Raw genomic sequence first — 54,549 nt, 5'->3', positions numbered from 1 at the left:
GGCGTAGAGCCACGCAGGGCGTGGCTCTACGCCAGGGCGGCCTCCCCGACCCCCGCCGACGGTCAGGCCGTCTCTGGCTGGCTGCTCAGCAGGGCGCGGGTCTCTTCGAGCCAGCGGTTGGCCAGCGCCGGGCTCTTGGCCTTGGACACCGCGGCGGCCATTTCCGGCCACAGTTTCTCCAGCCCGGCCGCGTCGGTGCAGCGTTCGATCTTGAGCTGCATGAAATAGCCCTTCAGGCCAAGGTGCCTGCGCACCGATTCGCTCATCCAGTCATACAGCTGCTTGTACAGCGCCGGGTCCTGTTCGCGCCCGGCGGTCAGCGCGCGCGGCGCCGCCGGTGCCAACGCACCGCCGACGATCTCGATCAGCCCCATCTCCTGCAGCTGTGCCAGCGCGTCGTCCGGCGCGCGCAGCCCGGGCAGCATCGCGGTCAATTCATTGTCATCGCGCTGACCATCGACCATCAGCAGGATGGAGCGCAGCCCCGGCAGCAGCCGGCGCGCGCGGTCTTCGATTTCCTGACGGCCAGCGGCCGTCTTGGCATGGATGTACGCCATGTGTCTCCCCCTGTTGCGTGGTCCCCCTGCACGCAGTGCTCCCGTATCCAACGGCAGCCCCGCGCCCCCTTGCGTCCGTCCCGGTGCCCGACCCCGCCGCACGCGCCATCCCCGGCGCGTCACGCAGCATGCAGGCACCCGGCCCCGAGGCTCGGACCCTGCTCCGGCCAAGCCCCACCGCGGTCACCCCCGCAGCTTACCCGAGGTCTTCCCCAGCGGATAATGCGGCGCAACAAACGGCACGCGGTCCCGCATCCATAGCGCCAACGTCCGACCCCAAACGGCACCCGGCGTCGCATCAGACACGGAAACCACACTCGAGCGTAAGAATGAGACGTCGGACATCCCAGCGGCGCCGCCACACCGACTAGCCTCTGCCTCCCGATACGGGATGACACGGAGTTCAAAACAGTGCGCGAGCTGGACAGCGAAGAAGTGCGGCAGGTATCCGGTGCAGGCATCTACACCGACAATCATCGTCTCCAGTTCAGGGACATGGCAGCCGGCGCGATCATTGGTGGAATTGTTGGCGGTCCCGTGGGCTTTGCGGGTGCCCTGCTGCTGGGTGCCATCACTGGCTATCGGCCCAAGTAGCACCGCGCGATGGAAAATCAGTCTCCCCGCGCCGTTCAATGAACGGCGCTCTCCGACGCACAATCCAGGTAAGGAACTGTCCGATGAAGCTTCCAGCTCCGCTTCTGGCGAATTGGCTACTTCGTAAAATGAGCGAGCGGCATCCCGTGCCTCGCCTTTCGCCACCGTTCCCACTCGCCCTCGCTGTCAATGCAATCAGCTTCCTCGCTACCTGGGGAGTCCTCGCAGCAGGATGGATGCTGGTCGGCTCTGATCACTCACTGGCGTTCATTTTGGCCAGTACGATCGGCGGTTCATTGCTGTACGGCACCATGATGGCTGCGGCCAGGCCCAAGTCCTAGCCACGCCGCATCGGCCTCATCACAGCGTCTTTGCACATCTCGGCGCGCACACTTCAGCGCCCCAGCGCGCGCCGGATCTCGTCGAGTGCGCCGGGATCGTCCAGCGTGGACAGGTCGCCTGGGTCGCGCTGTTCCGCCAGTGCCTGCAGCGAGCGTCGCAGCAGCTTGCCCGAGCGGGTCTTGGGCAGGGCGTTGACCAGGTGGATGTGCGCCGGGCGCGCCACGGCGCCGAGGGTCTCGGTCACGCGCTTCATCATCTCGGCCACCACCGCGCTGCCATCGCCGTCGACCGCCTGCCTGAGGGTGACGAACACCAGCGGCACCTGGCCCTTCAGCTCGTCCTTGACCCCGATCACCGCCGCTTCGGCCACCAGCGGGTGGCCGGCGATGCACTCCTCGATTTCGCGCGTGCCCAGCCGGTGCCCGGCCACGTTGATCACGTCGTCGGTTCGGCCAAGGATGAAGGTGTATCCATCCTCATCGCGGATGGCCCAGTCCAGCGAGCTGTAAAGCAGCTCCTTGAAGTGGCTGAAGTAGCTCTGCAGGAAGCGCGCGTCGTCGTTCCACACCGTGCTCATGCAGCCCGGCGGCAGGGGCGGCACCATCACCAGCACGCCCTTCTGCCCGGGCTGTACTTCTTCGCCTGTATTCTCGTCGATCACCTTCATGCGGTAACCGAGGTTGGGGAACCCGGGCGAGCCGAAGCGGACCGGCTTGAGGTCCACGCCCGGCAGCAGGGTCAGCGCCGGCCAGCCGGTTTCGGTCTGCCAGTAGTTGTCGATGATCGGCTTCCCCAGCGCATCGTTGATCCAGTGCGCGGTGGGCTCGTCGAGCGGTTCGCCGGCCAGGAACACGTACTTCAGCGCGGCCAGGTCGTGGCGCTTGATGAAGTCGGCGTCGTGTTTTTTCAGGACGCGGATCGCGGTGGGCGAAGAGAACAGCGTGCGCACGCCGTACTGTTCGCACAGCGCCCACCAGATGCCCGGATCGGGGTGGGTCGGCAGGCCTTCGTACAGCAGCGAGGTGCAACCGCCGATCAGCGGGCCGTACACATTGTAGGAGTGCCCCACCGCCCAGCCCACGTCCGAGGTGGAGAACATCACCTGGCCAGGCTTGCAGTCGAACACGGTTTCCATCGACTGCGCCATCGCCACCGCGTAGCCGCCGACATCGCGCTGCACGCCCTTGGGCTTGCCGGTGGTGCCGGAGGTGTAGAGCAGGTAGCTGGGTTCGCTGGATTCCAGCCACACCACCGGCACGTCCTGGTCGCCCACTTCCTCGCGCAGCGTGGCGTAGTCCACGTCGCGCCCCGGCACCTTCGGTTCGGCCGGGTCCAGGCCGCGCGAGACGATCAGCACGTGCGGCGGCGGCGACTGCGCTTCGGCGCAGGCGGCATCGACCATCGCCTTGTACGGAATCACCTTGCCGCCGCGCTTGCCGGCGTCGGCGGCGATCAGCAGTTTGGGCGCGGCATCATCGATGCGCAGCGCCAGGTTGTGCGCGGCGAATCCGCCGAACACCACCGAATGGATCGCGCCGATGCGCGAGCAGGCCAGCATCGCGAACACGGCCTCGGCCATGTTCGGCATGTAGATGACCACGCGGTCGCCGCGCTGCACGTCCAGCCGCTGCAACACCGCGGCAAAGGCGTTGACCTCGCGGTAGAGCTCCCGGTAGGTGATCTCGCGGGTGACGTTGGTTTCGGTGGAGATCGCCACCAGGGCGAGCTGGTCCGGCCGGTCGACCAGGTGGCGGTCGACGGCGTTGTAACACAAGTTGGTCTGGCCGCCGACGTACCAGCGCCGGAATGGCGGGTTGCTGTAGTCCAGCACCTGCGCGGGCGGAACGTGCCAGTAGATGCGGTGCGCTTCCTCGGCCCAGAAGGCTTCGGGTTCCTCGATCGATCGGCGGTAGACCTCTTCGTAACGCATGCCAGCCCTCCCAGACAAAGACATGGGTCCGAGCATAGTCCGATGCCGGGCCGCGGGCCGTCCGACCTTGGTCGTACGCGCCGCCGTGGGCTAGAACGGCACCGTCGAGTCGAAGCGCATGGCCTGCCCGCTCCGCGGATGGATGAACTGCAACCGGCAAGCATGCAGGTGCACGCGTGCCGCCGGCGCCGCTCCGTACAGCACGTCGCCCACGATCGGATGGCCCAGGCTGGCCATGTGCAGGCGCAACTGGTGGCTGCGCCCGGTGACCGGCTCCAGCTCCACCCGGGTGCGCCGGCTGTCGAGGTCGCGGGCCAGCACCTGCCAGCGGGTCAGGGCCGGCTTGCCGGCGAGCAGGTCCACGCGCTGCTTCGGACGGTTCGGCCAGTCGACGATCAGCGGCAGGTCGACCTCGCCCGCATCGGCATCCAGCAGCCCCTCCACCACCGCCAGGTAGCGCTTGCCGACCTGGCGCTGCTGGAACTGCACCGACAGCGCGGCTTCGTTGGGCTTGCCGCGTGCATGCAGCAGCAGTCCGGAGGTGACCTGGTCGAGCCGATGCACGGTGAGTGCGTCGGGATACAGCGCCTGCAGGCGCGCGATGACGCAGTCCTGGTTTTCCGGAAGGCGACCGGGAACGGACAGCAGGCCGGCGGGTTTTTCCGCGACCAGCAGCGCGTCATCGATGTAGTGCAGCTGGATCATGGAGGCATGGTATGACGGATGCGAAACGGGGACGCCGAAGCGTCCCCGTTCAATGCGCGGTAGGCGATGACCGTTGGTCATCGCATGCGGTCAGCCCAGCAGGTGGGCGACGCCGGCGCGCTCTTCTTCCAGCTCGGCCAGGGTCTTGTCGATGTACTTCTGGCTGAAGTCGTCGACCGGCAGGTCCTTGACCAGGGTGTACTCACCGTTCTCGGTGGTCACCGCGAAGCCGAAGATCACGCCTTCCGGAATGCCGTAGGAACCATCGGACGGCACGCCCATGGTGACCCACTTGCCATTGCTGCCCAGCACCCAGTCGCGCACGTGGTCGATGGCGGCGTTGGCGGCCGACGCAGCCGAGGACGAGCCGCGGGCTTCGATGATCGCCGCGCCGCGCTTGCCCACGGTCGGGATGAAGGTGCTGGCGTTCCATTCCTGGTCGTTGATCGCATCGGCGATCGAGGCGCCGTCGGCGGTGGCGAAGCGGTAGTCCGGGTACATGGTCGGGCTGTGGTTGCCCCACACCACCAGCTTCTCCATGCCACCGACCGGCTTGCCCAGCTTGGACGACAGCTGGCTCAGCGCACGGTTGTGGTCCAGGCGCAGCATGGCGGTGAAGTTGCGCGGGTTCAGGTCCGGCGCCGACTTCATGGCGATGTAGGCATTGGTGTTGGCCGGGTTGCCGACCACCAGCACCTTCACGTTGCGGCTGGCCACCTTGTTCAGCGCCGCGCCCTGCGCGGTGAAGATCTTGGCGTTTTCCAGCAGCAGGTCCTTGCGCTCCATGCCCGGGCCGCGCGGACGCGCGCCGACCAGCAGGGCGATGTCGGCATCCTTGAATGCCACTTCGGCGTCATCGGTACCGACCATGCCGGCCAGCAGCGGGAACGCGCAGTCTTCCAGTTCCATCATCACGCCGCGCAGCGCGGCCTGGGCCTTGTCGACCGGCAGCTCGAGCAGCTGCAGGATGACCGGCTGGTCCTTGCCCAGCATTTCGCCGGAGGCGATGCGGAACAGCAGGGCGTAGCCGATCTGGCCGGCGGCGCCGGTCACGGCAACACGAACAGGTGCTTTCATGGGGATTTCCTCTGCTAAGAAGCGGTGTGGGAGTGGCCACCGGGCGGGGAGAAACCTGGCAGGGCGGCCGTAAACGCGAAACGGCCTCCCGTCGAGGGAGGCCGTTATAGGGGAATTACTTGGCCGGGATCAGCTTGTTCCACTCGGCCACGCGCTCGGCCTGGGCGGCCAGCACGGCGTCGGTGTCGCCTTCCAGGGTGATCGAGTGGATCACGTCGCCCTGCTTGACCGAGTCGACGATCGCCTGGCCGTCCAGGACCTGGCCGAACACGGTGTGCTTGCCGTCCAGCCAATCGGTCTTGATGTGGGTGATGAAGAACTGGCTGCCGTTGGTGTTCGGGCCGGCATTGGCCATCGACAGCGAGCCGACCTGGTGCTTCACGCCGTTCTTCTCGTCCTCGAACTTGTAGCCCGGGCCGCCAGTACCACGACCCTGCGGGCAGCCGCCCTGGATCATGAAATCGGGGATGACGCGGTGGAAGATGAGGCCGTCATAGAAGCCCTTCTGGACCAGGTTCACGAAGTTGGCGACGGTCAGCGGCGCCTTGTCGGCGAACAGCTCGACCTTGATCGGGCCCTGCGTGGTGTCGAAAGTGGCGATGAGGGACATGTGGATCCTTGATTTTCGGGGGTTGTCGTCAGCCCATAAGGATACACCGGAGGGCCACACCCGGCCCGCCTGACCATGGTCGAACCCGCCCGGTAGCGCCGGCCGTTGGCCGGCCCTCAGGTAGCCTCGGGCCACCCAGCGCCCGGCATTACCTGAATGGGCGAAAGGGAGTTTTCGCGTTTGGTCACGTTGCCCGTATAATGTTGGACTTCTTTTTCCAAATCCGGCGCCGACTGGCCCCCTTTCGCATGTCTATCGAAAATCTTCGCAACATCGCCATCGTCGCCCACGTCGACCACGGTAAGACCACCCTTGTGGACCAGCTGCTGAAGCAGTCCGGCACCCTCTCCGAGCGCACCGTGCTCGCCGAGCGCGTGATGGACAGCAACGACCAGGAAAAGGAGCGTGGCATCACGATCCTGGCCAAGAACACGGCCATCACCTGGGAAGACAAGCGCACCGGCGTCAAGAACCGCATCAACATCGTCGACACCCCCGGACACGCCGACTTCGGCGGTGAAGTGGAGCGCGTGCTGTCGATGGTGGATACCGTGCTGATCCTGGTCGACGCGATGGACGGCCCGATGCCGCAGACCCGCTTCGTGACCCAGAAGGCGTTCGCGATGGGCTTCAAGCCGATCGTGGTGGTCAACAAGGTCGACCGCCCGGGTTCGCGTCCGGATTGGGTGATCGACCAGGTCTTCGACCTGTTCGACAAGCTCGGCGCCACCAATGAGCAGCTCGACTTCCCGATCGTCTACGCCTCGGCCCTGAACGGTTACGCCGGCCTGGAAGACACCGTGCGCGAAGGCGACATGACCCCGCTGTACGAAGCGATCATGCAGCACGCGCCGAAGCCGGAAGTGGACCCGGAAGGCCCGTTCCAGATGCGCATCAGCCAGCTGGACTACAACAACTTCGTGGGCGTGATCGGCATCGGCCGCGTCCAGCGCGGCACCCTGAAGAAGAACATGCAGGTTGCGGTCATCGACCGTGAAGGCAAGAAGCGCAACGGCAAGGTCGCGCAGGTGCTGGGCTTCCTGGGCCTGGAGCGCATCGAGCAGGACAGCGCCGAAGCCGGTGACATCGTCGCCATCTCCGGCATCCCGGAGCTGACCATCTCCGACACCCTGTGCCACCCGGACACCCCCGAAGCGCTGCCGGCGCTGACCGTGGACGAGCCGACCATCTCGATGACCTTCCAGGTCAACAACTCGCCGTTCGCCGGCAACAAGGACCTGTCCGGTGGCAAGTTCCTGACCAGCCGCCAGATCAAGGACCGCCTGGACCGCGAACAGGTCCACAACGTGGCCCTGAAGGTGGAACAGCTGGAAGACGCCGACAAGTTCCTGGTCTCCGGCCGTGGCGAGCTGCACCTGTCGGTGCTGATCGAGAACATGCGTCGCGAAGGCTATGAACTGGCCGTGTCGCGCCCGGAAGTGATCATCAAGCAGATCGACGGCCAGGCCATGGAGCCGATCGAGCAGCTGGTGGTGGACATCGAGGAAATCCACCAGGGCGGCGTGATGGAAAAGCTGGGCACCCGCAAGGGCGCGCTGAAGAACATGGAGCCGGACGGCAAGGGCCGCGTGCGCCTGGAATACATGATCCCGGCCCGTGGCCTGATCGGTTTCCAGAACGAGTTCAAGACCCTGACCCAGGGTTCGGGCCTGCTGTTCCACGTGTTCGACCATTACGGTCCGAAGGAACAGGGCGCGATCGCCAAGCGCATCAACGGCGTGATGATCGCCAATGCCCCGGGCGCCACCCCGGCTTACTCGCTGGGCCCGCTGCAGGAACGCGGCAAGCTGTTCGCTGCTGAAGGCGACAACGTGTACGAAGGCCAGCTGATCGGTATCCACTCCAAGGACAACGACCTGACCGTCAACGCGATCAAGACCAAGCCGCTGACCAACATGCGCGCTTCGGGCAAGGACGATGCGATCCAGCTGTCGCCGGCGATCAAGTACTCGCTGGAACAGGCCCTGGACTTCATCGAAGACGACGAGCTGGTCGAGATCACCCCGAAGGAGATCCGCCTGCGCAAGAAGTTCCTGACCGAAAGCGACCGCAAGAAGGCGTCGCGCGGCGGTTGATCGGACACTCGTGACCGACACTGCCTACAACCCGGATCCGCATCGGCATCCGGGGCTTCACCTGATCGCCTTGCTGGAAGCCAGCAAGGCGGTCCTGGCGCTGTTGGCTGCGACCGGGCTGGAAGTGCTCGGCCCGCAGCCCCTGCGCGATGGGGTCAATGCCCTGATCCGGCGTTTCAGCCTGGACCCGGATCACGGCACCCTGCCCTCGCTGCTCAACATGATCAGCCCTGATGCCGTCCACCTGGCCGCTGCGGCCATGGTTGCCTACGGCATCCTGCATCTTTTCGAGGCCTGGGGCCTCTGGCGCGCCAAGGCCTGGGCCTCCTGGCTGGGCTGCGTCACCGCCGGCATCTACCTGCCGTTCGACATCTACGCGATCATCCGCCACCCGGGCTGGGCCTCGTGGTCGGTGCTGGTGATCAACCTCATCGTGGTCGGGGTGCTCGCCCGCGACATCCGCAAACGCCATGGCCCGGCCGCACCGCTGGCCTGAGAGTTGCCAAGCGCGGCGGACGCTGGTTAGCCTGAGCGCGGGTACCGGGGATACACGGATGCGCGTACCACTGACATCGCTTGCACTGGGCCTGGTTCTGCTGGGCTGCACGCCCTCGCCTGGGCGTTTGTTCAACCAGGCGCACGCGGCCGCGCCGGCCGGGACGCCCTTCGTCTATGCAGAAACCGACATCACCCAGCTGCAGGCGGCCATGGCCGCGGGCGAGCTGGACAGCGTCACCCTGACCCGCGCCTACCTGGAGCGGATCGCCAGCCTGGACCGTGCCGGACCGCGCCTCAACGCGGTGCTGGAGCTCAACCCGGATGCGCTGAAGGACGCCGCCGCGCTGGATGCCGAACGCCGCCGTGGTCAGCTGCGCGGCCCCCTGCACGGCATTCCGCTGCTGCTCAAGGACAACATCGGTGCCCGCCCGATGGGGACCAGTGCCGGCGCGCTGGTGCTGACCGGGTTCCGCCCCGACGATGCCTTCCTGGTCACCCGGCTGCGCGCGGCCGGGGCGCTGATCCTGGGCAAGGCCAACCTCAGCGAGTGGGCCAACTTCCGCTCCAGCGCGTCGGTGTCCGGCTGGAGCGCACGCGGCGGCCAGACCCGCAACCCTTACCGCCTCAATTACAGCCCCTGCGGTTCCAGCAGCGGCAGCGCGGTGGCGGTGTCAGCGAACCTGGCCGCGGCGGCGGTAGGTACCGAAACCGACGGCAGCATCGTCTGCCCGGCGGCGATGAACGGCGTGGTGGGCCTGAAGCCCACCGTGGGGCTGGTCAGCCGCGATGGCATCGTGCCGATCTCCTTCAGCCAGGACACCGCCGGGCCGATTGCACGCAGCGTGGCCGACGCCGCCGCGCTGCTGACCGCGATGGCCGGCCGCGATGATGCGGACCCGGCCACCGCGACCATGCCCGGCCGCGCGGTATACGACTACACCGCGCGCCTGACCCCCGATGGCCTGCGCGGCGCCCGCATCGGCGTGCTGCACGGCCCGCTGGACCAGCAGCCCGGGGTGGCGCCGGCCCTGCCGCACGCCATCGGCGTGCTGCGCGATGCCGGTGCGGTGGTGGTGCCGGTCGAGCTACCGACGCAGGGCCAGTGGGAAGACGCTGAACGCGTGGTGCTGCTGCATGAGTTCAAGGCCGGCCTGCAGCGCTACCTGGTCCGCCACCAGGCGCCGGTGCGCGACCTGGACGCGATCATCACCTACAACCGTACGCATGCCGACAAGGAGCTGGTGCTGTTCGGCCAGGACCTGATGGAAAGCGCCGCGCAGGCCGACGGACTGGGCAGCCCGGCGTACATCGCCGCGCGCACCCAGGCGCGCCGGCTGGCCGGTCCCGAAGGCATCGACGCGGTGCTCAAGGCCGAACGGCTGGACGCGCTGGTGGCGCCGACCACCGGCGCCGCGTGGCCGATCCGTGCCGGCAAGGGCGATGATTTCCCGGGTGGAAATTACAGCGCCGCCGCGGTGGCAGGCTACCCGAGCCTGACCGTGCCCATGGCGCACGTAAACGGTCTGCCGCTGGGGTTGCTGTTCATGGGCACGGCCTGGAGCGAGCCCAGGCTGATCGAACTGGCCTACGACTACGAGCAGCGCACACGGGCGCGGCGGCCGCCCAGGTTCGGGACCGAGGCGTCGTTGCCGTAAGTTGGCTGCGGTCCGGCCAACGGCCGGGGCTACGAATTCCTGCGGGCGCATTGGGATCGGGATCAACCCGCCATGGCTCCGGATACCCTGGCGGTAGCGCCGGCCGTTGGCCGGCCCACGCACTACTGTGATCGCACGAGATCGTCGACCGCCACCACTGCCGGCGGACCATCTTCGGCACCCGGCGAACGCACGTCGTCGGCCGGCTGCGACCGCGGACCGCGGGTGGCCGGGTCGGGGCGATCCAGTATCTCCGCCCGCGTGCGCGGCAGCGCCTGCGGGTACTCGCGGGCGAGGAAATCGAGCATGCGCTCGCGCACGATGCAGCGCAGGTCGAAGGCGTCGCCGGAGTTGCGCGCGCTGACCAGCAGGCGCACCTGCAGTGTGTGTTCGCTGGTTTCGGTCACCTGGGTCACGCAGACGCGGCCATCCCACAGGCTTTCGCCTTTGCAGATGCGCTCGAGCTCGGCGCGGATGGCCACGATCGGGGCGCGGTAGTCCAGCCACAGGAACGCGGTGCCCAGCAGGTCGGCGCTCCGCCTCGTCCAGTTCTGGAACGGGTTCTCGATGAACCAGGTCAACGGCACCACCATGCGCCGTTCGTCCCAGATCCGCACCACTACGTAGCTGCTGCCGATCTCTTCCACCCGCCCCCACTCGCCTTCGACGATCACCACATCGTCCAGCCGGATCGGCTGGGTCAGCGCGATCTGCAGGCCGGCGATCAGGTTGCCGAATACGGGCTTGGCGGCGATGCCGGCCACCAGGCCGATGATGCCGGCCGAGGCCAGCAGTGCGGTACCGATCTGGCGCACCATCGGGAAGGTCAGCAGCACCATCGATGCGCCGACCAGGATGATCGCGCCCATCAGCACGCGACTGAGCACGCGGGTCTGGGTCTGGATGCGACGCGCGGCCAGGTTGTCGGCCACTTCCATCGGGTTGTCGCGCAGGATGGCCTGTTCGCCGGCGGCGACGGCACGCACCAGCAGCCAGATGAAGCAGGCGGTCAGGCCGATATGCAGGAGGCGCAGCGACTGGTCGAGCCAGCGGCCCTCGAGGGGCGTGGCTTCGAGTGCCGGGATCAGCACCAGCAACGGCAGGGCGAAGGCCAGCGGCCGACTGATCACGCGCGCGATGCGCGCGCGGCGGTAGTCGCGCCCCTTGAGCCGGCGGGTGAGCAGCATCAATGCCCACCACCCGCTGATACCGATCGCAAGCGCGATCCCGATCGGCCACAGATACGCGGCCGCCATCTGCCAATCCACGTGCATGCACGCTCCCGTGTTGATCACAAAGGGAGCCCTAGCGTGCCAAACACGACATGACCGGAGCGTAGAGCCACGCCCTGCGTGGCTGCGCGGCGCCGGAACGGAGAGCAGCCACGCTGGGCGTGGCTCTACGCTTCGTTCTGGCACCGCGGGGACACGCATGGCGTGTCTCTACGGCACGAAGACGTTACCCGGTCAGACGCCCTGCTTGCGCACGATGGCCATGGCGATCTCAAGCGACTGGTCGTAGTTCAGGCGGGGGTCCACCGACGAGCGATAGGCGCGCTCCAGGTCGCGCTCGGTCAACTCGCGTGCGCCACCGGTGCACTCGGTGACATCCTCGCCGGTCAGCTCCAGGTGCACGCCACCGAGACGCGTGCCTGCGGCGGCGTGCAGGTCGAAGGACATTTCCACTTCGCTGCGCACGTTGTCGAAGCGGCGGGTCTTGAAGCCGTTGCTGGTGCTTTCGGTATTGCCGTGCATGGCGTCGCAGACCCACAGCACGCGCCGCCCGTCGCGCTTTACCGCGTCAAGCAGCGGCGGCAGTTTCTCGGCGATCTGGGCGGCGCCCATGCGGTGGATGAAGCTGAGGCGGCCGGGCTCGTCGTCGGGATTGAGCACGTCGATCAGGCGCAGCAGCTGGTCGGGCTGCACGGAAGGACCAACCTTGATGGCGATGGGGTTGCGCACGCCACGCAGGTATTCGACATGGGCGCCGTCGAGGGCGGCGGTACGCATGCCGATCCACGGGTAATGCGTGCTCAGGTTCAGCCAGCCATGCTGGCGCGGGACCTGACGGGTCAGCGCCTGCTCGTACGGCAGCAGCAGGGCTTCGTGCGAGGTGTAGAAATCGATCCGGTTGAGGTTGTAGACCTGGGCGCCGGACAGGGTTTCCATGAAGCGCACGGCATCGCCGATGGACGAGACCATCTTCTGGTAATCGGTGGCCAGCGGCGAATGCCGCACCCACTCCAGGTTCCAGTACTCGGGGTGGTGCAGGTCGGCGAACCCGCCATCGATCAGGGCGCGCACGAAGTTCATGGTCATGGCGGAGTGCGCGTGGGCCTGCAGCATGCGCCGCGGGTCGGGCAGGCGCGCGGCTTCGGTGAACTCGGGGGCATTGATCACGTCGCCCCGGTAACTGGGCAGGGTCACGCCATCGCGGGTCTCGGTGTCGGCCGAGCGCGGCTTGGCATACTGGCCGGCGAAGCGGCCGACGCGGATGACGGGTTTGCGCATGCCATGCACCAGCACCAGGCTCATCTGCAGCAGGACTTTGAGCCGGTTGGAGATGGTGGTCGATTCGCAGTCGCTGAAGTTTTCGGCGCAGTCGCCGCCCTGCAGCAGGAAGCGCTTGCCCTCCTGGGCGTCGGCGAGCTGCTGCTTGAGCGAGAGGATCTCCCAGGACGTGACCAGTGGGGGCAGGCGCTTGAGCTCATGCAGCGAGGTGTCGAGCGCGACCGGATCCGGGTACGTGGGCATCTGCAGCGCGGGCCGGCCGCGCCAGCTCTCGGGCGACCAGTCGGTCGGCACGGAAGCGTTGGGGGTGGCGCGGTCGGAGGCAGTCATCGGAATATCCAGGAGAACAACGGAAAGGAATCAGTGGCGACGGGCAGGACGGCGGAACGAGACCACCAGCGCCCACAGGCCCAGCAGCGAGAACCACACCAGGCTCCACATCGGCATGGTCAGGCCGAGGAAGGTCCAGTCGATGTTGCCGCAGTTGCCGGTACCGGTAAGCACGGTGCGGAACACTTCGAACGGCCCCATCGTCTCACTCAGGAACGACAGCGGCGGGCCGCAGCTGGAGCCCATGTCCTGCGGCAGCATCTGCACGTACACATGGCGTCCGGCGATGCCGATGCCCACGGCGGCGGCAATGAAGGCCAGCACGCCATAGGTGATGCGCCCAGGCCGGTCGCGCGGCCCGTGCAGGGCTCCGATAAGGAACAGCAGTCCCAGCGCGGCGAAGGCGATGCGCTGGAAGATGCACAACGGGCACGGTTCCAGCCCCATCTTCAGCTGCAGCCAGATGGCATAGCCAAGCAGTGCGGCACAGACCAGGAACCCCAGCAGGAACTGGGCGCGGTAATTCCAGCGCAATGGATTCATTGCCAACACTCGTGAAAGTCCAGGAAGCAAGATTAACAGGGTGCCGCGCGGTTCATGCTGCGGCAGTTCGCCGTATGTCGGCCCTGTGCGCCATACGGTCTGTTTCAGCCACCGGGCTTAAACCGCTCGTATCGCCGGGCTCTGCCCGGCTGCTGTTGGTTCCAGGCAAACAGCCGCGCGGCGTCACTGTCCACTGCCCGGCCGTGCCGGGTGCGGGTTTGCGGGGTCGCCGCAAGTACGTCCCTGTAGGCTAAGCAGCGCCATCCATGGCGCTGATTCCCCCGCAAACCCACCCCCGCCACGGCCCCGAAGTTGCGTCGGTATGCACAGGGCCCATCGGCCGGGCGTGGGAGGCCGCGATCTGATGGACGCCGGGCACGCCCGGCCCTGCTTCGATGACGAAGAGCCGGCGGCGAAGCGGTGACTGGGCACTAGGCACCGGGCGCCCGACAACGCGAAGACGCGAAGACGCGAAGACGACACCAAGTAGCGCCGGGCTCTGCCCGGCTGCCTGCCGAAGCCGAAGGCGGGCTCAGCCCGAGCCTCCACCCGATTGCGGCCTCCCCTGCCCGCCCATGAGGCCCTATGCGCACCGACCATGTTGGTGGCCACGGCCGGGGTGGGTTTGCGGGGGTCTGAGCCGCATGGATGCGGCGACGAAGCCTACAAGGACGTACTTGCGGCGCCCCCCGCAAACCCGCACCGGCCGGGGCCGGGCAGTGGACGGTGACGCCGCGCGGCTGTTCGCCTGAAAGCCAGAGCAGCCGGGCAGAGCCCGGCTCTACGCAGCGCTGGCACTCCCGCCGGTTGCCACAAAAGAAAAACCCGGCGCAGGGCCGGGTTCTTCAGCAAAACTTGGGGTGCAGCGCGTCGATTATTCTTCGACGGCTTCAGCCACGGCGGCCGGACGGTCGACCAGTTCGACGTAGGCCATCGGCGCGTTGTCGCCGGCGCGGAAACCGCACTTCAGCAGGCGCAGGTAGCCGCCCGGACGGTTCGCGTAACGCGGGCCCAGGGTGGTGAACAGGTTGCCGACGGCTTCGTTGTCGCGCAGGCGGGCGAAGGCCAGACGACGGTTGGCGACGGAGTCGACCTTGGCCAGGGTGATCAGCGGCTCGGCGACGCGGCGCAGTTCCTTGGCCTTCGGCAGGGTGGTCTTGATCAGCTCGTGCTTGAACAGCGACGCGGCCATGTTCTTGAACATTGCTTCGCGGTGGGCGCTGGTGCGGCTGAACTTGCGGCCGGACTTCATGTGACGCATGGGACTATTCCTTCAAAAATAATGTTGGATCGGTTGGGTTTCGCTGTCGCCTTCCCGGCGTTGCTGCTTGGACTGCGGATGGTCCGGTGCCGGCCCTCCTGGCCGACCGTCACCGCAGGCTGGTGCCTGTCGGTGCGAGGTGCTGCGGGTAAAGCCCCCGCACCCGAAGGTGCGGGGTGAAACGTCTGCTTCGCTGGATCAGCCGAGCATGCCGTGCTGGGCGACACCGGCCGGCGGCCAGTTCTCCAGCTTCATGCCGAGCGAAAGACCGCGCTGGGCGAGGACTTCCTTGATCTCGGTCAGCGACTTCTTGCCGAGGTTCGGGGTCTTGAGCAGTTCCACTTCGGTCTTCTGGATCAGATCGCCGATGTAGTAGATGCTCTCGGCCTTCAGGCAGTTGGCCGAACGCACGGTCAGTTCCAGGTCGTCGATCGGGCGCAGCAGCACCGGATCCACGCCGTTGTTGGCCGGCTTGGCCGCACCGCGGTCGCGGTGGGTGAAGTCACCGAAGACCGACAGCTGATCGCTGAGGATGTCGGCGGCGGTGCGCACGGCTTCCTCGGCATCGATCGTGCCGTTGGTTTCGATGTCCAGCACCAGCTTGTCCAGATCGGTACGCTGTTCGACGCGGGCCGCTTCCACCGAATAGGCGACGCGACGGACCGGCGAGAACGACGCGTCCAGGACCAGACGACCGATGGCACGGGTTTCTTCATCCGGACGACGACGCGCGGCGGCCGGCTGGTAGCCGAAACCACGCTCGATCTTCAGGCGCATGTTGACTGCCGTGTCCTTGGTCAGGTGGCAGATGACATGATCCGTGTTGAGGATCTCGACGTTGTGGTCGACCTTGATATCGGCAGCGGTCACGACACCCGGACCCTGCTTGGACAGCGACAGCGTCGCGCTGTCACCGGTGTGCATACGGATCGCCACGTCCTTCAGGTTGAGCAGGACTTCAAGCACGTCCTCCTGCAGACCTTCAAGGGTGGTGTACTCGTGCAGAACGCCGTCGATCTCGACTTCCGTGATGGCGAAGCCCGGGATGGACGACAGCAGCACGCGACGCAGGGCATTGCCCAGCGTATGCCCGTAACCACGCTCCAAGGGTTCGATAACGACCTTGGCGCGGGTGTCGGTAAGGCGTTCGATCTGCGGACCACGAGGACGCAGAACCTGGTTGGCGGTAACCGTCATGTTGCGGGTTCTCCTAGTGAACCCCCGGCCGTCGCCGGGGGCTCTCCAATGTGAATTACTTCGAATACAACTCGACGATCAGCGCTTCGTTGATATCCGCAGGCAGGTCCGAACGATCCGGCACGGCCTTGAAGATGCCGGCGAACTTGCCCGCATCCACTTCGATCCACGACGGGCGCAGGTCATGCGTGCTGGACACGGTCAGCGCTTCCTGCACGCGAAGCTGCTTGGCAGCCTTCTCGGACAGGGCAACAGCGTCGCCAGCCTTGACCTGGTACGAAGCCAGGTTGACCGACTTGCCGTTGACCGTGACACCGCGGTGCGAGACCAGCTGACGGGCAGCCGGACGGGTCACAGCGAAGCCCATGCGGTAGACAACGTTGTCCAGGCGGGTTTCCAGCAGCTGCAGGAGGTTCTCGCCGGTGTTGCCCTTCTTGGTCGAGGCCTTCTTGTAGTAGTTGCGGAACTGACGCTCCAGCAGACCGTAGATACGCTTGACCTTCTGCTTTTCACGCAGCTGGGTGGCGTAGTCGGACAGCTTGCCCTTGCGGGCGGTCGCGCCGTGCTGGCCGGGCTTCTGCTCCAGCTTGCACTTGGAGTCCAGCGCACGGGCCGGGCTCTTGAGGGAAAGGTCGGCGCCTTCGCGGCGGGCGAGCTTACAGGTAGGACCGATATAACGAGCCATTTCTTATCGCTCCTTTAGACGCGACGCTTCTTCGGCGGACGGCACCCGTTGTGCGGGATAGGCGTCACGTCGATGATGTTGGTGATCTTGTAGCCCACGTTGTTCAGCGAGCGCACGGCCGACTCACGACCCGGACCCGGGCCCTTGATGCGGACTTCCAGGGACTTGACGCCGTAGTCGAGCGCGGCGCGGCCGGCCTTCTCGGCAGCCACCTGGGCAGCGAACGGGGTGGACTTACGCGAACCGCGGAAGCCAGCGCCACCGGACGTCGCCCACGACAGAGCGTTGCCCTGGCGGTCGGTGATGGTCACGATGGTGTTGTTGAAAGAAGCGTGGACGTGGGCGACGCCGTCAGTGACGACGCGCTTGATCTTCTTCTTGGTCTTAGCGACGGGCTTAGCCATTTCTTAGGTCCCTTACTTCCTGATCGCCTTGCGCGGGCCCTTGCGGGTGCGGGCGTTGGTACGGGTGCGCTGACCACGCAGCGGCAGGCCGCGACGGTGACGCAGACCGCGGTAGCAGCCCAGGTCCATCAGGCGCTTGATCGCGATACCGATTTCACGGCGCAGATCGCCTTCCACGATGTACTTGGCCACTTCCGAGCGCAGACGCTCGATTTCCGGCTCCGACAGATCGCGGATCTTGGTGGTCGAGGTCACGCCTGCAGCGTCGCAGACCTTCTTCGAACGGGTACGGCCGATGCCGTAAATGCTTTGCAACCCGACCCAGACGTGCTTCTGGGCTGGCAGGTTGACGCCTGCAATACGCGCCATGACGCGGTTCTCCAGCTGAGTGATGGCCGACAGCGCACCCGGGGGGCGCCGATCCGGCAGGATGTATCCAAAAGTGAACTAGCGATACTAACAAGGTTCCGGTTTACATGGAAGCCCGTGAAACCTGAAAGGTTTCATGGACCCGGCCCAGGGAGTGTGCCCAGGCTCCGGCGCCGGACCAGGTTGACCGCGGTGAAAAGGCCCTTGCGAGCCTTTCCCCGGTGTCGCCCGCGCTACTCCAGCGCGGAACCACCCGATCTCACCCCCACCCGGAACCGCTGCAGGGGCCGCCCTTCGTTTGTGTGGCCAGGTCCGCGAAGCGGAGGACCATCACGTCAGGAAGACGAAAGTATAACAGGCCAATCAGCCGCGGGCAAAACCGCCGCGGTTGCCGCCCTTCAGGTTGGCCTTCTTCAGAAGGCTCTCGTACTGGTGCGACATCAGGTGCGCCTGGATCTGCGCAATGAAGTCCATCACCACCACCACCACGATCAGCAGCGAGGTGCCGCCGAAGTAGAACGAGGCATTCAGCTGCGTGCGCATGATTTCCGGCAGCAGGCAGACGATCACCAGGTAGGCCGAGCCGGCCGCGGTCAGGCGGGTCAGCACGCCGTCGATGTAATCAGCGGTGGCCTTGCCCGGACGGATGCCCGGGATCAGCGCGCCCGACTTCTTCAGGTTGTCGGCGGTTTCCTGCGAGTTGAACACCAGCGCGGTATAGAAGAACGCGAAACCGGTGATCAGCGCCGCGAACACGATCATGTGCAGCGGCTCGCCCGGACCCAGGGCGTTGGCGACCTTCTGCAGCCAGGTGGCCGAGCTGGCCTGGCCGGACCACATGGCCAGGGTGGTCGGGAACGCCAGGATGCTGGAGGCGAAGATGGCCGGGATCACACCCGCCATGTTCAGCTTCAGCGGCAGGAACGAGGTCTGGTTCATGTACGCGTTGCGGCCGCCCTGGCGACGTGCGTAGTTCACCGTGATGCGGCGCTGGCCGCGTTCGACGAACACCACGAAGAAGGTGAAGGCCAGCACCACCAGCGCGATCAGCAGCAGCTGGATGAACTGCAGGTTGCCCTCGCGGAACGCATCGAAGGTATGGATGACCGCGCCCGGCAGGCCGGCGACGATGCCGGCGAAGATGATCAGCGACACACCGTTGCCGATGCCACGCTCGGTGACCTGCTCGCCAACCCACATCAGGAAGATGGTACCGGCGGTCAACGCGACCACCGCGGTGAGCACGAAGCCCATGCCCGGGGCATAGACGACCGGCGCACCGGTCGGGGACAGCTGGTTCTGCAGCGCCAGCGCAATGCTGCCGCCCTGCACCACCGCCAGCAACACGGCGCCGATGCGGGAATATTGGGTGATCTTGCGGCGACCGGACTCACCTTCCTTCTGCATCGCCTTGAGCGCGGGGAAGATGTGGACGGCCAGCTGCATCACGATGGATGCCGAGATGTACGGCATCACGTTCAGCGCGAAAATGCTGAAGCGGTGCAGGGCGCCGCCCGAGAACATGTTGAACATGTCCACGATACCGCCGCCCTGCGCCTCCATGAGCGCAAGCATGGCATCGGGATTGACGCCCGGCACCGGCACATAACAGCCGATGCGGTAGACGATCAACGCCCCGACGACGAACAGCAGACGCTGGCGAAGTTCCGTGAACTTGCCGAGCCCGCCGCCCAGGTTACCAATGCCCGCTTGCGCCATGTCTTACTCCTGTACGCTGCCGCCGGCAGCTTCGATCGCGGCCTTGGCACCGGCCGTTGCTGCGACGCCCTTCAGGGTGAAGGCCTTGGTCAGGCCGCCCTTCATGACGATCTTGGCCTTCTTGGCCGTGCTCGGGACCAGCTTCGCAGCGCGCAGCGCGGCGAAATCGATCTCACCGGCTTCCAGGCGATCCAGCTGGTAGGACAGCACTTCTGCGGTGTCCTTGGCCATCTTGGAACGGAAGCCGATCTTCGGCAGACGGCGCTGCATCGGGGTCTGGCCGCCTTCGAAGCCAGCCTTGATCTTGCCGCCACCCTTACGGGCGAACGAGCCCTTGTGGCCGCGGCCGGCAGTCTTGCCCAGGCCAGAGCCGATACCGCGGCCGACGCGGGTGCGTTCGGTGCGGGCGCCCGGTGCCGGGCTCAGTTCATTGAGACGCATGGTCATTGGATTATTCCTCAACCTTGACGAGGTAGTGGACCTTGTTGATCAGACCGCGAACCTGCGGGCTGTCCTTCAGTTCACGCACATCGTTGAGCTTGTTCAGGCCCAGCGCCTTCACCGACAGGCGGTGACGCGACTGGGAGCCACGCAGGCCACGCACCAGGCGGACCTTGACAGTCTTGACGGTGTCATTAGCCATGGTTGAGATCCTCCACCTTCTTGCCGCGCTTGGCCGCGATGCGGGCCGGCGACTGCATTTCGGACAGACCCTTCAGGGTGGCACGAACCAGGTTGATCGGGTTGCGCGAACCGACGGCCTTGGCCAGCACGTTCTTCACGCCCACCGCTTCCAGCACGGCGCGCATGGCACCACCGGCGATCACACCGGTACCTTCCGAGGCCGGCATCATGAACACGCGGGCTGCGCCGTGGCCGGACTTCACCGGGTGCCACAGGGTGCCGTTGTTCAGATCGACGTCGGCCAGGTTCTTGCGGGCCTGCTCCATCGACTTCTGGATGGCGACCGGCACTTCGCGCGCCTTGCCATAACCGAAACCGACCTTGCCTGCGCCGTCACCGACCACGGTCAGTGCGGTGAAGGTGAACTGGCGGCCGCCCTTGACGGTCTTGCTGACGCGGTTGACCGCGACCAGCTTTTCGATCATGCCGTCGTCGACTTTCTCTTCGCGGTTACGGTCGCGATCGCGACCCCGCTGCTGACGTTCTTCTGCCATGTTGATTCCTTGATTGATTGGGTATGTACGGCTCGGGGCCGCTTATAGCTGTGGAATGAAGCGGTGGATCGAGCGCCCCTGCAGAAGAAGGACGTCGCCCGGCACAACCCGTGCCGGCAGGCAGGCGGAAGCGGGGACCAGCCCCGCTTCCTTATCCCTTAGAACTGCAGGCCGCCTTCGCGGGCTGCATCGGCCAGTGCCTTGATGCGGCCGTGGTAGCGGTAGCCCGAGCGGTCGAACGCGACCTTCTCGATGCCCGCAGCCTTGGCGCGCTCGGCAACCAGCTTGCCGACCTTGGCGGCGGCGTCGCTGTTCTTGCCGTTCTTCAGGCCTTCCTTGACGTCGGCCTGGGTGGTGTTGGCAGCTGCCAGCACCTTGGAGCCGTCGGCGGTGAAGACCTGGGCGTACAGGTGCTGACCGGTGCGCAGCACCGACAGACGCGGCACGCCGAGGACACGGATGTGTGCGCGGGTGGACTTGGCGCGACGCAGGCGAGCAATGTTCTTGTTCATGATATTTATCCTTGAAAGCTGAAGACGTGGCTACTCCCCCATCAGGGGACTCGCGCTTAGGCCTTCTTGGCTTCCTTACGAATGATGACTTCGCCGGCGTACTTCACACCCTTGCCCTTGTAGGGCTCCGGCGGACGGTAACCACGGATCTTGGCGGCGACTTCGCCGACCAGCTGCTTGTCGGTGCCCTGGACCAGGATTTCGGTCTGGGTCGGGGTCGACAGCGTGATGCCTTCCGGCGCCACGTACAGGACCGGGTGCGAGAACCCGAGCGACAGGTTCAGGTCCTTGCCCTGCATGGCGGCACGGTAACCGACGCCGACCAGCTCGAGCTTGCGCTCGAAGCCTTCGGTGACGCCCTTGACCATGTTGGCCAGGATGGCGCGCACGGTGCCGGTCAGGGCAACCAGGTCGTCATTGCTGGCGGACAGGGTGGCAACGCCGTCGGCGACGGAGATTTCGATACCGGCGACCTTCGGCAGCGACAGGGTGCCCTTCGGGCCCTTCACGCTGACGGATTCCGGCTGGATGTTCAGTTCAACGCCCTTGGGCAGGTTGACCGGCTTCTTGGCTACGCGGGACATAGGTTTCTCCTTCTCGCCTTAGGCCACGAAGCACAGGACTTCGCCGCCGACGCCCAACTGGCGCGCCTGCGCATCAGTCATGATGCCCTTGGAGGTGGAAATGATGGCGATGCCCAGGCCGTTGAGGACCTTCGGCAGCTCGGACTTGCCACGGTACTGGCGCAGACCCGAACGCGAGAAGCGCTTCAGGGTCTCGATGACCGGCTTGCCCTCGAAGTACTTCAGGACGATTTCAAGCTCGGCCTTGTTGTTCTCGGTCTTGGTCACGCGCAGGTCGGTGATGTAGCCCTCGGCCTTCAACACTTCTGCGATTGCAACCTTGATCTTGGAGGACGGTGCCTTCACCGTCTGCTTGCCAACCGCGGCCGCATTCTTGATGCGTACCAGCAGGTCGGCGATGGGATCAGTCATGCTCATAGTCGATACCTTTGAGTGCACCGATATCCGCTTTCGCGAAAATCTTGCTGTTTTTTTGAATGCCTGGATGGGCCAGGACCCTGTGTAACGTGAATCGGCCGACCAGAGGCCAGCCCACCCCCTGCCCCTGACGAGGCAAGACCGGGAGTATACGACAAAAAGAGCCCGACTTGCGTCGGACTCTCTTTTTCGAGATGAACCTGAACAGCCGGCCCATCCCCTGCCCCGCGCCGTGAGGCGCGGTCCAGGTGGAAGGGATTACTCCCTTACCAGCTTGCCTTGCGCAGGCCCGGCACGTCGCCGCGCATGGTGGCTTCGCGCAGCTTGTTGCGGCCGAGGCCGAACTTGCTGTACACGCCACGCGGACGGCCCGACAGTTCGCAACGGTTGCGGTGGCGGCTCGGCGACGAATCGCGCGGCAGCTTCTGCAACTTGATCACGGCCTGTTCCTTCTCTTCGTACGAAGCGGTCGTGCTGGAGATGATCTTCTTCAGCTCTTCACGCTTGCCGGCGTACTTGACGGCCAGCTTCGCACGCTTCAGGTCGCGGTTGACCATGGAGGTCTTTGCCATTTCGGAATCCTCGACGTATCAGTTACGGAACGGGAACTTGAACGCTGCGAGCAGCGCCTTCGCTTCCGCATCGGTCTTGGCGGTGGTGGTGATGGCGATATCCATGCCGCGGATCGCGTCGACGGCGTCGAAGTCGATTTCCGGGAAGATGATCTGTTCCTTCACACCCATGTTGAAGTTGCCACGACCGTCGAAGGAACGACCCGAGACACCACGGAAGTCGCGCACGCGCGGCAGCGAGATGTTGATCAGGCGGTCCAGGAACTCATACATCTTGGCGCGACGCAGCGTGGTCTTGCAGCCGATCGGCCAACCATCGCGGATCTTGAACGAAGCCACCGAGACACGGGACTTGGTCACGATCGGCTTCTGGCCGGAGACCTTGGCCATGTCGGCGACGGCATTTTCCAGGATCTTCTTGTTGGTCGCCGCTTCGCCGACACCCATGTTCAGGGTGACCTTGACCAGCTTCGGGACCTGCATCGGATTGGTGTAGCCGAACTGCTTCATCAGCGCCGGCACCACTTCTTCCTGGTAGAACTTTTCCAGACGGGAAGTCATCTTCTCATTCCTCAGGCGTCGAGCGCCTCACCGCTGGAGCGGAACACACGCAGTTTGCGTCCATCCTCCAGCACCTTGAAGCCAACGCGCTCGCCCTTGCCCGAAGCCGGGTTGAGCACATTCACGTTGGAGATATGGATCGACGCTTCACGCTCGACCACGCCGCCGGCAACGCCTGCCTGCGGGTTCGGCTTGGTGTGGCGCTTGACGATGTTCACGTTGGCGACGATCACGCGATCGCCGTCGACGCGGACGACTTCGCCCTGCTTGCCCTTGTCCTTGCCGGTGTTGACGACGACCTGGTCGCCCTTCTTGATACGGTTAGCCATGATTATCTCCTGTCGCTCACAGCACTTCGGGAGCGAGCGAGACGATCTTCATGAACTTCTCGGAACGAAGTTCACGGGTCACCGGCCCGAAGATGCGGGTGCCGATCGGCTCTTGCTTGTTGTTGAGCAGGACCGCGGCGTTGCCGTCGAAACGGATCAGCGAGCCATCGGCGCGACGCACACCCTTGCGGGTACGCACCACGACGGCGTCATACACTTCACCCTTCTTGACCTTGCCGCGCGGAATTGCATCCTTCACGGTGACCTTGATGATGTCGCCGATGCCGGCGTAACGGCGCTTGGAACCACCCAGCACCTTGAAGCACATCACCTGCTTGGCACCGGAGTTATCCGCGACATCAAGGTAGCTCTGCATCTGGATCATGATTCAGATCTCCTTATTGAGCCGCACGCGTGATGACTTCCACCACGCGCCAGTTCTTGGTCTTGGACATCGGAGCAATTTCGGTCACGCGCACGACATCACCTTCGTTGCAGGTGTTGTCGGCATCGTGAGCGTGCAGCTTGGTCGAACGCTTCAAGTACTTGCCATACAGCTTGTGCTTGACCAGGCGTTCCACCAGCACGGTGACCGTCTTGTCCATCTTGTTGCTGACGACACGGCCTTCGACCGTGCGCAGCGCCTTGTTTTCAGTATTGTCGCTCATCGCGGCCATCCTTACTTTTTGCTGCCGAGCAGGGTCTTGACGCGAGCAATCTCGCGGCGGACCCGGCGGGTTTCGTGAGTCTTCGGCAGCTGCCCGGTGACCTGCTGCATACGGAGCGAGAACTGCTCCTTACGCAGGTCGGTCAGGTGGGACTTCAGATCGTCAGCCGACTTTTCGCGAAGTTGTTTGATATCCATCACATCACCGTCCGGGTCACGAAAGTGGTGGTCACGGAGAGCTTGGCTGCTGCCAGGCGGAACGCCTCGCGTGCCACGTCTTCTGCCACACCCTCAATTTCATAGATCATGCGGCCGGGCTGGATCTGGGCGACCCAATATTCCACGTTGCCCTTACCAGAACCCATTCGGACTTCGATGGGCTTCTTGGTGATCGGCTTGTCCGGGAACACTCGGATCCACATCTTGCCACCGCGCTTGACGTAGCGGCTGATCGAGCGGCGGGCCGCTTCGATCTGACGCGCGGTCAGCTGACCGTGGGCGGTTGCCTTCAGGCCGTATTCGCCGAAGCTGACAGCGTTGGCGCTCCAGCTCAGGCCATCGTTACGGCCCTTGTGTACCTTGCGGTACTTGGTTCGCTTGGGTTGCAACATTGTCGTTACCTCGCTTCACGGGCCGGGCGCTGACGGTCACCGCGGTCGCCGCGATCGTTACGATCGTTGCGCGACGGGGTGTCGTCCTGCTTTTCCTGGCCAACCTGGGAGAAATCGAAAACCTCGCCCTTGTAGATCCAGACCTTGATGCCGATGATGCCGTAGGTCGTCTTGGCTTCAGCGAAGCCATAGTCGATGTCGGCACGCAGCGTGTGCAGCGGCACGCGGCCTTCGCGGTACCACTCCGAACGGGCGATTTCAGCACCGTTCAAGCGGCCACCGACGTTGACCTTGATGCCCAGGGCACCGAGGCGCATCGCGTTGCCGACCGAGCGCTTCATGGCGCGGCGGAACATGATGCGACGCTCCAGCTGCTGCGCGATCGACTCGGCAACCAGCTGTGCGTCCAGCTCGGGCTTGCGCACTTCGGTGACGTTGATGTGCGCCGGGACGCCCATCATTTCGCTCACTTCCTTGCGCAGCTTCTCGATGTCCTCGCCACGCTTGCCGATCACCACGCCCGGACGGGCGGTGTGGATCGTCACGCGGGCGGTCTTGGCCGGACGCTCGATGAGGATCTTGCTGATGCCGGCCTGCGCGAGCTTCTTGCGCAGCATGTCCCGCACCTTCAGGTCGGCCGCCAGGTAACCAGCGAACTCGGCCTTGTTGGCGTACCACTTGGAGTTCCAGTCCTTGGAAATGCCGAGGCGGATACCAATCGGATGAACTTTATGACCCATGGTGTTTTCCTTTCCGCTTACTTGCCGGCGCCCACAACCACAGTGATGTGGCTGGTGCGCTTGAGGATGCGGGTGCCGCGGCCTTTCGCCCGCGCCATGAAACGCTTCAGGGTCGGACCTTCATCAACCATGATGGTCTGAACCTTCAGCTCGTCGACGTCGGCGCCCTGGTTGTTCTCGGCATTGGCAATAGCCGACTCCACCACCTTCTTGATCAGGTGGGCAGCCTTCTTGTCCGAGAACTTCAGCAGGTTGACCGCACGCTCGGCCGGCAGGCCGCGCACCTGGTCAGCGACCAGGCGGGCTTTCTGCGCAGAGATGCGCGCGGAGCGCAGGATTGCTTTCGCTTCCATTGTCATCTCTCCTTACTTGCCCGACTTCTTGTCACCACCGTGACCCTTGAAGGTCCGGGTGATGGCAAATTCGCCGAGCTTGTGGCCGACCATGTTCTCGTTGACGAGCACCGGAACGTGGTTCTTACCGTTATGAACGGCGATGGTGATGCCTACCATTTCCGGCAGGATCATCGAACGGCGCGACCAGGTCTTGATCGGCTTCTTGCTACCCGCAGCGGCCTCCACCTTCTTGACGAGGTGGTGATCGACGAACGGGCCCTTCTTGAGTGAACGTGCCATGGTCGATTAGCCCCTACGATCGCGGACGATGAATTGCTGGGTGCGCTTGTTCTTGCGCGTCTTGTAGCCCTTGGTCGGGACACCCCACGGGGTGACCGGATGCGGGTTACCCTGGCCGGCCTTCGCCTCACCACCACCGTGCGGGTGGTCAACCGGGTTCATGGCAGCACCACGAACGGTCGGGCGGACACCGCGCCAGCGCTTGGCGCCAGCCTTGCCCAGCTTTTCCAGGTTGTGCTCGTCGTTACCGACTTCACCGATGGTGGCGCGGCACTCGACGGGGACCTTGCGCATTTCACCCGAGCGCAGGCGCAGGGTGGCGAACTGGCCTTCGCGAGCGACGAGCTGCACGGCAGCGCCGGCGGCACGCGCGATCTGGGCACCCTTGCCCGGCTTCAGTTCGATGCCGTGGACAGTGGTACCGACCGGGATGTTACGCAGCGGCAGGGTGTTACCGGCCTTGATCGGCGCATCCGAACCCGCGATCACCTGGTCACCGGCCTTCAGGCCCTTCGGTGCGATGATGTAGCGGCGTTCGCCGTCGACGTAGCACAGCAGGGCGATATGGGCGGTGCGGTTCGGATCGTATTCGATGCGTTCCACGCGCGCCGGAATGCCTTCCTTGTTGCGCTTGAAGTCGATCAGACGGTAATGCTGCTTGTGACCACCGCCCACGTGACGGGTGGTGATGCGACCGTGGTGGTTACGACCACCGGAATTGCTCTTCGGCTCCAGCAACGCTGCGTGCGGTGCGCCCTTGTGCAGATCGGGCGTAACCACGCGCACGGCCGAACGGCGGCCGGGGGAAGTGGGCTTGAATTTCATCAATGGCATGGGATGTACCTCAGGCCTTGGCCGTTACATCGATGGACTGGCCATCGGCGAGACGCACGTATGCCTTGCGCCAATCGCCGCGGCGGCCGTTGCGGTTACGGAAGGACTTGTTCTTGCCCTTCACGTTCAGCACGTTGACCGCTTCGACCTTGACGTCGAACAGCTGCTCGACCGCGGCCTTTACATCGGCCTTGGTGGCTTCGTTCGAGATCTCGAAGACATACTGGTTGGAATGTTCCTGCAGGCGCGCGGTCTTTTCGGAGACTCGCGGGGCACGCAGCACGCTGAAGACTTTTTCGTTGCTGTTCATGCCAGCCACTCCTCGACCTTCTTGACCGCATCCGCGGTGATGACGACCGTGTCGGCACCGACCAGCGACACCGGGTCCAGGCCCTGCACGTCACGCACTTCCACGTAGGGAACGTTGCGCGCCGACAGGTACAGGTGCTCGGAGGCTTCCTCGGTGACGATCAGCGGACGCTTGCCCACTTCCAGGCCGGCCAGCTTGGCGATCAGACCCTTCGTGCTGGTCGCTTCGACGTCGAAGGACTCCACGATGGTCAGGCGGCCCTGGCGGTTCAGCTCGGACAGGATCGCGCACATGGCGGCACGGTACTGCTTGCGGTTGACCTTCTGCTCGAAGCTGCGCGGCTTGGCCGCGAAGGTGACACCGCCGCCGACGAAGATCGGAGCCGTCAGCGCGCCATGACGCGCACCGCCGCCCTTCTGCTTCTTCGACTTCTTGGTGGTACCAGCCACTTCAGAGCGAGTCTTCTGTGCCTTGGTGCCGGCGCGACCGGCGTTGCGATAGGCGACGACGACCTGGTGGACCAGATCTTCGCTGAAATCGCGACCGAACACGGCATCGGAGACCGAGACCTTGTTGTTGCTACCCGTGATAACGAGTTCCATCGTCATCTCTCCTTATGCCTTGCTAGCCGGACGCACGATCACGTCACCACCCGCAGCGCCAGGCACGGCGCCACGAATCGCGATCAGACCGCGCTCGACGTCGACCTTGACAACTTCCAGGTTCTGCGTGCTCTGCTGCACGGCACCCATGTGGCCCGACATCTTCTTGCCCGGGAAAACGCGACCCGGGGTCTGGCGCTGGCCCAGCGAACCCGGCGCGCGATGCGACAGCGAGTTACCGTGGGTTGCATCGCCCATACGGAAGTTGTAGCGCTTGATGGTGCCCTGGAAGCCCTTACCCTTGGTGACACCCTGGACGTCGACCTTCTGGCCAACTTCGAAGATGTCCGCCTTGACTTCGCCGCCAACGGCGAAATCGCCGAGCTGCGCGTCTTCAACGCGGAATTCCCACAGGCCACGACCCGCTTCCACCTTCGCCTTGGCGAAGTGGCCGGCTTCCGGCTTGTTGACCAGGGCAGCGCGACGCGCGCCGACGGTCACCTGCACGGCGCTGTAGCCGTCGGCTTCGACGGTCTTGATCTGCGCGATGCGGTTCGGGGTTGCTTCAATCAGGGTCACCGGGATGGCGCGGCCATCTTCGGTGAACACGCGGCTCATGCCAGCCTTGCGGCCCACGAAGCCCAACGAATATTTCTTCGTCATGGTCGTAGTCCTCAGGTCAGCTTGATCTGAACGTCGACGCCGGCAGCCAGTTCGAGCTTCATCAGCGCGTCCACGGTCTTGTCGTTGGGGTCGACGATATCGAGCACGCGCTTGTGCGTGCGGGTCTCGTACTGGTCACGCGCGTCCTTGTCGACGTGCGGGGAAACGAGAATGGTGTAACGCTCGATCTTGGTCGGCAGCGGGATCGGGCCACGCACTTGCGCGCCGGTCCGCTTTGCCGTTTCTACGATCTCGCTGGCCGAACGGTCGATCAAACGATGATCGAACGCCTTCAACCGAATCCGGATCTTTTGGTCCGCCATGACGGTGGGTTCCTTCGTTAAAAGAGCGACGGACAAGGCCTCTGGGTTGCCTTGTCCCATGAATATCCTGAATGCGGACGCCGCGCATTCCTGCGCGGCGACAAGATCTTTCCGTAGACCTCAAAAATCGAGGCAGACCGGTCTCCCGATCTGCCCAGACAAAAAGTATAGCGCGCATGCAACACAGCGGTCAACAGGGGTCCTGTTGACATGCCTGAATGGCGCGACCCTTCCTGGCCTGGGGAACACGAGGTGCGTCCTGCGCCTCTTTTCCCGTTTTGATACGCCCCGATGCCCTACCCAGGCAACATCGGGGCGCAGATTCTAGCAGATTACGCGACGATCTTGGAGACCACGCCGGCGCCGACGGTACGGCCGCCTTCGCGGATCGCGAAGCGCAGGCCTTCGTCCATGGCGACCGGGTTGATCAGCTCGACGGTCATCTTGACGTTGTCACCCGGCATCACCATTTCCACGCCTTCCGGCAGGTTGGCCTTGCCGGTGATGTCGGTGGTGCGGAAGTAGAACTGCGGGCGGTAGCCGTTGAAGAACGGGGTGTGACGGCCGCCTTCGTCCTTCGACAGCACGTACACTTCGCCTTCGAAGGTGGTGTGCGGCTTGATCGAACCCGGCTTGGCCAGGACCTGGCCACGCTCGACGTCGTCACGCTTGGTGCCGCGCAGCAGCAGACCGGCGTTGTCGCCTGCCTGACCCTGGTCAAGCAGCTTGCGGAACATTTCCACGCCGGTCACGGTGGTCTTCTGGACCGGACGGATACCGACGATTTCGATTTCTTCGCCGACCTTGATCACGCCGCGCTCGATACGACCGGTCACCACGGTGCCGCGGCCCGAGATCGAGAACACGTCTTCCACCGGCATCAGGAACGGCTTGTCGATCGCACGCTCCGGCTCCGGGATCCAGGTGTCCAGGGCGTCGACCAGCTTCAGGATCGCCGGCACGCCGATGTCGCTCTGGTCGCCTTCCAGCGCCAGACGGGCCGAACCCGAGATGATCGGGGTGTCGTCGCCCGGGAAGTCGTACTTGCTCAGCAGCTCGCGGACTTCCATTTCGACCAGTTCCAGCAGCTCGGCGTCGTCCACCATGTCGGCCTTGTTCAGGAACACGACGATGTACGGCACGCCGACCTGGCGCGACAGCAGGATGTGCTCGCGGGTCTGCGGCATCGGGCCGTCAGCAGCCGAACAGACCAGGATCGCGCCGTCCATCTGCGCGGCACCGGTGATCATGTTCTTGACGTAGTCAGCATGGCCCGGGCAATCGACGTGCGCGTAGTGGCGCTTTTCGGATTCGTATTCGACGTGCGCGGTCGAGATCGTGATGCCACGAGCCTTTTCTTCCGGTGCGGCGTCGATGGCGTCATACGCCTTGAATTCGCCACCGAAGCGCTCGGCGCCGATCTTGGTGAGTGCGGCGGTCAGCGTGGTCTTGCCATGGTCGACGTGACCGATGGTGCCGACGTTGACGTGCGGCTTGGTGCGTTCGAACTTACCCTTTGCCATTGTTGTAACCCTTGAATTTGAAAGAGAGGAGGGGAAGACCCGAGCTTACGCTCAGGCCTTCTTGATCACGGTGTCGGCAATGTTGCTCGGCGCCGGCTCGTAGTGGTCGAATTCCATCGTGAACGTTGCGCGACCCTGGGTCTGCGAACGCAGCGAGGTGGCGTAACCGAACATTTCGCCCAGCGGGATCATCGCGTTGATGATGCTGGCCGAACCGTCACCGGTGGTGCTCGAACCCTGCAGCACGCCACGACGACGGCTCACGTCGCCCATCACGTCACCCTGGTAATCCTCCGGGGTCACGATCTCGACCTTCATGATCGGCTCCAGCAGGACCGGGCGGGCCTTCGAGAAGCCCTGCTTGAAGGCCATCGAGGAGGCGAGCTTGAACGCCATTTCCGAGGAGTCGACGTCATGGTACGAGCCGAACACCAGCTTCACCTTCACGTCCACGACCGGGAAGCCAGCCAGCGGACCGCTGGTGATGGTTTCGCGCAGGCCCTTTTCGATCGACGGGATGAATTCCTTCGGAATCACACCACCGGTGATGTCGTTGATGAACAGGAAGTCGTCCTTGATGTTCGGGGCGATCTTCGGGTCGGCACGGTCTTCAGCGGTGATCGGCGACAGCTCTATCACGACGTGACCGTACTGACCCTTACCACCGGACTGCTTGGCGTGCTTGTAGTCCGACTTGACGTCGGCCAGCTGGATGGTTTCACGGTAGGCCACCTGCGGCTTGCCGACGTTGGCTTCAACGTTGAACTCGCGCTTCATGCGGTCGACGATGATGTCCAGGTGCAGCTCGCCCATGCCCGAGATGATGGTCTGGCCGGATTCTTCGTCGGTCTTGACGCGGAACGACGGATCTTCCTGCGCCAGGCGGCCGAGGGCCAGGCCCATCTTTTCCTGGTCGGACTTGGTCTTCGGTTCGACGGCCATCGAGATGACCGGCTCCGGGAACACCATGCGCTCCAGGATGATCGGGTTGTCCAGCGCGCACAGGGTGTCGCCGGTGGTGGTGTCCTTCAGGCCCACGGCCGCGGCGATGTCGCCGGCCAGCACTTCCTTGATCTCTTCGCGATCGTTGGAGTGCATCTGCAGGATGCGACCGATGCGCTCCTTCTTGCCCTTGACCGAGTTCAGCACCTGGTCGCCGGCATTCAGGGTGCCCGAGTACACGCGGAAGAAGGTCAGCGCGCCCACGAACGGGTCGGTGATGATCTTGAAGGCCAGCGACGAGAACGGAGCCTTGTCGTCGGACTTGCGGCTCATCTCGATGCTTTCGTCATCGACGTCGGTACCGGTCACGTCCGGCACGTCGATCGGCGACGGCAGCAGCTGCACCACGCCGTCCAGCATGGCCTGCACGCCCTTGTTCTTGAACGCCGAGCCGCAGTACATCGGCACGATGTCGGTCGCCAGGGTGCGCGCGCGCAGGGCCGAGACGATTTCGTCTTCGGTCAGCTCTTCGCCACCCAGGTACTTCTCCATCAGCTCTTCGCTGGCTTCAGCCGCGGCTTCGATCATGTAGGTGCGGGCTTCTTCAGCCTCGGCCTGCAGGTCCGCCGGGATGTCCAGGTACTCGAACTTCATGCCCTGCGAGGCTTCATCCCAATGGATGGCCTTCATCTTGAGCAGGTCGACCACGCCCTTGAAGCCTTCTTCAGCGCCGATCGGCAGCTGCATCGGCACGGCGACGGCGCCCAGCTTGGCCTTCAGCTGGCCCACGACCTTGCTGAAGTTGGCACCGGTACGGTCCATCTTGTTGACGAAGGCGATACGCGGCACCTTGTACCGGTTGGCCTGGCGCCACACGGTTTCGGACTGCGGCTGCACGCCACCGACGGCGCACAGCACGAACACCGCACCGTCGAGCACGCGCAGCGAGCGCTCCACTTCGATGGTGAAGTCGACGTGCCCGGGGGTGTCGATGATGTTGAAGCGGTGCTCCGGCAGGGACTTGTCCATGCCCTTCCAGAACGCGGTGGTCGCGGCGGACTGGATCGTGATGCCACGCTCCTGCTCCTGCTCCATCCAGTCCATGGTGGCGGCGCCGTCGTGCACTTCACCGATCTTGTGGCTCTTGCCGGTGTAGAACAGGATGCGCTCGGACGTGGTGGTCTTGCCGGCATCGATGTGGGCCATGATGCCGAAGTTGCGGTAACGCTCGATGGGAGTGGTGCGGGCCACGGGAGCCTCTCAATTTCTTGGAATTCGGATGGCCGAACGCCGCCTTTCGGCGGCCTTCGGATTGGCGCGGCACCCCAGGTGCCGCGAGGCAGCACCTAGATGGTGCTGCCGTGCCTGTTTTGCAAGGCCGTCAAACTCACCAGCGGTAGTGCGCGAATGCCTTGTTGGCTTCGGCCATGCGGTGGGTTTCTTCGCGCTTCTTGATGGCGCCGCCACGGTTTTCCGAGGCATCCAGCAGTTCTGCAGCCAGCTTCTTCGGCATGGTGTTCTCACCACGCTTGCGGGCCGAGTCGATCAGCCAGCGCATGGCCAGGGCCATCTTGCGCGACGAACGCACTTCGACCGGCACCTGGTAGGTCGCACCGCCGACGCGGCGGGACTTCACTTCGACCGACGGAGCCACGTTGTCCAGAGCCTTCTGCACCAGCTCGATGGAGTTCGGGTTCTTTTCGCTGATCACGTCCATGGCGCCATAGACGATTTTTTCAGCGACCGACTTCTTGCCGCTCAGCATCACCATGTTGATGAAGCGCGCGATGGTTTCACTTCCGTGCTTCGGATCCGGCAGGACAGAGCGCTGCGGCGTATTACCTTTACGAGACATGTGTACTTTCCCTTAGCTCTTCGGACGCTTGGCGCCGTACTTGGAACGGCCCTGGCGACGCTTGGCAACGCCGGAGGCGTCCAGCGAACCACGAACGGTGTGGTAACGCACACCCGGCAGGTCCTTGACGCGACCGCCGCGGATCAGGACCACGGAGTGCTCCTGCAGGTTGTGGCCTTCGCCACCGATGTAGCTGATGACCTCTTCCTGGTTGGTCAGGCGGACCTTGGCAACCTTGCGGAGGGCCGAGTTCGGCTTCTTCGGGGTGGTGGTGTACACACGGGTGCAGACGCCGCGGCGCTGCGGGCACTTTTCAAGAGCCGGGGAGGCGCTCTTGTAAGTGGTTGCCTGCCGCGGCTTGCGGACAAGCTGATTGATCGTCGCCATCAGTAAGTTCTTCTGAGAGAGGCCGAGGGAAAAACGGCCATGAATGCGGAAATGTGCGAGCAGGCCTGAAAACCGGCCTGCTGAGACAGACGATTGTAGCAACCCTCCGAAAACGCGGTCAACCGCGCGCACGGAAGGCCAGCCCTGATCCCGGGCCGTTACTGGGGCGCCTTCTCCTTGCCCCCCGTTCAGGTTGTCTACCAGTCCTGGTAAGGACCGGCGGGCATCCTACAGCATTGGTGACGGGAACGCCACCGCTGCCGGGTGCGGTGCCCTGCCCCGGGTGCATGACCCGGGGCAAGGGTGCCGCGAAGAGCGACCGGGCCGAGCCCGGTTGCAGCAGCCGGGCAAAGCCCGGCTCTACGGCTCTCATTCTTCGGTGTCGGCTTCCGGGGTCGCTTCCACGGCCGCCACTTCAGCCACGACCGGGGTGCCGGCCAGGGTCTGCATTTCCGACTCGGTCAGCCCGGAGGCGTTGCGACGACGGTTGGCGTGGTAGGCCAGGCCGGTACCGGCCGGGATCAGACGGCCGACGATGACGTTTTCCTTCAGGCCACGCAGGTTGTCCGAGGTGCCACGAACGGCCGCTTCGGTCAGCACGCGGGTGGTTTCCTGGAACGACGCGGCCGAGATGAACGACTCGGTCGCCAGCGACGCCTTGGTGATGCCCAGCAGGACCGGATCGAAACGGGCGATCAGCTCGTTGCGGGTGGTCAGGCGCGCATTTTCCTCGATGACGCGCTGGCGCTCGGCCTGCTCGCCATTCAGGAACTTGCTGCTGCCCTGGTCGGTGATCTCGACCTTGCGCAGCATCTGGCGGGTGATCACTTCAATGTGCTTGTCGTTGATCTTCACGCCCTGCAGGCGGTACACGTCCTGGATTTCCTTGACCAGGTAGGCCGCCAGCGGCTCGACACCCAGCAGGCGCAGGATGTCCTGCGGGCTCGGCTCGCCGTCCACGATGGTTTCGCCCTTGGTCACGTGCTCGCCTTCGAACACGATCACCTGGCGGTACTTCGGGATCAGCTCTTCGTGCTCCGAACCATCGGTGTCCTTGATGATCAGGCGCTGCTTGCCCTTGGTGTCCTTGCCGAAGCTGATGATGCCCGAACGCTCGGCCAGGATCGCCGGATCCTTCGGCTTGCGCGCTTCGAACAGATCGGCCACGCGCGGCAGACCACCGGTGATGTCACGGGTCTTGGACGCTTCCTGCGGGATCTTGGCGACCACGTCGCCCACGCCGACGGCGGCGCCGTCCTGCAGGTTGACGATGGAGCGCGGCGGCAGCAGGTACTGGGCCGGCAGGTCGGTGTTCGGGATGGTCAGGTCGTTGCCCTTGGCATCCACGATACGCACGATCGGGCGCAGCTCCTTGGCCTGCGAACCACGACGCTTCGGGTCGGTGATTTCACGCGACGCCAGGCCGGTCAGTTCGTCGGTCTTCTCGATGACGGTGACGCCGTCGATGAAGTCGATGAAGCGGATGAAACCGGCCACTTCCGAAACGATCGGGTGGTTATGCGGATCCCAGTTGGCCACGGTCTGGCCAGCCTTGACCGCATCGCCGTCCTTGGACGCGATCATCGAGCCGTACGGCAGCTTGTAGCGCTCGCGCTCACGGCCGTGCGCGTCGAGCACCGAGATTTCACCCGAGCGCGAGACCGCGACCAGCGAACCGTTGGCGTGTTCGACCGACTTCAGGTTGTTGAACTTCACCGAACCGGTGGTCTTGACCGTGATGTTGTCCACGGCTGCCGCACGCGATGCCGCACCACCGATGTGGAACGTACGCATGGTCAGCTGGGTACCCGGCTCACCGATCGACTGCGCGGCGATGACGCCGACCGCTTCACCGATGTTGACCAGGTGGCCACGAGCCAGGTCGCGACCGTAGCAGTTGGCGCACACGCCGAAGGCGGATTCGCAGCTGATGGTCGAACGCACCTTGATGCTCTGCACACCGGCGTCTTCGAGCTTGGCGACCCAGGCTTCGTCGAGCAGGGTGTTGCGGGTCACGATCGGATCTTCGTCGTTGCCCGGCAGGAACACGTCCTCGGCCACGACACGACCCAGCACGCGGTCCTTCAACGGCTCCACGACGTCGCCGCCTTCCACGATCGGGGTCATGGTCAGGCCTTCGGTGGTACCGCAATCCACTTCGGTGATGACCACGTCCTGCGCGACGTCGACCAGGCGACGGGTCAGGTAACCCGAGTTCGCGGTCTTCAGCGCGGTATCGGCCAGACCCTTACGGGCACCGTGGGTGGAGTTGAAGTACTCCTGCACGTTCAGGCCTTCACGGAAGTTCGCCTTGATGGGCGTTTCGATGATCGAGCCATCCGGACGCGCCATCAGGCCACGCATGCCGGCCAGCTGGCGGATCTGCGCCTGCGAACCACGCGCACCGGAGTCGGCCATGATGTACAGCGAGTTCATCGACTTCTGGTCGATGGTTTCGCCCTTGGCGTTGACCACCTTCTCGGTACCGATGGTGTCCATCATCGCCTTGGCGATGCGTTCATTGGTACGCGACCAGATGTCGACCACCTTGTTGTAGCGCTCACCGGCGGTGACCAGGCCCGACTGGTACTGCTCCTGGATTTCCAGCACTTCGGCTTCGGCCTCGGTGAGGATGCCGCGCTTCTCGTCCGGGATCAGCATGTCGTCGATGCCGATCGACACGCCGGCGCGGGTTGCGTAGGCGAAGCCGGTGTACATCAGCTTGTCGGCGAACACCACGGTGTCCTTCAAGCCCAGCTGGCGGTAGCTGGAGTTGATCAGGCGGCTGATGTTCTTCTTGGTCAGCTCGGTGTTGGCCAGTGCGAACGGCAGGCCTTCCGGCAGGATTTCGGCCAGCAGGGCGCGACCGATCGTGGTGTCCACGATCGAGGCCTTCTTCTGCTTTTCACCGTTCTCGTCGGTCACCACTTCGGTGATGCGGACCTTGACCTTGGCGTGCAGTTCCACCACGCGGTTGTCGTAGGCACGCTTCACTTCGGCGATGTTGGCGAACGCCATGCCCTCGCCCTTCTTGTTTTCCAGGGCGCGGGTCATGTAGTACAGACCCAGCACCACGTCCTGCGACGGCACGATGATCGGCTCGCCGTTTGCCGGCGACAGGATGTTGTTGGTGGACATCATCAGCGCACGCGCTTCCAGCTGGGCTTCCAGCGAGAGCGGCACGTGGACGGCCATCTGGTCACCGTCGAAGTCGGCGTTGAACGCAGTACAGACCAGCGGATGCAGCTGGATCGCCTTGCCTTCGATCAGCACCGGCTCGAACGCCTGGATGCCCAGGCGGTGCAGGGTCGGCGCACGGTTCAGCATCACCGGATGCTCGCGGATGACCTCTTCCAGGATGTCCCAGACTTCGGCTTCTTCGCGCTCGACCAGCTTCTTGGCGGCCTTGATGGTGGTGGCCAGGCCACGACGCTGCAGCTTGGCGAACACGAACGGCTTGAACAGCTCCAGCGCCATCTTCTTCGGCAGGCCGCACTGGTGCAGGCGCAGGTACGGACCGACCACGATGACCGAACGGCCCGAGTAGTCCACGCGCTTGCCCAGCAGGTTCTGGCGGAAGCGACCCTGCTTGCCCTTGATCATGTCGGCCAGCGACTTCAGCGGGCGCTTGTTGGTGCCGGTGATGGCACGGCCACGACGGCCGTTGTCCAGCAGCGCATCGACCGATTCCTGCAGCATGCGCTTTTCATTGCGCACGATGATGTCCGGCGCGTTCAGCTCGAGCAGGCGGCGCAGGCGGTTGTTGCGGTTGATGACGCGGCGGTACAGGTCGTTCAGGTCGGAGGTCGCGAAGCGGCCACCGTCCAGCGGCACCAGCGGACGCAGGTCCGGCGGCAGCACCGGCAGCACGGTCATGACCATCCACTCCGGACGGTTGCCCGATTCCAGGAAGGCTTCGACCAGCTTGATGCGCTTGGTGAGGCGCTTGAGCTTGGTTTCCGAACCGGTGCTGGCGATTTCCTCGCGCAGGCGGGTCATTTCCGACTGCAGGTCGATGGTGCGCAGCAGCTCGTACACGGCCTCGGCGCCCATGGCGGCGTCGAAGTCGTCGCCGTGCTCCTGGCGCGCCTGCAGGAACTGTTCTTCGGTCAGCAGCTGGCGGCGCTCCAGGGCGGTCAGGCCCGGCTCGGTCACCACGTAGGCTTCGAAGTACAGCACGCGCTCGATGTCACGCAGGGTCATGTCCAGCATCAGGCCGATGCGCGACGGCAGCGACTTGAGGAACCAGATGTGCGCGACCGGCGAGGCCAGGTCGATGTGGCCCATGCGCTCGCGGCGCACCTTGGCCAGGGTCACTTCGGTGCCGCACTTCTCGCAGACCACGCCGCGGTGCTTCATGCGCTTGTACTTGCCGCACAGGCACTCGTAGTCCTTGACCGGCCCGAAGATGGCGGCGCAGAACAGGCCGTCACGCTCCGGCTTGAAGGTACGGTAGTTGATGGTTTCCGGCTTCTTCACTTCGCCGAAGGACCACGAACGGATCAGGTCCGGCGAAGCCAGCGCGATCTTGATCGCGTCGAAGTCCAGCGTCTGGCGCTGCTGGTTGAAGAGGTTGAGCAGGTCTTTCATGGTGTTTCTCCGAAAGGAGGAAATCTTGTCGATGGGGCTGTCAGGTCACATCCGGCGGCGCGGCTGCCGGGGCAGCCGCGCCTGCACGATCAGTTGTCTTCCAGTTCCATGTTGATGGCCAGCGAGCGGATTTCCTTCACGAGCACGTTGAAGGATTCCGGCATGCCCGCGACCATCTCGTGCTCACCGTCGACGATGTTCTTGTACATCTGGTTGCGGCCCTGCACGTCATCGGACTTCACCGTCAGCATTTCCTGCAGGGTGTAGGCCGCGCCGTAGGCTTCCAGCGCCCAGACTTCCATTTCACCGAAGCGCTGGCCGCCGAACTGCGCCTTGCCGCCCAGCGGCTGCTGGGTGACGAGCGAGTACGGACCGGTCGAACGGGCGTGCATCTTGTCGTCGACCAGGTGGTTCAGCTTCAGGTAGTGCATGTAGCCCACGGTGGTGTGGCGATCGAATGCCTCACCGGTACGACCGTCATACAGCTGGGTCTGGCCGCTGAGCGGCAGGTCAGCCAGGGCAAGCATGTGCTTGATTTCAGCTTCGGTGGCACCGTCGAACACCGGGGTGGCCATCGGCACGCCGTCGGTGAGGTTGCCGGCCAGGCGCAGCAGCTCCTCGTCGCTGAACTGGGTCAGGTCGACGTGGTTGGCGTGCTGGGTCTTGTCGTGGTTGTACACCTCGTCCAGGAACCTGCGCAGGTCGTTGATCGCGGCCTGTGCTTCGAGCATGCCCTGGATCTTTCGGCCCAGGCCCTTGGCGGCCCAGCCCAGGTGCACTTCCAGGATCTGGCCGATGTTCATGCGCGACGGCACGCCCAGCGGGTTCAGCACGATGTCCACGGTCTCGCCCGAGGCCATGTACGGCATGTCCTCGACCGGCACCACGTTGGAGACCACACCCTTGTTGCCGTGGCGGCCTGCCATCTTGTCGCCCGGCTGGATGCGGCGCTTCACGGCCAGGAACACCTTGACCATCTTCAGCACGCCCGGGGCAAGGTCGTCGCCCGCGGTGATCTTGCCGCGCTTGTCGGCGAAGCGACGCTCGAATTCCTTCTCATGCGCCTGGATCTGCTTCTGGGCGCGTTCGATGGCTTCGGAGGCGTCTTCGTCCTTCATGCGCAGCGCGAACCAGTCGGCCTTCTTCAGGCCGTCCAGGTAGGCGTCGCTGATGGTGTCGCCCTTCTTCAGGCCGGCACCGCCGTTGGCGACCTTGCCCACGATCTGCGAACGCAGACGGGCGTAGATCGCACCTTCCAGGATGCGGAACTGGTCGTCGAAGTCCTTCTTGACGCGCTTGATCTCGCTTTCCTCGATCTGGCGCGCACGCTTGTCCTTCTCGATGCCGTCGCGGGTGAAGACCTGCACGTCGATGACGGTGCCGTCCATGCCCGGCGGCACGCGCAGCGAGCTGTCCTTAACGTCGGACGCCTTCTCGCCGAAGATCGCCCGCAGCAGCTTCTCTTCCGGGGTCAGCTGGCTTTCGCCCTTCGGGGTGACCTTGCCGACCATGATGTCGCCGGCGCGCACTTCGGCACCGATGTACACCACGCCGGACTCGTCCAGGCGGTTCAGCGCCTGCTCGGACACGTTCGGGATGTCGGCGGAGATTTCCTCCGGCCCCAGCTTGGTGTCACGCGCGACGCAGGTCAGCTCTTCGATGTGGATCGTGGTGTAACGATCCTCTTCCACCACGCGCTCGGAGAGCAGGATGGAGTCTTCGAAGTTGTAGCCGTTCCACGGCATGAAGGCGATCAGCATGTTCTGGCCCAGGGCCAGCTCACCGATGTCGGTGGACGGGCCGTCAGCCAGCACGTCGCCGCGCGCGATCACGTCACCCACTTCCACCAGCGGCCGCTGGTTGATGCAGGTGTTCTGGTTGGAGCGGGTGTACTTGATCAGGTTGTAGATATCCACGCCCGCGTCCGTCGCGTCGGTGATCTCCACTTCATTGACCTTGACCACGATGCGGCCGGCGTCGATCTGCACGATCTCGCCGCCACGACGCGCGTTCACGGTCACACCCGAGTCACGGGCCACGGCGCGTTCGATGCCGGTACCCACCAGCGGCTTCTGCGCGCGCAGGGTCGGCACGGCCTGGCGCTGCATGTTGGCGCCCATCAGTGCACGGTTGGCGTCATCGTGTTCCAGGAACGGAACCAGCGCGGCCGCGATCGACACGGTCTGCATCGGCGAGACGTCCATGAAGTGGACTTCCGCCGGCGGCTTCAGCAGCGACTCACCCTGGAACCGGCACGGCACGAACTGCTCGGTGAGCGTGTTCTTGGCGTCCGTGAGGGCGTTGGCCTGGGCGATGACGTATTCGTTTTCTTCGATGGCCGACAGGAACTCGATCTCGTCGGAGACCACGCCGTCGTGCACCTTGCGGTACGGGGTTTCAAGGAAGCCGTACTGGTTGGTGCGGGCGTACACGGCCAGCGAGTTGATCAGGCCGATGTTCGGGCCTTCCGGGGTTTCGATGGTGCAGACGCGGCCGTAATGGGTCGGGTGCACGTCGCGCACTTCGAAGCCGGCGCGCTCACGGGTCAGGCCGCCCGGGCCCAGGGCCGAGACGCGACGCTTGTGCGTGACTTCCGACAGCGGGTTGTTCTGGTCCATGAACTGGGACAGCTGCGAGGAGCCGAAGAACTCCTTGATGGCAGCGGCGACCGGCTTGGCGTTGATCAGCTCCTGCGGGGTCAGGCCTTCGGATTCGGCCATCGACAGGCGCTCCTTGACCGCGCGCTCGACGCGGACCAGGCCCACGCGGAACACGTTCTCGGCCATTTCGCCGACCGAACGCACGCGACGGTTGCCCAGGTGGTCGATGTCGTCGACCACGCCGCGACCGTTGCGGATCTCGGTCAGGACCTTGATCACGTCCAGGATGTCGGAGCTGTCGCCGTGCTCGGCGACCAGGCGCTTGGACTCTTCGTCATTGCGCTCGCCGAAGTACTTGCGGTCGTACAGCACCGCTTCGCCGGTGACTTCCTTGCGGCCGACACGACGGTTGAACTTCATGCGGCCGACCGTGGACAGGTCGTAGCGCTCGAAGGTGAAGAACAGGTTGTGGAACAGGTTCTGCGCGGCGTCCTTGGTCGGCGGCTCGCCCGGACGCATCATGCGATAGATTTCGACCAGCGCTTCGAGCTGGGTCTTGGTCGGATCGATGCGCAGGGTGTTGGACAGGTACGGGCCACGATCCAGATCGTTCACCCACAGGGTGCCCACGGCATCCACGCCGGCCTTGCGGAAGGCCTGCAGCTGCTCGTCGGTGATTTCGTCGTTGGCCTGGGCCAGCAGTTCGCCGGTGCTCGCGTCGACCACGTCGTGGGACAGGATGCGGCCGACGATGTAATCGTCCGGCACGGCCAGGGCGGCAATGCCCGAGGCTTCCAACTGCTTGACGTGGCGCGCGGTGATGCGCTTGCCGGCTTCGACGATGACCTTGTCGCCGTCGGCCAGGTCGAAGTTCAGGGTCTCGCCGCGCAGGCGCTCGGAGACCAGTTCGAGCTGCACGCCTTCATCGGGATTGATGTGGAAGGTGTTGATCTCGAAGAACTCGGCCAGCATCTCTTCGTTGCTGTAGCCCAGCGCACGCAGCAGGATCGACACCGGCAGCTTGCGGCGACGGTCGATACGGGTGAACAGCGCGTCCTTCGGGTCGAACTCGAAGTCCAGCCAGGAGCCGCGGTACGGGATGATGCGGGCGCTGTACAGCAGCTTGCCCGAGCTGTGGGTCTTGCCACGGTCGTGGTCGAAGAACACGCCCGGCGAACGGTGCAGCTGCGAGACGATGACGCGCTCGGTACCGTTGACGATGAAGGTGCCGTTGTCGGTCATCAGCGGGATCTCGCCGAGGTAGACCTCCTGCTCCTTCACGTACTTGATGGCCTTGGTCGACGACTCGCGGTCGTAGATCACCAGGCGCACGGTCACGCGCAGCGGCGCGCCGTAGCTCATGCCACGCTGGCGGCACTCGCGCTCGTCGAAGACCGGGTCGCCCAGCTTGTAACCCACGTATTCCAGCGCGGCATTGCCGCTGTAGCTGGCGATCGGGAACACCGACTTCAGTGCGGCGTGCAGGCCCAGGTCACGGCGCTTGGCCGGATCGATGTTTTCCTGCAGGAACTCGCGATAGGAATCCACCTGGATGGCGAGCAGGAACGGCACTTCGAGGATCGAGCGCTGCTTGCCGAAGTCCTTGCGGATACGCTTTTTTTCGGTGAACGAGTATGACGTCATGGGGTCTCACCTTGGCTGTGCGGGCCCCGCCAAGAGGCGCGGCCCGAAGGGAACATGAAAATTGTCAGTTGGAAGTCGCTGGTATTGCCGGCACCAGCACGCCTTCTCCCGCTACTTCCAACTGCCAACTCGCCGGCCTGGGGCCGGTGAAGCGTCCGACCAACGGTCGGCGCTACGGGTGGAACCGCCGTGGATCGGACAACAATCCGGCCACAGCGCAATAACGACCAAAGGCCGGGGGCTTACGCCCCCAGCCTTGGCTGCATCGCCGTGATTCGATGGCGACGCAAGGAGCTGCTTACTTGACTTCGACAGTCGCGCCGACAGCTTCCAGGTCCTTCTTCATCTTCTCGGCTTCTTCCTTCGAAGCGCTTTCCTTCAGGACGCCACCGGCTTCGGTGAGGTCCTTGGCTTCCTTCAGGCCCAGGCCGGTGATGGCGCGGACGGCCTTGATGACGTCGACCTTCTTGTCGCCGGCGGTCTTCAGGCTGACGGTGAATTCGGTCTGCTCTTCAACAGCAGCGGCCGGACCGGCAGCGGCAACGGCAACCGGAGCAGCGGCGGAAACGCCAAACTTCTCTTCGATGGCCTTGACCAGTTCCATCACTTCCATCAGCGACTTGCTGGCGATGGCGTCAACGATCTGTTCGGTGGTAAGGGACATTTTGAATACCTTTGAATGATTTTCTGGGTTCAGGTTCCGTCAGGAACCACGTAAACAGCGACTCAGGCGGTTTCGGCGGCCGGTTCGGCGGCGACAGCGCCACCTTCCTGCTTCTCGCCAACGGCCTTGATGGCACGGGCGAACATCGTGACCGGCTCGGTCAGGACGCGGGCCAGCATGGCCAGGGCCTGATCACGGGTCGGCAGCGATGCCAGCACGTCGACGTGGCTTGCCGGGAACACTTCGCCACCAATCACGACCAGCTGCGGCTGCAGCTTGTCATTGTTCTTGGTAGCTTCCTTGATGACGCGACCGGCAGCGCCGGGCTCGTCGAGCGAGAACGCGAACAGCATCGGACCGACGAACTTGGCCGCTGCGGATTCGAATTCAGTACCCTTCACCGCACGCTCGGCCAGGGTGTTCTTGACAACCTTCAAGAACACGCCTTCCTTGCGGGCCTGTTCGCGCATCTTGGTGATCTGCGCGACCGTGGTGCCGGCGTAGTGTGCTGCAATCAAGGAGTGAGCCTTGGCAGCGACTTCCGCAACCTCGGCGACTACTTCTTGCTTCTGGGACAGATTGAGAGCCATTGCACTCCTCCAATTGAACTCCGCTTACGGCTCCTGCCGTTTGCGGTCCTGGGCAGCATCCTTCCTGGACGCCGGGAGCATCGGGACGATGCTCCAAGGGTGGGCCGTTCTAGACCTGGATGGCCAACCTGGGTAAACCCAGACGTGCGTAAACCAGAAAAACTCCAGAAGGGCACCATCTACGCAGGGTGATTCCCGGGGGAACCGATTAAGCGGCGGCATGCAGCCCCCACCCCTGCGGTCTTTGACGGCTATCGTCGCGGGACGGACCCGCTCGGATTGCCTTCAAATGTCACGGGCACATGGCCGAAGCCACGCACCCGCTTGAAACGATTACTTCAGGGTCAGCGACGACTGGTCGACGGTGACACCCGGGCCCATCGTCGAGCTGACCGAAACCTTCTGCAGGTAGGTGCCCTTCGAGGAAGCCGGCTTGGCCTTGATCAGGTCCAGCAGCAGCGCCTGCAGGTTCGACTTCAGCGCGTCTTCGGCGAAGTCGGCCTTGCCGATGGTGCAGTGGATGATGCCGGCCTTGTCGGTGCGGTAACGGACCTGACCCGACTTGGCGTTCTTGACCGCTTCGCCCGGGTTGGCCGACACGGTGCCGACCTTCGGGTTCGGCATCAGGCCGCGCGGGCCGAGCACGGTGCCCAGCTTACCGACGACGCGCATGGCGTCCGGGGTCGCGATGACGACGTCGTAGTTCAGGTCGCCGGCCTGCATCTTCTCGGCCAGGTCGTCCATGCCGACGGCTTCGGCGCCAGCGGCCAGGGCTTCGTCAGCCTTGGCACCGGCCGGGGCGAACACCGCAACGCGGACGCTCTTGCCGGTACCAGCCGGCAGCACGGTCGAACCGCGCACCTGCTGGTCGGACTTCTTGGCGTCCACGCCCAGGCGCACGGCGACGTCGAAGGACTCGACGAACTTGGCCTTGGTGGCGGTCTTCAGGATCTTGATCGCGTCCTCGAAGGCGTAAGCCTTGCCCGGGACGACGGCGGCCTTGATGGCCTTCTCACGCTTGGTCTGTGCCATCTTCTTAACCCTCTACCACAAGGCCCATGGAACGGGCAGAACCAGCGATGGTACGCACGGCGGCGTCCAGGTCGGCGGCGGTCAGATCCGGTTCCTTCGCCTTGGCGATCTCTTCCAGCTGCTTGCGGGTCACCTTGCCCACCTTGTCGGTGTTCGGCTTCTTGGAGCCGGAGGAGATGCCAGCGGCCTTCTTGAGCAGGGTGGTGGCCGGGGTGCTCTTGGTGATGAAGGTGAAGGTACGGTCCGAATAGGCCGTGATGATCACCGGAACCGGCAGACCCGGCTCGAGCTTCTGCGTGGCGGCATTGAAGGCCTTGCAGAATTCCATGATGTTCAGGCCACGCTGACCCAGCGCAGGACCGACCGGCGGCGAGGGGTTGGCCTGGCCGGCCTTCACCTGCAGCTTGATGTAACCAACTACTTTCTTTGCCATGTGAATACTCTCCGGGTGCTAGCGCCTTGCGACCACAGGCTCCCCATCGGACCGGGAATGTCGCGTCCCGGCATCGCGTTTTGAATTCATGCAGAAGGCCACCTTGCGGCGGCCCCATGTTTTTGCCAGCTTCCTGACAGGAAGCCGCGCACTATATCAGGTTTTGTGGCGGGCGTGTGAATGCGCCCGGCCGGGCAGCGCCCGGCTCTACGGTTGAGCGGTCAGACCTGCTTTTCGACCTGGCCGAACTCGAGTTCGACCGGGGTGGCGCGACCGAAGATCAGCACCGAGACGCGCAGGCGGCTCTTTTCGTAGTTGACTTCTTCCACCACGCCATTGAAGTCGTTGAACGGGCCTTCGGTGACACGGACCATCTGGCCCGGCTCGAACAGCACCTTGGGGCGCGGCTTCTCGACACCTTCCTGAACGCGATTCAGGATGGCTTCGGCTTCGCTGTCGGCGATCGGCAGCGGACGATCCGCCGTACCACCAATGAAGCCCATGACCTTGGGAGTCTCCTTCACAAGGTGCCAGCTTTCGTTGTCGATGCGCGGAATGCCGTTTTCGTCGTGGGTCTCGATCTGGACCAGGACGTAGCCCGGGAAGAACTTGCGCTCGGAACGGCGCTTCTGGCCGGAACGCATTTCGACCACTTCTTCGGTCGGCACGAGGACGTCGCCGAACAGTTCCTGCTTCTCATCGCGCACGATGCGATCGCGCAGGGTCTGGGCAACGGTTTTTTCGAAGCCTGAATAGGCGTGAACAACATACCAACGCTTCACAGGTTTCTCCTTATCGACCCAGGAACCACTGGATCGCTTTCTGAATCACGAAGTCGAAACCGCCGAGAAGCAGGCTGAGGATGATCACCACGACCATCACTACCCAGGTCATGCGGATGGCTTCCTGGCGGGTCGGCCAGACTACCTTGCGCAGCTCGAAGCGGGATTCGGAAAGGAACTCGCGGGTATCGCGGCCCTTGGAGGTCAGCATGAACACGGCAAGGCCGGCGATCAGGCCGACGGCCACGCCCAGGCCACGCAGGGGGCCGGACCAGGCATTCTGGGCCGCATGTTCGGGGGTACCAAACCAGAACCAAGCAAAAAGACCCGCAAGTGCCAGGAGCACTGCGGCGACGTACTTGACGATGTCACCCCCGGTGGAGGTGTCCTTGGAATGCTCGATCTTGCTGTTCATCCGGCTCTGGCTGCTGAGGCGGCATGGCCGCTGGAAGGGAGAAGTGGCACGCCAGGAGGGACTCGAACCCCCAACCTGCGGTTTTGGAGACCGCTGCTCTGCCAATTGAGCTACTGGCGTACTGAAAAACTACCTTCCCTTAGACAGCGAAGGCGGACCGGGGTTTCCGGCCCGCCGTTCGCGAGACCGGCAGCGCTGGGCTGCCGCCGGTATTGCAGATTACGCGACGATCTTGGAGACCACGCCGGCGCCGACGGTACGGCCGCCTTCGCGGATCGCGAAGCGCAGGCCTTCGTCCATGGCGACCGGGTTGATCAGCTCGACGGTCATCTTGACGTTGTCACCCGGCATCACCATTTCCACGCCTTCCGGCAGGTTGGCCTTGCCGGTGATGTCGGTGGTGCGGAAGTAGAACTGCGGGCGGTAGCCGTTGAAGAACGGGGTGTGACGGCCGCCTTCGTCCTTCGACAGCACGTACACTTCGCCTTCGAAGGTGGTGTGCGGCTTGATCGAACCCGGCTTGGCCAGGACCTGGCCACGCTCGACGTCGTCACGCTTGGTGCCGCGCAGCAGCAGACCGGCGTTGTCGCCTGCCTGACCCTGGTCAAGCAGCTTGCGGAACATTTCCACGCCGGTCACGGTGGTCTTCTGGACCGGACGGATACCGACGATTTCGATTTCTTCGCCGACCTTGATCACGCCGCGCTCGATACGACCGGTCACCACGGTGCCGCGGCCCGAGATCGAGAACACGTCTTCCACCGGCATCAGGAACGGCTTGTCGATCGCACGCTCCGGCTCCGGGATCCAGGTGTCCAGGGCGTCGACCAGCTTCAGGATCGCCGGCACGCCGATGTCGCTCTGGTCGCCTTCCAGCGCCAGACGGGCCGAACCCGAGATGATCGGGGTGTCGTCGCCCGGGAAGTCGTACTTGCTCAGCAGCTCGCGGACTTCCATTTCGACCAGTTCCAGCAGCTCGGCGTCGTCCACCATGTCGGCCTTGTTCAGGAACACGACGATGTACGGCACGCCGACCTGGCGCGACAGCAGGATGTGCTCGCGGGTCTGCGGCATCGGGCCGTCAGCAGCCGAACAGACCAGGATCGCGCCGTCCATCTGCGCGGCACCGGTGATCATGTTCTTGACGTAGTCAGCATGGCCCGGGCAATCGACGTGCGCGTAGTGGCGCTTTTCGGATTCGTATTCGACGTGCGCGGTCGAGATCGTGATGCCACGAGCCTTTTCTTCCGGTGCGGCGTCGATGGCGTCATACGCCTTGAATTCGCCACCGAAGCGCTCGGCGCCGATCTTGGTCAGTGCGGCGGTCAGCGTGGTCTTGCCGTGGTCGACGTGACCGATGGTGCCGACGTTGACGTGCGGCTTGGTGCGCTCGAACTTACCCTTGGCCATGGCTGCTTATCTCGAAATCGTCTGAAATGGTGGCACTGAGATGGTGCTCACGAAAGGAATCGAACCTTCGACCTCCTCCTTACCAAGGAGGTGCTCTACCGACTGAGCTACGTGAGCGAGTTTTGAATTATGGCATGAATTTGAATATATTCAAACTCATTCAATGGAGCGGGAGACGGGGATCGAACCCGCACCATCAGCTTGGAAGGCTGAGGTTCTACCATTGAACTACTCCCGCATCGGAAGCGCTTGCCACAACCTGAAACTGCATGAAACTGGTGGAGGGAGGTGGATTCGAACCACCGAAGGCGTAAGCCAGCAGATTTACAGTCTGCCCCCGTTGGCCGCTTGGGTATCCCTCCTTACCTCCCTGTCCCTGGCGCCGAAGCGTTTTCGGTGTGGGGTGGAAGAGCCGTGAATTTTGGGGGTGAATGCGGGTTCTGTCAACAACCTTTTTGAATTTTTTCACACGAATCTGCAATCGCCCCGCCGACAGCGGTCATTGGCCCGGCATCGGCAGCGTTTCATCATCGAAGATGGCCACGTGCGGCACGCCATCAGTGCCGATCCAGCCGCGATACATGCCCTGCGTATTGAACGGCGTCGCCGCGCGCCCGTCGGCGGACAGCACGATCGCGCCACCGTCGCCCCCCAGCGCGGGAATGCGCGTGTTGATCACGTCACGACCGGCCTCTTCGGGCCCCTGCTTCAGGTACTGCATGCGCGCGCAGATGTCGTGCGCGGCGGCGGTACGGATGTAGTACTCGCCCCAGCCGGTCCCCGATACGGCACAGGTGGCGTTGGCGTAGGTGCCGGCGCCGATGATCGGCGCGTCGCCGACGCGCCCGAAACGCTTGTTGGTCATTCCACCGGTCGAGGTGCCGGCTGCCAGGTGGCCGTTGGCGTCGAGCGCCACGGCGCCCACGGTGCCGAAGTGGCGGGCGGTTTCGAGGTCGGCATGGGCCTGGCCGCTGGCTTCTTCCTTCAGCGCACGCTGCAGCTGCTGCCAGCGCTTTTCGGTGCGGAAATAGGAGGGGTCGACCAGGGTCATGCCCTGGCTGGCGGCGAAGGCCTCCGCCCCCTGCCCCACCATCATCACGTGCGGCGAATGCTGCATCACCGCCTCGGCCAGCAGGATCGGATTGCGCACGCGCTGCACCCCGGCGACGGCGCCGGCCTTGAGGCTGGCGCCGTCCATCAGCGCGGCGTCCAGCTCGTTGCGACCGTCATGGGTGAAGACTGCGCCTTTCCCCGCGTTGAAGGTGGGGTCGTCTTCCAGCACGGTGATCGCGGCGGTCACCGCATCCAGTGCCGGGCGCCCCGCCGCCAGTGCCTGGTGGCCCTGCAGCAGGGCTTGGCGCAGGGCCGCGCGCGCCGCCGTTTCCTCGGCCGGGGAAAGGTCCTTGCGCTGCACCCCTGCCCCGCCGTGGATGACGAGGACCGGTTCGGCAGCCAGGGCGGTCGGGCCGAGCAGGCACAGGGAGAGCAGCAGGCAGGATCGAAGGGACATGGGGTGACCGGGCGTGGGCGATGGCCAATCATGCCGGACCTTGCTGAAGGCTGCCCGCTGGCGGCAGACGTAAAAAGAGCGTTAAATGCGCGCCGTCCGTTCACGGAATGTGAATGGGGGTTTGGGCCGCCCTCGAGGCCTGCTTTCTTCTTGAGAATCCTCATGCGTAAACAGGCGATGGCGTGGTCGATCCAGCTGGCGTTGATGGGTGTGGCCGCTACCGCGGTGGCCCAGGCCCCGGCCACCTCGGAGGTACGGCAGCTGGACACGGTGCAGGTCACCGGATCGCGCATCCCGCGTGCGCAGGTCGAGGGCCCCGCCCCGGTCACGGTGATCACTGCCGAGCAGATCCAGGCGAGCGGCTTCACCAGCGTGCCGGACGTGCTGCGCTCGATGACCCAGAACGGCGGCGAAACCCAGAGCCAGCAGTCGGCCAGTGGCGCCGACTTCTCGCCGGGCGCGCAGCAGGTCGACCTGCGCGGGCTGGGCCCGAACCACACGCTGGTGCTGGTCAACGGCCGGCGCATCGCCGATTTCCCGATGCCGTTCCAGGGCCGCAGCAACTTCACCGATGTGTCGAACATTCCGCTGGGCATGATCGAGCGGATCGAGGTACTGACCGGCAGCGCATCGGCGATCTATGGTTCGGATGCGATCGCCGGCGTGGTCAACTTCATCCTGAAGAAGCAGGTCGATGGAACCACGGTCGATGTGCGCATGGGCACCACCACGGAGGGGGGCGGCGAGTCGTTCGACATGAGCATCGCCAGTGGCTACGACCGCGGCCGCTTCAGCGCGGTCTACAGCGTGGAACTGCAGTCGCAGGTGCCGCTGTGGGCGTATGAGCGCGCGCAGCAGGATTCAACCCTGGACGCGCCCACCGAAAGCGCGCGCGCGGCACGCCGGGCATGGCTGCGCACGGACTACAACGACGATTACCTGGACCCGGGCCAGGCCACCTGCGATGCGCTGGCTGGTCAGAACCGTGGCAGCACTTACCATGCCGAGCGTCCGCGCTACGGTTTCTACTGCGGCAGCGACCGTTCGATCGGTTACGGCACGATCCTGAGCGAGCGCCGCGGCGCCAACGGCTATGCGGCGCTGCGTTACAGCTTCGACAATGGCGCCGAATGGTTCGCCGACGTGCAGCTGGGCTACCACGACATTGCCCTGATGCGCGATGTGACCCAGTGGGGCCTGATGGCGGCCGACGGCAACGAGGACGGCTACTTCCATAACCAGGCCACGGACCAGGTGGAGTTCTGGCAGCGCCAGTTCTCGCCGGAGGAAATGGGCGGGCTGCGCAATGGGATGATCCGCAGCACGCAGAAGACGTTCAGCGTCACCACCGGGTTCAAGGGCTCGCTGGGTGCGGCCTGGGACTACGAGGCATCGCTGAGCCATTCGCAGTACCAGTCGTCGATCCGTTGGCCGCAGATCATCGCGGCCAAGGCCAATGACCTGTTCCTGGGCCCGCAGCTGGGTGAGGACGATGACGGCTTCCCGATCTACAACGCCGACCCGGCGCGCCTGTACCAGCCGCTGACCCGCGCCGAATACGACTCCATTTCCGCGCGTACCACGTACACGCCGAAGTCGCGCACCGACACTGCGGCGCTTACCTTGACCAATGGCGAGCTGTTCGAGCTGCCGGGCGGCAAGGCGGGCTTCGCGGCCACGGCCGAGTTCGGCAACCAGTCGTACGCGTTGAACCCGGACCCGCTGGCCACGGAATACTACTACTACAGCTGGAAGGACTCGGACGGCCACGGCAGCCGCAACCGCTGGGCCACCGCGGCCGAGCTGCGCCTGCCGCTGCACGAGACGCTCAACGTGAGCGTGGCGGGCCGCTTCGACCAGTATCGCTATTCGGGCAATACGATCGGCAAGGCAACGTGGAGCGGCGGCATCGAGTGGCGCCCGATCGAGTCGCTGCTGGTGCGTGGTTCGTATGGCACCGCGTTCCGCGCGCCGGACCTGCACTACGTCTATGCCGGTCCGGGCAACGATGAAACCAGCGCCAATGACTACTATGCATGCGCGGTGGATGGGGCGGACGACTGCTCGGATTACGAGGAGAACCTGATCCGCACGCGCCAGGGCAACCGCCAGCTGGATCCGGAAACCAGCACGTCGTGGAGCGCGGGGCTGGTGTGGTCGCCGGCACTGGGTCTGGACCTGTCGGTGGACTGGTTCGACATAGACATGCGCGACCAGGTGCAGGACATGGACGTGAGCACGATCCTGCGCGACGAGGCGGCCTGCCGCCTGGGCGACGCCGATGCGGCGTCGCCAACCTGCGTGGATGCGATCAACCGGGTGACGCGTACCGACGACGGCCGTCTGTACGGGGTACACGTGAGCCCGATCAACATCGCCCGCGAAACCACCCGCGGGATTGACGTCGGCCTGCGCTACCGCCTCACCACGGGCGTTGGCGATTTCATCCTGAGCGGCAACCACACCTGGGTGCAGCGCCATGATTTCCAGCAGTTCGCCGGCGACGTGGTGGAGGACCAGTTCGCGGTCAACAGTGGCTTCGACATTCCGCGCACCAAGACCAGTGCCAGCCTGACCTGGGAGAACGCGGCGTGGTCGACCACGCTGTACGGCTCGCGGTTGGGCAAGCTGCCCAGCTTCGATAGCTACGACCAGAGCTTCGACTGGGAGAGCGGCGACAGCCCGTGGATGCAGGCGACGTACCGGTACAACCTGTCGGTGCAGTACCGCTTCGACGATCACTCGCGCCTGTCGCTGTCGGTGGTGAACCTGTTCAACAAGATGCCGCCGAAGGATGCGACCTACACGTCGTACCCGTATTACGACGTGTCCTGGTTCGATACGGTCGGCCGGCAGTTGAACCTGCAGTACACGCACAAGTTTGGCGGGTCTGCGCTGTAAGGGATTGCGTTATTTCCGTGGAGCCGGGCTCTGCCCGGCTGCTTCATGCATCTGGGCGAACAGCCCTGCTTTGCGAACGTCCCTGGCGTGGGCCGTCGGGTGCGGGTCTGCGGGACACGCCGTAAATACGTCCTTGTAGGCTCGTAGAAAACATCCATGTTTTCTACGGTCCCGCAAACCCACACCCGCCGACCCTCTGACAGTTGGCCGGTGGCCAAGGGAGGAGCGGAACGACCGTTGCCCGACATGCTCCGGCATCGCCGGTAGGGTTGGTTCCCAAACAACCGCCGTGCATCCATCAACGTCCGGTAACGCATGACCTTGATCGAGATGATTGACGGCCAACGGCCGTCCCCCGCGTTTCCCATGGCAACGACACACTGTCAAAAGGTAGGTCCAAGCCGGGAGATCGTTGCAAAAGGGCTGTTCGCCCAGATGCGTGAAGCAGCCGGGCAGAGCCCGGCTCTACGGCAATTGGATGCAGGTTCTCCACAGGGGTCGTGGAGAGCGGTGGGAGTTAGCTGTGGACAACCCTGCGTGAGCCCCGCGCTGCAACGGTCTTGGATGCGTGGTGATTATTTGTCCAGGCTAAGGGCAGGTTTTCCACACGCATCGTGGAAAGCCGTGGGAGTTTGTTGTGGACAAGTCGGTTGAAGCCTGTGGCGCAGTGCTTTCGGGGCGTGGCGAATTATTGTCCAGCACAAACGCAAACGCCCCGCTCATGGCGGGGCGTTGCGTGCAGCAAGCGTCGGCGTGATCAGACGTTGAAGCGGAAGTGCAGGATGTCGCCTTCCTGCACGCGGTACTCCTTGCCTTCCAGGCGCAGGCGACCGGCTTCCTTGGCGCCGGCTTCGCCCTTGTACTTGATGAAGTCGTCATACGCGATGGTTTCTGCGCGGATGAAGCCCTTCTCGAAGTCGGTGTGGATCACGGCAGCAGCCTGCGGCGCGGTCGCACCCTTGCGCACGGTCCAGGCACGGACTTCCTTGACGCCGGCAGTGAAGTAGGTCTGCAGGCCCAGCAGGCTGTAGGCCGCGTTGATCACGCGGTTCAGGCCCGGCTCGGTCAGTCCCAGGTCGGTCAGGAACGTGTCGCGGTCTTCATCGTCCAGCTGGGACAGCTCTTCCTCGATCGCCGCCGATACCGGCACCACCTGCGCACCCTCCGCAGCGGCATGGGCGCGCACGGCGTCCAGGTGCGGGTTGTTCTCGAAGCCGTCCTCCAACACATTGGCGATGTACATCACCGGCTTGAGGGTCAGCAGGAACAGGTCGCGCACCAACGCCTTCTCTTCGTCGTCCAGGCCCACCGAACGCCCGGCCTTGCCGTCCGCCAGTGCCGCCTGCAGCTTCGCCAGCACCGGCTTGCGCGCCGCTGCCTCCTTGTCACCGCCCTTGGCCGCGCGCTCGGCGCGGTTGAGCGCCTTCTCGACGCTGTCCAGGTCGGCCAGGGCCAGCTCGATATCGATGGTCTCGATGTCCGAGATCGGATCGACCTTGTTGTTGACGTGGATCACATCGGCGTTCTCGAAGCAGCGCACCACGTGGGTGATCGCATCCACTTCGCGGATGTGCGCCAGGAACTTGTTGCCCAGGCCTTCGCCGCTCGCCGCGCCCGCGACCAGGCCGGCGATGTCGACGAACTCCACCGCGGTCGGAATGACCTTCTGCGGGTTGATGATCGCCGCCAGCTCATTCAGGCGCGGATCCGGCACCGGCACGATGCCGACGTTCGGCTCGATCGTGCAGAACGGGAAATTGGCCGCGGCGATGCCCGCCTTGGTCAGCGCGTTGAACAGGGTCGACTTGCCGACATTGGGCAGGCCGACGATGCCGCATTTGATACCCATCTTTGACAACCTCTGGGGTGAAAGTGATTGGGGAAACGGCGACGTTGGGCGCGGTTTTTCCAATCATTCTCCGTACCGACCAACGGTCGGTACCTACCGGCGGACGTTACTTCGGGGTATGCAGGCGCTTCATCGCCTCGCTGAAATCGCCCTTCACTGCCAGCGGCAGCACATCGATCGCGTCATCCACCGCATGGCCGATCAGCACGTCGTCGTCCTTGCTGGCGCGACCCAGCACCCACGGCACCACGCGGTCCTTGTGGCCGGGATGGCCGATGCCGATGCGGAGCCGGTGGAACCGGCCATGGCCGAGCAGGCGGATGGTATCGCGCAGGCCATTCTGGCCACCGTGGCCGCCATCGAATTTCAACCGGGCCACGCCGGGCGGCAGGTCCAGTTCGTCGTGGGCCAGCAGGGTTTCCTCGGGCTCGATCTTCCAGAAACGCTGCGCGGCGGTGACCGACTTGCCGCTGAGGTTCATAAAGGTGGCGGGCTTGAGCAGCCACACCGGCTGCCCGGCGATGTCGACCTTCGCGGTCTCACCGAACAGTTTGCTGTCCACGTTCCAGCGCGCGCCGGCCTGGGCGGCCAGGGCGTCAATGAAACGAAACCCGGCATTGTGCCGGGTCTGGGCGTGCTCGGGTCCGGGGTTGCCCAGACCAACGATCAGTCGCAATCCTGTCATCACTCTTCTTCGTCGGTACCGGCCCTGTGCCGGTACATACAGAAACGGCGCCGCCCCCGGGGGGGAGGGGCCCCCGGTACGGACGCGGCCGCCCGGGGTTGGGCGGGGGGCCGCGCG

General features: G+C 64.4%; 57 protein-coding genes and 4 tRNA genes. 6 read left to right on the top strand and 55 right to left on the bottom strand.

The window, feature by feature from the left end:
* Positions 1 to 62: 62 nt before the first annotated feature.
* On the bottom strand, positions 63 to 557 hold the full coding sequence (locus RWO33_RS04665; RefSeq protein WP_314102593.1) for a hypothetical protein: 495 nt from the start codon (positions 555 to 557) through the stop codon (positions 63 to 65).
* A 411-nt stretch (positions 558 to 968) separates the two neighbouring features.
* On the opposite strand from RWO33_RS04665, the gene RWO33_RS04660 reads away from it, so the two are divergent.
* Both RWO33_RS04660 and RWO33_RS04655 read left to right on the top strand, forming a co-directional pair.
* Complete coding sequence (locus tag RWO33_RS04660) at positions 969 to 1,151, top strand: hypothetical protein (protein ID WP_314102592.1); 183 nt, start codon at positions 969 to 971, stop codon at positions 1,149 to 1,151.
* Positions 1,152 to 1,234: 83 nt separating this feature from the next.
* On the top strand, positions 1,235 to 1,492 hold the full coding sequence (locus RWO33_RS04655) for a hypothetical protein (protein ID WP_314102591.1): 258 nt from the start codon (positions 1,235 to 1,237) through the stop codon (positions 1,490 to 1,492).
* A 53-nt stretch (positions 1,493 to 1,545) separates the two neighbouring features.
* Here the strand turns inward: RWO33_RS04655 and prpE are convergent, their stop codons facing one another.
* The 4 genes from prpE to RWO33_RS04635 form a co-directional block, all read right to left on the bottom strand.
* Positions 1,546 to 3,423 (bottom strand): propionate--CoA ligase, encoded by a 1,878-nt coding sequence (prpE, locus tag RWO33_RS04650; protein WP_314102588.1) that lies wholly within the window; start codon positions 3,421 to 3,423, stop codon positions 1,546 to 1,548.
* Positions 3,424 to 3,513: 90 nt separating this feature from the next.
* Positions 3,514 to 4,128: an RluA family pseudouridine synthase gene (locus tag RWO33_RS04645; RefSeq protein WP_314102586.1), complete on the bottom strand. Its 615-nt coding sequence runs from the start codon at positions 4,126 to 4,128 to the stop codon at positions 3,514 to 3,516.
* A gap of 90 nt (positions 4,129 to 4,218) precedes the next feature.
* Positions 4,219 to 5,205, bottom strand: a complete 987-nt coding sequence (locus RWO33_RS04640) for a malate dehydrogenase (RefSeq protein ID WP_145481781.1) — start codon at positions 5,203 to 5,205, stop codon at positions 4,219 to 4,221.
* 115 nt (positions 5,206 to 5,320) lie between these two features.
* Entirely contained in the window at positions 5,321 to 5,815 is a 495-nt protein-coding gene (locus RWO33_RS04635; RefSeq protein ID WP_314102584.1) for a peptidylprolyl isomerase, read from the bottom strand.
* A 248-nt stretch (positions 5,816 to 6,063) separates the two neighbouring features.
* On the opposite strand from RWO33_RS04635, the gene typA reads away from it, so the two are divergent.
* Genes typA through RWO33_RS04620 form a run of 3 tightly spaced genes read left to right on the top strand, consistent with a single transcriptional unit; the run spans position 6,064 to position 10,064 of the window.
* Positions 6,064 to 7,911, top strand: a complete 1,848-nt coding sequence (gene typA, locus RWO33_RS04630; protein WP_145481783.1) for a translational GTPase TypA — start codon at positions 6,064 to 6,066, stop codon at positions 7,909 to 7,911.
* 10 nt (positions 7,912 to 7,921) lie between these two features.
* Complete coding sequence (locus RWO33_RS04625) at positions 7,922 to 8,407, top strand: DUF2127 domain-containing protein (protein WP_145481784.1); 486 nt, start codon at positions 7,922 to 7,924, stop codon at positions 8,405 to 8,407.
* 58 nt (positions 8,408 to 8,465) lie between these two features.
* Positions 8,466 to 10,064, top strand: a complete 1,599-nt coding sequence (locus RWO33_RS04620) for an amidase (protein ID WP_314102580.1) — start codon at positions 8,466 to 8,468, stop codon at positions 10,062 to 10,064.
* Between the two features lie 122 nt (positions 10,065 to 10,186).
* Here the strand turns inward: RWO33_RS04620 and RWO33_RS04615 are convergent, their stop codons facing one another.
* The 48 genes from RWO33_RS04615 to RWO33_RS04380 all read right to left on the bottom strand — a co-directional run bounded on the left by RWO33_RS04615 (position 10,187) and on the right by RWO33_RS04380 (position 48,997).
* On the bottom strand, positions 10,187 to 11,338 hold the full coding sequence (locus RWO33_RS04615; protein WP_314102578.1) for a mechanosensitive ion channel domain-containing protein: 1,152 nt from the start codon (positions 11,336 to 11,338) through the stop codon (positions 10,187 to 10,189).
* A 192-nt stretch (positions 11,339 to 11,530) separates the two neighbouring features.
* Positions 11,531 to 12,904 carry a 3-deoxy-7-phosphoheptulonate synthase class II gene (locus RWO33_RS04610; protein ID WP_314102576.1) on the bottom strand — a complete coding sequence of 458 codons (1,374 nt, stop codon included), beginning with the start codon at positions 12,902 to 12,904 and terminating at the stop codon, positions 11,531 to 11,533.
* Between the two features lie 30 nt (positions 12,905 to 12,934).
* A complete protein-coding gene (locus tag RWO33_RS04605; protein ID WP_145481788.1) occupies positions 12,935 to 13,447 on the bottom strand; it encodes a disulfide bond formation protein B in 513 nt (170 codons plus the stop codon).
* 874 nt (positions 13,448 to 14,321) lie between these two features.
* The gene (gene rplQ, locus RWO33_RS04600) at positions 14,322 to 14,708 is read right to left on the bottom strand and encodes a 50S ribosomal protein L17 (protein ID WP_068849483.1); all 387 of its coding nucleotides are present in this window, start codon (positions 14,706 to 14,708) and stop codon (positions 14,322 to 14,324) included.
* Between the two features lie 198 nt (positions 14,709 to 14,906).
* On the bottom strand, positions 14,907 to 15,905 hold the full coding sequence (gene rpoA, locus RWO33_RS04595) for a DNA-directed RNA polymerase subunit alpha (protein WP_068849481.1): 999 nt from the start codon (positions 15,903 to 15,905) through the stop codon (positions 14,907 to 14,909).
* A 55-nt stretch (positions 15,906 to 15,960) separates the two neighbouring features.
* A complete protein-coding gene (gene rpsD, locus RWO33_RS04590) occupies positions 15,961 to 16,590 on the bottom strand; it encodes a 30S ribosomal protein S4 (protein WP_070208999.1) in 630 nt (209 codons plus the stop codon).
* 14 nt (positions 16,591 to 16,604) lie between these two features.
* Complete coding sequence (rpsK, locus tag RWO33_RS04585; protein WP_017355427.1) at positions 16,605 to 16,994, bottom strand: 30S ribosomal protein S11; 390 nt, start codon at positions 16,992 to 16,994, stop codon at positions 16,605 to 16,607.
* A gap of 12 nt (positions 16,995 to 17,006) precedes the next feature.
* Positions 17,007 to 17,363 carry a 30S ribosomal protein S13 gene (gene rpsM, locus RWO33_RS04580; RefSeq protein ID WP_017355426.1) on the bottom strand — a complete coding sequence of 119 codons (357 nt, stop codon included), beginning with the start codon at positions 17,361 to 17,363 and terminating at the stop codon, positions 17,007 to 17,009.
* A gap of 363 nt (positions 17,364 to 17,726) precedes the next feature.
* Positions 17,727 to 19,082 (bottom strand): preprotein translocase subunit SecY, encoded by a 1,356-nt coding sequence (gene secY, locus RWO33_RS04575; RefSeq protein WP_145481790.1) that lies wholly within the window; start codon positions 19,080 to 19,082, stop codon positions 17,727 to 17,729.
* A gap of 3 nt (positions 19,083 to 19,085) precedes the next feature.
* Entirely contained in the window at positions 19,086 to 19,529 is a 444-nt protein-coding gene (rplO, locus tag RWO33_RS04570; RefSeq protein ID WP_102944243.1) for a 50S ribosomal protein L15, read from the bottom strand.
* Between the two features lie 4 nt (positions 19,530 to 19,533).
* A complete protein-coding gene (gene rpmD / locus RWO33_RS04565; protein ID WP_145481791.1) occupies positions 19,534 to 19,725 on the bottom strand; it encodes a 50S ribosomal protein L30 in 192 nt (63 codons plus the stop codon).
* A complete protein-coding gene (gene rpsE / locus RWO33_RS04560) occupies positions 19,718 to 20,260 on the bottom strand; it encodes a 30S ribosomal protein S5 (protein WP_038690276.1) in 543 nt (180 codons plus the stop codon). Before rpsE ends, rpmD begins: the two co-directional genes overlap by 8 nt.
* 158 nt (positions 20,261 to 20,418) lie before the next feature.
* On the bottom strand, positions 20,419 to 20,772 hold the full coding sequence (rplR, locus tag RWO33_RS04555) for a 50S ribosomal protein L18 (RefSeq protein ID WP_019186158.1): 354 nt from the start codon (positions 20,770 to 20,772) through the stop codon (positions 20,419 to 20,421).
* Between the two features lie 56 nt (positions 20,773 to 20,828).
* Positions 20,829 to 21,356, bottom strand: coding sequence for a 50S ribosomal protein L6 (rplF, locus tag RWO33_RS04550; protein WP_145481793.1), 528 nt, complete (start codon positions 21,354 to 21,356; stop codon positions 20,829 to 20,831).
* An 18-nt stretch (positions 21,357 to 21,374) separates the two neighbouring features.
* The gene (gene rpsH / locus RWO33_RS04545) at positions 21,375 to 21,773 is read right to left on the bottom strand and encodes a 30S ribosomal protein S8 (RefSeq protein ID WP_145481794.1); all 399 of its coding nucleotides are present in this window, start codon (positions 21,771 to 21,773) and stop codon (positions 21,375 to 21,377) included.
* A 266-nt stretch (positions 21,774 to 22,039) separates the two neighbouring features.
* A complete protein-coding gene (rpsN, locus tag RWO33_RS04540) occupies positions 22,040 to 22,345 on the bottom strand; it encodes a 30S ribosomal protein S14 (protein ID WP_068849472.1) in 306 nt (101 codons plus the stop codon).
* A gap of 18 nt (positions 22,346 to 22,363) precedes the next feature.
* Entirely contained in the window at positions 22,364 to 22,906 is a 543-nt protein-coding gene (gene rplE, locus RWO33_RS04535; RefSeq protein ID WP_145481795.1) for a 50S ribosomal protein L5, read from the bottom strand.
* Positions 22,907 to 22,917: 11 nt separating this feature from the next.
* Entirely contained in the window at positions 22,918 to 23,235 is a 318-nt protein-coding gene (rplX, locus tag RWO33_RS04530) for a 50S ribosomal protein L24 (protein ID WP_017355416.1), read from the bottom strand.
* A gap of 16 nt (positions 23,236 to 23,251) precedes the next feature.
* Complete coding sequence (gene rplN / locus RWO33_RS04525) at positions 23,252 to 23,620, bottom strand: 50S ribosomal protein L14 (RefSeq protein ID WP_010483978.1); 369 nt, start codon at positions 23,618 to 23,620, stop codon at positions 23,252 to 23,254.
* A gap of 13 nt (positions 23,621 to 23,633) precedes the next feature.
* The gene (rpsQ, locus tag RWO33_RS04520; RefSeq protein ID WP_145481796.1) at positions 23,634 to 23,903 is read right to left on the bottom strand and encodes a 30S ribosomal protein S17; all 270 of its coding nucleotides are present in this window, start codon (positions 23,901 to 23,903) and stop codon (positions 23,634 to 23,636) included.
* Positions 23,904 to 23,914: 11 nt separating this feature from the next.
* A complete protein-coding gene (gene rpmC, locus RWO33_RS04515; protein WP_145481797.1) occupies positions 23,915 to 24,100 on the bottom strand; it encodes a 50S ribosomal protein L29 in 186 nt (61 codons plus the stop codon).
* Positions 24,100 to 24,513 (bottom strand): 50S ribosomal protein L16, encoded by a 414-nt coding sequence (gene rplP / locus RWO33_RS04510; RefSeq protein WP_070209008.1) that lies wholly within the window; start codon positions 24,511 to 24,513, stop codon positions 24,100 to 24,102. The genes rpmC and rplP overlap by 1 nt, the downstream gene beginning before the upstream one ends.
* A gap of 5 nt (positions 24,514 to 24,518) precedes the next feature.
* Positions 24,519 to 25,253, bottom strand: a complete 735-nt coding sequence (rpsC, locus tag RWO33_RS04505) for a 30S ribosomal protein S3 (RefSeq protein ID WP_068849461.1) — start codon at positions 25,251 to 25,253, stop codon at positions 24,519 to 24,521.
* Between the two features lie 17 nt (positions 25,254 to 25,270).
* Positions 25,271 to 25,606: a 50S ribosomal protein L22 gene (rplV, locus tag RWO33_RS04500; protein WP_017355410.1), complete on the bottom strand. Its 336-nt coding sequence runs from the start codon at positions 25,604 to 25,606 to the stop codon at positions 25,271 to 25,273.
* Between the two features lie 12 nt (positions 25,607 to 25,618).
* The gene (gene rpsS, locus RWO33_RS04495; RefSeq protein WP_017355409.1) at positions 25,619 to 25,888 is read right to left on the bottom strand and encodes a 30S ribosomal protein S19; all 270 of its coding nucleotides are present in this window, start codon (positions 25,886 to 25,888) and stop codon (positions 25,619 to 25,621) included.
* Between the two features lie 6 nt (positions 25,889 to 25,894).
* Positions 25,895 to 26,722 (bottom strand): 50S ribosomal protein L2, encoded by an 828-nt coding sequence (rplB, locus tag RWO33_RS04490; protein ID WP_145481798.1) that lies wholly within the window; start codon positions 26,720 to 26,722, stop codon positions 25,895 to 25,897.
* Positions 26,723 to 26,732: 10 nt separating this feature from the next.
* The gene (rplW, locus tag RWO33_RS04485; protein ID WP_145481799.1) at positions 26,733 to 27,032 is read right to left on the bottom strand and encodes a 50S ribosomal protein L23; all 300 of its coding nucleotides are present in this window, start codon (positions 27,030 to 27,032) and stop codon (positions 26,733 to 26,735) included.
* Positions 27,029 to 27,634, bottom strand: a complete 606-nt coding sequence (gene rplD / locus RWO33_RS04480; protein WP_102944279.1) for a 50S ribosomal protein L4 — start codon at positions 27,632 to 27,634, stop codon at positions 27,029 to 27,031. Before rplD ends, rplW begins: the two co-directional genes overlap by 4 nt.
* Positions 27,635 to 27,646: 12 nt before the next feature.
* Positions 27,647 to 28,297 carry a 50S ribosomal protein L3 gene (rplC, locus tag RWO33_RS04475; protein ID WP_102944250.1) on the bottom strand — a complete coding sequence of 217 codons (651 nt, stop codon included), beginning with the start codon at positions 28,295 to 28,297 and terminating at the stop codon, positions 27,647 to 27,649.
* Between the two features lie 11 nt (positions 28,298 to 28,308).
* Positions 28,309 to 28,620 (bottom strand): 30S ribosomal protein S10, encoded by a 312-nt coding sequence (gene rpsJ, locus RWO33_RS04470; protein ID WP_010341589.1) that lies wholly within the window; start codon positions 28,618 to 28,620, stop codon positions 28,309 to 28,311.
* 332 nt (positions 28,621 to 28,952) lie between these two features.
* Complete coding sequence (gene tuf / locus RWO33_RS04465) at positions 28,953 to 30,143, bottom strand: elongation factor Tu (protein ID WP_314102503.1); 1,191 nt, start codon at positions 30,141 to 30,143, stop codon at positions 28,953 to 28,955.
* A 51-nt stretch (positions 30,144 to 30,194) separates the two neighbouring features.
* Complete coding sequence (gene fusA, locus RWO33_RS04460) at positions 30,195 to 32,336, bottom strand: elongation factor G (protein ID WP_314102525.1); 2,142 nt, start codon at positions 32,334 to 32,336, stop codon at positions 30,195 to 30,197.
* A gap of 136 nt (positions 32,337 to 32,472) precedes the next feature.
* The gene (gene rpsG / locus RWO33_RS04455; RefSeq protein WP_068849450.1) at positions 32,473 to 32,940 is read right to left on the bottom strand and encodes a 30S ribosomal protein S7; all 468 of its coding nucleotides are present in this window, start codon (positions 32,938 to 32,940) and stop codon (positions 32,473 to 32,475) included.
* Between the two features lie 12 nt (positions 32,941 to 32,952).
* Entirely contained in the window at positions 32,953 to 33,327 is a 375-nt protein-coding gene (rpsL, locus tag RWO33_RS04450) for a 30S ribosomal protein S12 (protein WP_025879344.1), read from the bottom strand.
* A gap of 369 nt (positions 33,328 to 33,696) precedes the next feature.
* On the bottom strand, positions 33,697 to 37,917 hold the full coding sequence (gene rpoC / locus RWO33_RS04445; protein WP_145481801.1) for a DNA-directed RNA polymerase subunit beta': 4,221 nt from the start codon (positions 37,915 to 37,917) through the stop codon (positions 33,697 to 33,699).
* Positions 37,918 to 38,006: 89 nt separating this feature from the next.
* Entirely contained in the window at positions 38,007 to 42,161 is a 4,155-nt protein-coding gene (rpoB, locus tag RWO33_RS04440) for a DNA-directed RNA polymerase subunit beta (protein WP_314102513.1), read from the bottom strand.
* A 298-nt stretch (positions 42,162 to 42,459) separates the two neighbouring features.
* Positions 42,460 to 42,825, bottom strand: coding sequence for a 50S ribosomal protein L7/L12 (gene rplL, locus RWO33_RS04435; RefSeq protein WP_145481803.1), 366 nt, complete (start codon positions 42,823 to 42,825; stop codon positions 42,460 to 42,462).
* Positions 42,826 to 42,887: 62 nt separating this feature from the next.
* Entirely contained in the window at positions 42,888 to 43,415 is a 528-nt protein-coding gene (gene rplJ, locus RWO33_RS04430) for a 50S ribosomal protein L10 (protein ID WP_145481804.1), read from the bottom strand.
* A 333-nt stretch (positions 43,416 to 43,748) separates the two neighbouring features.
* Positions 43,749 to 44,447 (bottom strand): 50S ribosomal protein L1, encoded by a 699-nt coding sequence (rplA, locus tag RWO33_RS04425; protein WP_145481805.1) that lies wholly within the window; start codon positions 44,445 to 44,447, stop codon positions 43,749 to 43,751.
* A gap of 4 nt (positions 44,448 to 44,451) precedes the next feature.
* Positions 44,452 to 44,880, bottom strand: a complete 429-nt coding sequence (gene rplK / locus RWO33_RS04420; RefSeq protein ID WP_125358619.1) for a 50S ribosomal protein L11 — start codon at positions 44,878 to 44,880, stop codon at positions 44,452 to 44,454.
* A gap of 221 nt (positions 44,881 to 45,101) precedes the next feature.
* Positions 45,102 to 45,662: a transcription termination/antitermination protein NusG gene (gene nusG, locus RWO33_RS04415; protein WP_314102507.1), complete on the bottom strand. Its 561-nt coding sequence runs from the start codon at positions 45,660 to 45,662 to the stop codon at positions 45,102 to 45,104.
* Positions 45,663 to 45,672: 10 nt separating this feature from the next.
* The gene (gene secE / locus RWO33_RS04410) at positions 45,673 to 46,077 is read right to left on the bottom strand and encodes a preprotein translocase subunit SecE (RefSeq protein ID WP_314102505.1); all 405 of its coding nucleotides are present in this window, start codon (positions 46,075 to 46,077) and stop codon (positions 45,673 to 45,675) included.
* A gap of 44 nt (positions 46,078 to 46,121) precedes the next feature.
* Positions 46,122 to 46,197, bottom strand: a tRNA-Trp gene (locus RWO33_RS04405).
* Between the two features lie 99 nt (positions 46,198 to 46,296).
* On the bottom strand, positions 46,297 to 47,487 hold the full coding sequence (tuf, locus tag RWO33_RS04400; protein ID WP_314102503.1) for an elongation factor Tu: 1,191 nt from the start codon (positions 47,485 to 47,487) through the stop codon (positions 46,297 to 46,299).
* Positions 47,488 to 47,528: 41 nt separating this feature from the next.
* Positions 47,529 to 47,604 (bottom strand) — tRNA-Thr (locus RWO33_RS04395).
* A 47-nt stretch (positions 47,605 to 47,651) separates the two neighbouring features.
* A tRNA-Gly gene (locus RWO33_RS04390) sits at positions 47,652 to 47,725 on the bottom strand.
* 38 nt (positions 47,726 to 47,763) lie between these two features.
* Positions 47,764 to 47,849: transfer RNA gene (locus RWO33_RS04385), tRNA-Tyr, on the bottom strand.
* Between the two features lie 137 nt (positions 47,850 to 47,986).
* Positions 47,987 to 48,997: an isoaspartyl peptidase/L-asparaginase gene (locus RWO33_RS04380; protein WP_314102501.1), complete on the bottom strand. Its 1,011-nt coding sequence runs from the start codon at positions 48,995 to 48,997 to the stop codon at positions 47,987 to 47,989.
* 162 nt (positions 48,998 to 49,159) lie between these two features.
* Between RWO33_RS04380 and RWO33_RS04375 the strand changes: the two genes are divergently transcribed.
* Positions 49,160 to 51,898: a TonB-dependent receptor gene (locus RWO33_RS04375; protein ID WP_314102499.1), complete on the top strand. Its 2,739-nt coding sequence runs from the start codon at positions 49,160 to 49,162 to the stop codon at positions 51,896 to 51,898.
* 757 nt (positions 51,899 to 52,655) lie between these two features.
* Here RWO33_RS04375 and ychF read toward each other — a convergent pair.
* Together ychF and pth are read right to left on the bottom strand one after the other, a co-directional pair.
* On the bottom strand, positions 52,656 to 53,747 hold the full coding sequence (gene ychF / locus RWO33_RS04370; protein ID WP_145481617.1) for a redox-regulated ATPase YchF: 1,092 nt from the start codon (positions 53,745 to 53,747) through the stop codon (positions 52,656 to 52,658).
* A gap of 106 nt (positions 53,748 to 53,853) precedes the next feature.
* Positions 53,854 to 54,432: an aminoacyl-tRNA hydrolase gene (gene pth / locus RWO33_RS04365; protein ID WP_314102496.1), complete on the bottom strand. Its 579-nt coding sequence runs from the start codon at positions 54,430 to 54,432 to the stop codon at positions 53,854 to 53,856.
* Positions 54,433 to 54,549 lie beyond the last annotated feature (117 nt).

This window comes from uncultured Stenotrophomonas sp., assembly GCF_963519925.1.
Classification (GTDB): Bacteria; Pseudomonadota; Gammaproteobacteria; order Xanthomonadales; family Xanthomonadaceae; genus Stenotrophomonas; species Stenotrophomonas maltophilia_AE.
The sequence above is the reverse complement of the archived record's forward strand: the minus strand, read 5'-3'. Positions and strand labels throughout refer to the sequence as shown.

Coding starts and splice junctions, on each gene's coding strand:
- RWO33_RS04615 (WP_314102578.1), bottom strand. CDS start 11,338: ATGCACGTGGATTGGCAGATGGCGGCCGCGTATCTGTGGCCGATCGGG.
- ychF (WP_145481617.1), bottom strand. CDS start 53,747: ATGGGTATCAAATGCGGCATCGTCGGCCTGCCCAATGTCGGCAAGTCG.
- RWO33_RS04375 (WP_314102499.1), top strand. CDS start 49,160: ATGCGTAAACAGGCGATGGCGTGGTCGATCCAGCTGGCGTTGATGGGT.
- RWO33_RS04620 (WP_314102580.1), top strand. CDS start 8,466: ATGCGCGTACCACTGACATCGCTTGCACTGGGCCTGGTTCTGCTGGGC.
- rplR (WP_019186158.1), bottom strand. CDS start 20,772: ATGAACAAGAACATTGCTCGCCTGCGTCGCGCCAAGTCCACCCGCGCA.
- rplA (WP_145481805.1), bottom strand. CDS start 44,447: ATGGCACAGACCAAGCGTGAGAAGGCCATCAAGGCCGCCGTCGTCCCG.
- RWO33_RS04640 (WP_145481781.1), bottom strand. CDS start 5,205: ATGAAAGCACCTGTTCGTGTTGCCGTGACCGGCGCCGCCGGCCAGATC.
- rplK (WP_125358619.1), bottom strand. CDS start 44,880: ATGGCAAAGAAAGTAGTTGGTTACATCAAGCTGCAGGTGAAGGCCGGC.
- RWO33_RS04665 (WP_314102593.1), bottom strand. CDS start 557: ATGGCGTACATCCATGCCAAGACGGCCGCTGGCCGTCAGGAAATCGAA.
- rplC (WP_102944250.1), bottom strand. CDS start 28,297: ATGACGAAGAAATATTCGTTGGGCTTCGTGGGCCGCAAGGCTGGCATG.
- tuf (WP_314102503.1), bottom strand. CDS start 47,487: ATGGCCAAGGGTAAGTTCGAGCGCACCAAGCCGCACGTCAACGTCGGC.
- rpsE (WP_038690276.1), bottom strand. CDS start 20,260: ATGGCAGAAGAACGTCAGCAGCGGGGTCGCGATCGCGACCGTAACCGC.
- rpsS (WP_017355409.1), bottom strand. CDS start 25,888: ATGGCACGTTCACTCAAGAAGGGCCCGTTCGTCGATCACCACCTCGTC.
- rpsH (WP_145481794.1), bottom strand. CDS start 21,773: ATGAGCATGACTGATCCCATCGCCGACCTGCTGGTACGCATCAAGAAT.
- rpsG (WP_068849450.1), bottom strand. CDS start 32,940: ATGTCTCGTAAAGGTAATACGCCGCAGCGCTCTGTCCTGCCGGATCCG.
- rpmC (WP_145481797.1), bottom strand. CDS start 24,100: ATGGATATCAAACAACTTCGCGAAAAGTCGGCTGACGATCTGAAGTCC.
- rplD (WP_102944279.1), bottom strand. CDS start 27,634: ATGGAACTCGTTATCACGGGTAGCAACAACAAGGTCTCGGTCTCCGAT.
- rpoA (WP_068849481.1), bottom strand. CDS start 15,905: ATGACGGTTACCGCCAACCAGGTTCTGCGTCCTCGTGGTCCGCAGATC.
- rpsQ (WP_145481796.1), bottom strand. CDS start 23,903: ATGAGCGACAATACTGAAAACAAGGCGCTGCGCACGGTCGAAGGCCGT.
- rplL (WP_145481803.1), bottom strand. CDS start 42,825: ATGTCCCTTACCACCGAACAGATCGTTGACGCCATCGCCAGCAAGTCG.
- prpE (WP_314102588.1), bottom strand. CDS start 3,423: ATGCGTTACGAAGAGGTCTACCGCCGATCGATCGAGGAACCCGAAGCC.
- rpsD (WP_070208999.1), bottom strand. CDS start 16,590: ATGGCTCGTTATATCGGTCCTACCTGTAAGCTCGCCCGCCGCGAAGGC.
- rplV (WP_017355410.1), bottom strand. CDS start 25,606: ATGGAAGCGAAAGCAATCCTGCGCTCCGCGCGCATCTCTGCGCAGAAA.
- rpsM (WP_017355426.1), bottom strand. CDS start 17,363: ATGGCGCGTATTGCAGGCGTCAACCTGCCAGCCCAGAAGCACGTCTGG.
- rpsJ (WP_010341589.1), bottom strand. CDS start 28,620: ATGGCGGACCAAAAGATCCGGATTCGGTTGAAGGCGTTCGATCATCGT.
- rplQ (WP_068849483.1), bottom strand. CDS start 14,708: ATGCGTCACATGAAGTCCGGCCGCAAGTTCAGCCGCACCAGCGCCCAC.
- RWO33_RS04380 (WP_314102501.1), bottom strand. CDS start 48,997: ATGTCCCTTCGATCCTGCCTGCTGCTCTCCCTGTGCCTGCTCGGCCCG.
- rplW (WP_145481799.1), bottom strand. CDS start 27,032: ATGAACAGCAACGAAAAAGTCTTCAGCGTGCTGCGTGCCCCGCGAGTC.
- rplF (WP_145481793.1), bottom strand. CDS start 21,356: ATGTCCCGCGTAGCCAAGAAGCCGGTCAACCTGCCCAAGGGCGTTGAA.
- secE (WP_314102505.1), bottom strand. CDS start 46,077: ATGAACAGCAAGATCGAGCATTCCAAGGACACCTCCACCGGGGGTGAC.
- rplE (WP_145481795.1), bottom strand. CDS start 22,906: ATGACTTCCCGTCTGGAAAAGTTCTACCAGGAAGAAGTGGTGCCGGCG.
- RWO33_RS04605 (WP_145481788.1), bottom strand. CDS start 13,447: ATGAATCCATTGCGCTGGAATTACCGCGCCCAGTTCCTGCTGGGGTTC.
- RWO33_RS04655 (WP_314102591.1), top strand. CDS start 1,235: ATGAAGCTTCCAGCTCCGCTTCTGGCGAATTGGCTACTTCGTAAAATG.
- typA (WP_145481783.1), top strand. CDS start 6,064: ATGTCTATCGAAAATCTTCGCAACATCGCCATCGTCGCCCACGTCGAC.
- RWO33_RS04645 (WP_314102586.1), bottom strand. CDS start 4,128: ATGATCCAGCTGCACTACATCGATGACGCGCTGCTGGTCGCGGAAAAA.
- rplO (WP_102944243.1), bottom strand. CDS start 19,529: ATGACCATGCGTCTCAATGAACTGAGCCCGGCACCGGGCGCCCGCACC.
- rpsL (WP_025879344.1), bottom strand. CDS start 33,327: ATGGCGACGATCAATCAGCTTGTCCGCAAGCCGCGGCAGGCAACCACT.
- rpmD (WP_145481791.1), bottom strand. CDS start 19,725: ATGGCTAATGACACCGTCAAGACTGTCAAGGTCCGCCTGGTGCGTGGC.
- secY (WP_145481790.1), bottom strand. CDS start 19,082: ATGGCGCAAGCGGGCATTGGTAACCTGGGCGGCGGGCTCGGCAAGTTC.
- rplN (WP_010483978.1), bottom strand. CDS start 23,620: ATGATCCAGATGCAGAGCTACCTTGATGTCGCGGATAACTCCGGTGCC.
- rplP (WP_070209008.1), bottom strand. CDS start 24,513: ATGTTGCAACCCAAGCGAACCAAGTACCGCAAGGTACACAAGGGCCGT.
- RWO33_RS04610 (WP_314102576.1), bottom strand. CDS start 12,904: ATGACTGCCTCCGACCGCGCCACCCCCAACGCTTCCGTGCCGACCGAC.
- rpsK (WP_017355427.1), bottom strand. CDS start 16,994: ATGGCTAAGCCCGTCGCTAAGACCAAGAAGAAGATCAAGCGCGTCGTC.
- RWO33_RS04635 (WP_314102584.1), bottom strand. CDS start 5,815: ATGTCCCTCATCGCCACTTTCGACACCACGCAGGGCCCGATCAAGGTC.
- rpsN (WP_068849472.1), bottom strand. CDS start 22,345: ATGGCAAAGACCTCCATGGTCAACCGCGACCTGAAGCGTGCGAAGCTG.
- rpoC (WP_145481801.1), bottom strand. CDS start 37,917: ATGAAAGACCTGCTCAACCTCTTCAACCAGCAGCGCCAGACGCTGGAC.
- rplB (WP_145481798.1), bottom strand. CDS start 26,722: ATGCCATTGATGAAATTCAAGCCCACTTCCCCCGGCCGCCGTTCGGCC.
- rpoB (WP_314102513.1), bottom strand. CDS start 42,161: ATGACGTCATACTCGTTCACCGAAAAAAAGCGTATCCGCAAGGACTTC.
- rpsC (WP_068849461.1), bottom strand. CDS start 25,253: ATGGGTCATAAAGTTCATCCGATTGGTATCCGCCTCGGCATTTCCAAG.
- tuf (WP_314102503.1), bottom strand. CDS start 30,143: ATGGCAAAGGGTAAGTTCGAACGCACCAAGCCGCACGTCAACGTCGGC.
- rplX (WP_017355416.1), bottom strand. CDS start 23,235: ATGGCTAACCGTATCAAGAAGGGCGACCAGGTCGTCGTCAACACCGGC.
- pth (WP_314102496.1), bottom strand. CDS start 54,432: ATGACAGGATTGCGACTGATCGTTGGTCTGGGCAACCCCGGACCCGAG.
- rplJ (WP_145481804.1), bottom strand. CDS start 43,415: ATGGCTCTCAATCTGTCCCAGAAGCAAGAAGTAGTCGCCGAGGTTGCG.